This window comes from Nocardioides sp. cx-169 (genome assembly GCF_021083605.1).
Lineage (GTDB): Bacteria > Actinomycetota > Actinomycetes > Propionibacteriales > Nocardioidaceae > Nocardioides.
This window is the reverse complement of sequence record NZ_JAJNRO010000007.1, coordinates 54,665-109,688: the sequence shown is the minus strand read 5'-3', so window position 1 is coordinate 109,688 and position 55,024 is coordinate 54,665. Positions and strand designations below refer to the sequence as shown.

The 55,024-nt window shown below is 73.4% G+C and carries 55 protein-coding genes (1 of these 55 only partly in view); 24 read left to right on the top strand and 31 right to left on the bottom strand.

Translation table 11 applies throughout. The annotated features are described in order from the left end of the window. Positions 1–206: 206 nt before the first annotated feature. The 3 genes from LRP67_RS11730 to LRP67_RS11720 are packed head-to-tail and all read left to right on the top strand — an operon-like array spanning position 207 to position 4,910. Complete coding sequence (locus LRP67_RS11730) at positions 207–1,181, top strand: MoxR family ATPase (protein WP_231270433.1); 975 nt, start codon at positions 207–209, stop codon at positions 1,179–1,181. Continuing rightward, positions 1,174–2,457 carry a DUF58 domain-containing protein gene (locus LRP67_RS11725; RefSeq protein ID WP_231270352.1) on the top strand — a complete coding sequence of 428 codons (1,284 nt, stop codon included), beginning with the start codon at positions 1,174–1,176 and terminating at the stop codon, positions 2,455–2,457. The genes LRP67_RS11730 and LRP67_RS11725 overlap by 8 nt, the downstream gene beginning before the upstream one ends. Then, on the top strand, positions 2,454–4,910 hold the full coding sequence (locus LRP67_RS11720) for a DUF3488 and transglutaminase-like domain-containing protein (RefSeq protein ID WP_231270351.1): 2,457 nt from the start codon (positions 2,454–2,456) through the stop codon (positions 4,908–4,910). The genes LRP67_RS11725 and LRP67_RS11720 overlap by 4 nt, the downstream gene beginning before the upstream one ends. Before the next feature lie 83 nt (positions 4,911–4,993). Here LRP67_RS11720 and LRP67_RS11715 read toward each other — a convergent pair whose 3' ends face one another. The 7 genes from LRP67_RS11715 to LRP67_RS11685 all read right to left on the bottom strand — a co-directional run bounded on the left by LRP67_RS11715 (position 4,994) and on the right by LRP67_RS11685 (position 12,711). Then, positions 4,994–5,446, bottom strand: coding sequence for a DUF3040 domain-containing protein (locus tag LRP67_RS11715; protein ID WP_231270350.1), 453 nt, complete (start codon positions 5,444–5,446; stop codon positions 4,994–4,996). 78 nt (positions 5,447–5,524) lie between these two features. After that, entirely contained in the window at positions 5,525–6,730 is a 1,206-nt protein-coding gene (gene dinB / locus LRP67_RS11710; protein WP_231270349.1) for a DNA polymerase IV, read from the bottom strand. A 15-nt stretch (positions 6,731–6,745) separates the two neighbouring features. Then, positions 6,746–7,456, bottom strand: a complete 711-nt coding sequence (locus tag LRP67_RS11705) for a methyltransferase domain-containing protein (RefSeq protein ID WP_231270348.1) — start codon at positions 7,454–7,456, stop codon at positions 6,746–6,748. A gap of 19 nt (positions 7,457–7,475) precedes the next feature. Continuing rightward, positions 7,476–11,222, bottom strand: a complete 3,747-nt coding sequence (locus LRP67_RS11700) for a DNA polymerase III subunit alpha (RefSeq protein WP_231270347.1) — start codon at positions 11,220–11,222, stop codon at positions 7,476–7,478. Between the two features lie 13 nt (positions 11,223–11,235). Continuing rightward, positions 11,236–11,766, bottom strand: coding sequence for an SAV_6107 family HEPN domain-containing protein (locus tag LRP67_RS11695; protein WP_231270346.1), 531 nt, complete (start codon positions 11,764–11,766; stop codon positions 11,236–11,238). A 1-nt stretch (position 11,767) separates the two neighbouring features. Continuing rightward, positions 11,768–12,088: a DUF6504 family protein gene (locus LRP67_RS11690; protein ID WP_231270345.1), complete on the bottom strand. Its 321-nt coding sequence runs from the start codon at positions 12,086–12,088 to the stop codon at positions 11,768–11,770. 155 nt (positions 12,089–12,243) lie between these two features. Beyond that, positions 12,244–12,711: a hypothetical protein gene (locus tag LRP67_RS11685; RefSeq protein WP_231270344.1), complete on the bottom strand. Its 468-nt coding sequence runs from the start codon at positions 12,709–12,711 to the stop codon at positions 12,244–12,246. A gap of 48 nt (positions 12,712–12,759) precedes the next feature. On the opposite strand from LRP67_RS11685, the gene LRP67_RS11680 reads away from it, so the two are divergent. The 7 genes from LRP67_RS11680 (at position 12,760) to LRP67_RS11650 (ending at position 18,473) form a co-directional block, all read left to right on the top strand. Continuing rightward, positions 12,760–13,233: a YbaK/EbsC family protein gene (locus tag LRP67_RS11680; RefSeq protein ID WP_231270343.1), complete on the top strand. Its 474-nt coding sequence runs from the start codon at positions 12,760–12,762 to the stop codon at positions 13,231–13,233. Further along, positions 13,233–13,586 (top strand): ArsC/Spx/MgsR family protein, encoded by a 354-nt coding sequence (locus LRP67_RS11675; protein ID WP_231270342.1) that lies wholly within the window; start codon positions 13,233–13,235, stop codon positions 13,584–13,586. Before LRP67_RS11680 ends, LRP67_RS11675 begins: the two co-directional genes overlap by 1 nt. Positions 13,587–13,666: 80 nt before the next feature. Continuing rightward, positions 13,667–14,161, top strand: a complete 495-nt coding sequence (locus tag LRP67_RS11670) for a SigE family RNA polymerase sigma factor (protein ID WP_231270341.1) — start codon at positions 13,667–13,669, stop codon at positions 14,159–14,161. Continuing rightward, a complete protein-coding gene (locus LRP67_RS11665; RefSeq protein ID WP_231270340.1) occupies positions 14,158–15,135 on the top strand; it encodes a hypothetical protein in 978 nt (325 codons plus the stop codon). Before LRP67_RS11670 ends, LRP67_RS11665 begins: the two co-directional genes overlap by 4 nt. A gap of 9 nt (positions 15,136–15,144) precedes the next feature. Continuing rightward, the gene (locus LRP67_RS11660) at positions 15,145–15,741 is read left to right on the top strand and encodes a DUF4126 domain-containing protein (RefSeq protein ID WP_231270339.1); all 597 of its coding nucleotides are present in this window, start codon (positions 15,145–15,147) and stop codon (positions 15,739–15,741) included. A gap of 9 nt (positions 15,742–15,750) precedes the next feature. Then, a complete protein-coding gene (locus tag LRP67_RS11655) occupies positions 15,751–17,154 on the top strand; it encodes a hypothetical protein (protein WP_231270338.1) in 1,404 nt (467 codons plus the stop codon). A 17-nt stretch (positions 17,155–17,171) separates the two neighbouring features. Further along, complete coding sequence (locus LRP67_RS11650) at positions 17,172–18,473, top strand: NAD(P)/FAD-dependent oxidoreductase (protein WP_231270337.1); 1,302 nt, start codon at positions 17,172–17,174, stop codon at positions 18,471–18,473. 1 nt (position 18,474) lies between these two features. Here LRP67_RS11650 and LRP67_RS11645 read toward each other — a convergent pair whose 3' ends face one another. The 3 genes from LRP67_RS11645 to LRP67_RS11635 are packed head-to-tail and all read right to left on the bottom strand — an operon-like array spanning position 18,475 to position 20,473. Continuing rightward, positions 18,475–19,281 (bottom strand): GTPase domain-containing protein, encoded by an 807-nt coding sequence (locus tag LRP67_RS11645; RefSeq protein ID WP_231270336.1) that lies wholly within the window; start codon positions 19,279–19,281, stop codon positions 18,475–18,477. A 42-nt stretch (positions 19,282–19,323) separates the two neighbouring features. Next, on the bottom strand, positions 19,324–19,509 hold the full coding sequence (locus LRP67_RS11640) for a hypothetical protein (protein WP_231270335.1): 186 nt from the start codon (positions 19,507–19,509) through the stop codon (positions 19,324–19,326). Between the two features lie 25 nt (positions 19,510–19,534). After that, positions 19,535–20,473 (bottom strand): acyl-ACP desaturase, encoded by a 939-nt coding sequence (locus tag LRP67_RS11635; protein WP_231270334.1) that lies wholly within the window; start codon positions 20,471–20,473, stop codon positions 19,535–19,537. A gap of 58 nt (positions 20,474–20,531) precedes the next feature. Here LRP67_RS11635 and LRP67_RS11630 point away from each other — a divergent pair, with 58 nt between their 5' ends. Together LRP67_RS11630 and LRP67_RS11625 are read left to right on the top strand one after the other, a co-directional pair. Further along, positions 20,532–21,416 (top strand): LLM class flavin-dependent oxidoreductase, encoded by an 885-nt coding sequence (locus LRP67_RS11630; RefSeq protein WP_231270333.1) that lies wholly within the window; start codon positions 20,532–20,534, stop codon positions 21,414–21,416. 9 nt (positions 21,417–21,425) lie between these two features. Further along, a complete protein-coding gene (locus LRP67_RS11625; protein WP_231270332.1) occupies positions 21,426–23,126 on the top strand; it encodes a helicase in 1,701 nt (566 codons plus the stop codon). Here LRP67_RS11625 and LRP67_RS11620 read toward each other — a convergent pair whose 3' ends face one another. The 3 genes from LRP67_RS11620 to LRP67_RS11610 all read right to left on the bottom strand — a co-directional run bounded on the left by LRP67_RS11620 (position 23,127) and on the right by LRP67_RS11610 (position 26,352). Beyond that, positions 23,127–24,563 (bottom strand): hypothetical protein, encoded by a 1,437-nt coding sequence (locus tag LRP67_RS11620; RefSeq protein WP_231270331.1) that lies wholly within the window; start codon positions 24,561–24,563, stop codon positions 23,127–23,129. Positions 24,564–24,637: 74 nt separating this feature from the next. Continuing rightward, positions 24,638–25,471 carry an alpha/beta hydrolase gene (locus LRP67_RS11615; RefSeq protein ID WP_231270330.1) on the bottom strand — a complete coding sequence of 278 codons (834 nt, stop codon included), beginning with the start codon at positions 25,469–25,471 and terminating at the stop codon, positions 24,638–24,640. Next, positions 25,468–26,352 carry an acyl-CoA thioester hydrolase/BAAT C-terminal domain-containing protein gene (locus LRP67_RS11610; RefSeq protein WP_231270329.1) on the bottom strand — a complete coding sequence of 295 codons (885 nt, stop codon included), beginning with the start codon at positions 26,350–26,352 and terminating at the stop codon, positions 25,468–25,470. Before LRP67_RS11610 ends, LRP67_RS11615 begins: the two co-directional genes overlap by 4 nt. 22 nt (positions 26,353–26,374) lie before the next feature. Here LRP67_RS11610 and LRP67_RS11605 point away from each other — a divergent pair, with 22 nt between their 5' ends. After that, on the top strand, positions 26,375–26,530 hold the full coding sequence (locus tag LRP67_RS11605) for a hypothetical protein (protein ID WP_231270328.1): 156 nt from the start codon (positions 26,375–26,377) through the stop codon (positions 26,528–26,530). Positions 26,531–26,535: 5 nt separating this feature from the next. On the opposite strand, the gene LRP67_RS11600 is transcribed toward LRP67_RS11605, so the two are convergent. The 3 genes from LRP67_RS11600 to metF are packed head-to-tail and all read right to left on the bottom strand — an operon-like array spanning position 26,536 to position 28,034. Then, complete coding sequence (locus LRP67_RS11600) at positions 26,536–26,754, bottom strand: hypothetical protein (protein ID WP_231270327.1); 219 nt, start codon at positions 26,752–26,754, stop codon at positions 26,536–26,538. 28 nt (positions 26,755–26,782) lie between these two features. Next, positions 26,783–27,124, bottom strand: coding sequence for an SIMPL domain-containing protein (locus tag LRP67_RS11595; protein WP_231270326.1), 342 nt, complete (start codon positions 27,122–27,124; stop codon positions 26,783–26,785). Between the two features lie 19 nt (positions 27,125–27,143). Next, entirely contained in the window at positions 27,144–28,034 is an 891-nt protein-coding gene (metF, locus tag LRP67_RS11590) for a methylenetetrahydrofolate reductase [NAD(P)H] (RefSeq protein WP_231270325.1), read from the bottom strand. Between the two features lie 38 nt (positions 28,035–28,072). Between metF and LRP67_RS11585 the strand changes: the two genes are divergently transcribed. Next, positions 28,073–29,182 carry a polyprenyl synthetase family protein gene (locus tag LRP67_RS11585; protein WP_231270324.1) on the top strand — a complete coding sequence of 370 codons (1,110 nt, stop codon included), beginning with the start codon at positions 28,073–28,075 and terminating at the stop codon, positions 29,180–29,182. Here the strand turns inward: LRP67_RS11585 and LRP67_RS11580 are convergent. Continuing rightward, positions 29,179–29,553 (bottom strand): Rv2175c family DNA-binding protein, encoded by a 375-nt coding sequence (locus LRP67_RS11580; protein ID WP_231244020.1) that lies wholly within the window; start codon positions 29,551–29,553, stop codon positions 29,179–29,181. The two genes, LRP67_RS11585 and LRP67_RS11580, sit on opposite strands and share 4 nt — an antisense overlap. A gap of 163 nt (positions 29,554–29,716) precedes the next feature. Between LRP67_RS11580 and pknB the strand changes: the two genes are divergently transcribed. Next, positions 29,717–31,741, top strand: a complete 2,025-nt coding sequence (gene pknB / locus LRP67_RS11575) for a Stk1 family PASTA domain-containing Ser/Thr kinase (protein ID WP_231270323.1) — start codon at positions 29,717–29,719, stop codon at positions 31,739–31,741. Positions 31,742–31,752: 11 nt separating this feature from the next. Further along, on the top strand, positions 31,753–33,357 hold the full coding sequence (locus LRP67_RS11570; protein WP_231270322.1) for a metallophosphoesterase: 1,605 nt from the start codon (positions 31,753–31,755) through the stop codon (positions 33,355–33,357). A gap of 5 nt (positions 33,358–33,362) precedes the next feature. On the opposite strand, the gene LRP67_RS11565 is transcribed toward LRP67_RS11570, so the two are convergent. Genes LRP67_RS11565 through LRP67_RS11555 form a run of 3 tightly spaced genes read right to left on the bottom strand, consistent with a single transcriptional unit; the run spans position 33,363 to position 35,548 of the window. Beyond that, positions 33,363–33,749, bottom strand: coding sequence for a hypothetical protein (locus tag LRP67_RS11565; protein WP_231270321.1), 387 nt, complete (start codon positions 33,747–33,749; stop codon positions 33,363–33,365). Positions 33,750–33,797: 48 nt separating this feature from the next. Beyond that, positions 33,798–34,970: an SGNH/GDSL hydrolase family protein gene (locus LRP67_RS11560; RefSeq protein ID WP_231270320.1), complete on the bottom strand. Its 1,173-nt coding sequence runs from the start codon at positions 34,968–34,970 to the stop codon at positions 33,798–33,800. Then, the gene (locus tag LRP67_RS11555) at positions 34,970–35,548 is read right to left on the bottom strand and encodes a TetR/AcrR family transcriptional regulator (RefSeq protein WP_231270319.1); all 579 of its coding nucleotides are present in this window, start codon (positions 35,546–35,548) and stop codon (positions 34,970–34,972) included. The genes LRP67_RS11560 and LRP67_RS11555 overlap by 1 nt, the downstream gene beginning before the upstream one ends. 80 nt (positions 35,549–35,628) lie before the next feature. On the opposite strand from LRP67_RS11555, the gene LRP67_RS11550 reads away from it, so the two are divergent. From LRP67_RS11550 to LRP67_RS11540, 3 genes are all read left to right on the top strand, one after another. Continuing rightward, complete coding sequence (locus LRP67_RS11550) at positions 35,629–36,519, top strand: deoxyribonuclease IV (RefSeq protein WP_231270318.1); 891 nt, start codon at positions 35,629–35,631, stop codon at positions 36,517–36,519. Between the two features lie 192 nt (positions 36,520–36,711). Beyond that, a complete protein-coding gene (gene aroF, locus LRP67_RS11545; protein WP_231270317.1) occupies positions 36,712–37,779 on the top strand; it encodes a 3-deoxy-7-phosphoheptulonate synthase in 1,068 nt (355 codons plus the stop codon). A 10-nt stretch (positions 37,780–37,789) separates the two neighbouring features. Beyond that, positions 37,790–38,764 carry a discoidin domain-containing protein gene (locus LRP67_RS11540; RefSeq protein ID WP_231270316.1) on the top strand — a complete coding sequence of 325 codons (975 nt, stop codon included), beginning with the start codon at positions 37,790–37,792 and terminating at the stop codon, positions 38,762–38,764. 256 nt (positions 38,765–39,020) lie between these two features. Here the strand turns inward: LRP67_RS11540 and LRP67_RS11535 are convergent, their stop codons facing one another. The 4 genes from LRP67_RS11535 to LRP67_RS11520 form a co-directional block, all read right to left on the bottom strand. After that, the gene (locus LRP67_RS11535) at positions 39,021–40,013 is read right to left on the bottom strand and encodes a low specificity L-threonine aldolase (protein ID WP_231270315.1); all 993 of its coding nucleotides are present in this window, start codon (positions 40,011–40,013) and stop codon (positions 39,021–39,023) included. Then, the gene (locus LRP67_RS11530) at positions 40,013–41,353 is read right to left on the bottom strand and encodes a class II 3-deoxy-7-phosphoheptulonate synthase (protein ID WP_231244011.1); all 1,341 of its coding nucleotides are present in this window, start codon (positions 41,351–41,353) and stop codon (positions 40,013–40,015) included. Before LRP67_RS11530 ends, LRP67_RS11535 begins: the two co-directional genes overlap by 1 nt. Before the next feature lie 43 nt (positions 41,354–41,396). Then, a complete protein-coding gene (locus tag LRP67_RS11525) occupies positions 41,397–42,176 on the bottom strand; it encodes a hypothetical protein (protein ID WP_231270314.1) in 780 nt (259 codons plus the stop codon). 80 nt (positions 42,177–42,256) lie between these two features. Beyond that, the gene (locus tag LRP67_RS11520) at positions 42,257–43,708 is read right to left on the bottom strand and encodes an APC family permease (RefSeq protein WP_231270313.1); all 1,452 of its coding nucleotides are present in this window, start codon (positions 43,706–43,708) and stop codon (positions 42,257–42,259) included. Between the two features lie 145 nt (positions 43,709–43,853). Here LRP67_RS11520 and LRP67_RS11515 point away from each other — a divergent pair, with 145 nt between their 5' ends. Both LRP67_RS11515 and LRP67_RS11510 read left to right on the top strand, forming a co-directional pair. Continuing rightward, positions 43,854–44,414 carry a TetR/AcrR family transcriptional regulator gene (locus LRP67_RS11515; RefSeq protein WP_231270312.1) on the top strand — a complete coding sequence of 187 codons (561 nt, stop codon included), beginning with the start codon at positions 43,854–43,856 and terminating at the stop codon, positions 44,412–44,414. Next, positions 44,411–45,823 carry an MFS transporter gene (locus LRP67_RS11510; RefSeq protein WP_231270311.1) on the top strand — a complete coding sequence of 471 codons (1,413 nt, stop codon included), beginning with the start codon at positions 44,411–44,413 and terminating at the stop codon, positions 45,821–45,823. The genes LRP67_RS11515 and LRP67_RS11510 overlap by 4 nt, the downstream gene beginning before the upstream one ends. A gap of 5 nt (positions 45,824–45,828) precedes the next feature. Here the strand turns inward: LRP67_RS11510 and LRP67_RS11505 are convergent, their stop codons facing one another. Genes LRP67_RS11505 through LRP67_RS11495 form a run of 3 tightly spaced genes read right to left on the bottom strand, consistent with a single transcriptional unit; the run spans position 45,829 to position 48,871 of the window. Next, positions 45,829–46,857: a 6-phosphofructokinase gene (locus LRP67_RS11505; protein ID WP_231270310.1), complete on the bottom strand. Its 1,029-nt coding sequence runs from the start codon at positions 46,855–46,857 to the stop codon at positions 45,829–45,831. Between the two features lie 56 nt (positions 46,858–46,913). Then, positions 46,914–47,582 (bottom strand): hypothetical protein, encoded by a 669-nt coding sequence (locus LRP67_RS11500; protein WP_231270309.1) that lies wholly within the window; start codon positions 47,580–47,582, stop codon positions 46,914–46,916. 47 nt (positions 47,583–47,629) lie between these two features. Further along, a complete protein-coding gene (locus tag LRP67_RS11495) occupies positions 47,630–48,871 on the bottom strand; it encodes an MFS transporter (RefSeq protein ID WP_231270308.1) in 1,242 nt (413 codons plus the stop codon). 82 nt (positions 48,872–48,953) lie between these two features. Between LRP67_RS11495 and LRP67_RS11490 the strand changes: the two genes are divergently transcribed. Further along, positions 48,954–49,775, top strand: coding sequence for a DUF1028 domain-containing protein (locus LRP67_RS11490; RefSeq protein WP_231270307.1), 822 nt, complete (start codon positions 48,954–48,956; stop codon positions 49,773–49,775). Next, positions 49,772–51,244 carry a glycerol kinase GlpK gene (gene glpK, locus LRP67_RS11485; protein ID WP_231270306.1) on the top strand — a complete coding sequence of 491 codons (1,473 nt, stop codon included), beginning with the start codon at positions 49,772–49,774 and terminating at the stop codon, positions 51,242–51,244. The genes LRP67_RS11490 and glpK overlap by 4 nt, the downstream gene beginning before the upstream one ends. A 65-nt stretch (positions 51,245–51,309) precedes the next feature. Here glpK and LRP67_RS11480 read toward each other — a convergent pair whose 3' ends face one another. Then, positions 51,310–52,200: a hypothetical protein gene (locus tag LRP67_RS11480; RefSeq protein WP_231270305.1), complete on the bottom strand. Its 891-nt coding sequence runs from the start codon at positions 52,198–52,200 to the stop codon at positions 51,310–51,312. Then, positions 52,197–53,045 (bottom strand): arylamine N-acetyltransferase, encoded by an 849-nt coding sequence (locus tag LRP67_RS11475; protein ID WP_231270304.1) that lies wholly within the window; start codon positions 53,043–53,045, stop codon positions 52,197–52,199. Before LRP67_RS11475 ends, LRP67_RS11480 begins: the two co-directional genes overlap by 4 nt. A 38-nt stretch (positions 53,046–53,083) precedes the next feature. Here LRP67_RS11475 and LRP67_RS11470 point away from each other — a divergent pair, with 38 nt between their 5' ends. Beyond that, on the top strand, positions 53,084–54,313 hold the full coding sequence (locus tag LRP67_RS11470) for an oxygenase MpaB family protein (RefSeq protein ID WP_231270303.1): 1,230 nt from the start codon (positions 53,084–53,086) through the stop codon (positions 54,311–54,313). A 12-nt stretch (positions 54,314–54,325) separates the two neighbouring features. Here the strand turns inward: LRP67_RS11470 and LRP67_RS11465 are convergent, their stop codons facing one another. Further along, a complete protein-coding gene (locus LRP67_RS11465) occupies positions 54,326–54,991 on the bottom strand; it encodes a response regulator transcription factor (protein ID WP_231270302.1) in 666 nt (221 codons plus the stop codon). A gap of 18 nt (positions 54,992–55,009) precedes the next feature. Further along, positions 55,010–55,024, bottom strand: partial view of a flavin reductase gene (locus tag LRP67_RS11460; protein ID WP_231270301.1) — the final stretch only. The gene runs 489 nt beyond the window's last position; 15 of the gene's 504 nt are visible here — the last part of the coding sequence; its start codon lies beyond the right edge, outside the window — the gene reads right to left on this strand; the stop codon is at positions 55,010–55,012.

Sequence of the window (55,024 nt, the reverse complement as noted above, 5' to 3'; positions counted from 1 at the left end):
GATCAGCCACCGACACCCACCGCACTGGTCGCTTCCTCCACTTCGCTCCACATTACCCCACTTTGCTCCACCGTCAACCACATCGCCCCCCGCGTTTCCACGCCACCCCACCCCGACGCGGCCGCGCCCGCTTGCGGGCCGTTCTAGGGTGTTCGCACGCAGCCTGTTGACCGGAAGGACCGAACGTGGAGACCAGCGCGTCGTCGATGACGCCCACGGGGGCCGCCGACCTCGAGACCCTGTCGCGCGTGGTCGCGCGGGTGCGGGACAACATCGAGCGGGTCATCGAGGGCAAGCCCGACGTGGTCTCGGCGGCGCTGGTCGTGCTGCTCGCCGAGGGTCACCTCTTGATCGAGGACGTGCCCGGCGTCGGCAAGACGATGCTCAGCAAGGCGCTGGCACGCAGCATCGACTGCTCGGTGCGCCGGATCCAGTTCACGCCGGACCTGCTGCCCTCCGACGTCACGGGCGTCTCGATCTTCAACCAGAACACCCGCGAGTTCGAGTTCCGCCCGGGCGGCATCTTCGCCAACATCGTGGTGGGCGACGAGATCAACCGCGCCTCCCCCAAGACCCAGTCGGCCCTGCTCGAGTGCATGGAGGAGCGCCAGGTCACCGTCGACAACGCGACCTACTACCTCGAGACGCCGTTCATGGTCATCGCGACCCAGAACCCCATCGAGATGGAGGGCACCTACGCCCTGCCCGAGGCACAGCGAGACCGCTTCATGGCCCGGGTCTCGATCGGCTACCCGGTGGAGGCCGCCGAGATCGCCATGCTCGACTCGCGCGCGGAGTCCAACCCCCTCGACGACCTGGAGGCGGTGACCGACGCCGCGGAGATCCGCAAGCTGACCGCGATCGTCGCGTCGGTCTACGTCTCCCCCGCCGTACAGCGCTACGCGGTGGCCCTCACCGGCGCCACCCGCCGCACCGACGAGCTGACGCTGGGCGCCTCTCCGCGCGCCACGCTGCACCTGGTCCGCGCGGCCAAGGCGTTCGCCGCCATCCACGGCCGCGACTACGTCCTTCCCGACGATGTCCGTACTCTTGCCCGCCCGGTCCTGGCCCACCGGCTGCTGCCCAGCGTCGAGGCCGCGATGAGCGGGCGGTCCACGAGCGTGATCCTCGACGGCATCCTGGGCTCGGTGCCGGTGCCCGACGCCCAGCGCCGTGCGTGAGGCGCTCGCCGGTCTCACCGTCCGCGGACGGGCGTTCCTGGCTGCCGGTGTCACGGCCGTCGTCTGCGCGGTCCTCCTCGGACAGCCGGCGCTGACCCGCGTCGGGATCCTGGTCGTCGCCCTCCCGCTGGTCACCGTCGTGGTCCTCGGCCGCAGCCGCTACCGCCTGGCGCTCGTGCGCACGGTCAGCCCTCAGATCGTGGCGTCAGGGCAGCCGGCACGGGTCAGCCTCACCCTCACCAACGAGGGGCGCACCCCCAGCGGCGTGCTGCTGCTGGAGGACCAGGTGCCCTACGTCCTCGGCACCCGGCCGCGGTTCGTGCTCGAGGGCATCGGCCACGGCTGGCGCCGCCACGTGACCTACCAGGTGCGCTCCGACGTACGCGGCCGCTTCGAGGTCGGCCCGATGTCGGTGCGGGTGAGCGACCCCTTCGGGCTCGTGGAGCTCGGCCGCTCGTTCCGTACGACGGTCCCGCTCACGGTCACCCCCCGCACCGTCCCCCTGCCGGCCATCCCGCTCGGTGGCGGCTGGACCGGCTCGGGAGACAACCGGCCCCGGGCGTTCGCGTCCGGCTCGGCAGAGGATGTCACGGTGCGCGAGTACCGCCGCGGTGACGACCTGCGCCGGGTCCACTGGCGCAGCTCGGCCCGCGTCGGGGAGCTGATGGTGCGGCGTGAGGAGCAGCCCTGGCAGTCACGGGCCACGCTGTTCCTGGACAACCGGACGCGGGCGCACCGCGGCCAGGGCATCGCCTCGTCCCTGGAGGCCGCGGTCTCCGCGGCCGCGTCGGTGGCCGTCCACCTCAGCCACCGCGGCTTCTCCGTGCGGCTGGTCACCGCCACCGGCGAGGACCCGACGGCCGCCTGGCACTTCCGCGACGCCGGCCTCGACACCGCGCCCCTGCTCGAGGCCCTCGCCGTCATCGAGGCGGTGCACACACCTCGGCTGGACGCCAGCTGGCTTGGCGAGCAGTCGCACGGCGGGCTCACCGTGGCCGTCCTGGGCGGCGTGGAGGCCACCGACATCCCGGTCCTGCGCCGAATGCAGCACCACACCAGCTCCGCGGTGGCCATCGCGTTGGACGTCGCCGCATGGGCCTCGCCCACCTCCGGCACCGGCGGCGCCTCTCCCGTCCTCGCCCAACAGGGCTGGCGCGCGGTCCCCCTGCGGCCTCGCGACCGGCTCGACGCGGTGTGGCAGGAGCTCGGGCGCAGCGCCTCCCAGGTCTCCCGCGCCGGCGGCGGCGCCGCACCCGAGGGGATGGTGGTCCGATGACGCGCACCCCCCAGCGGAGCGGAGGGGCCACCGGACTGGGCACCGGGCTGGGCGCCGGGCTGGGCACTCGACTCAGCACCGGCATGCTGCTCGCCTTCGTCGCGGCCGGCACGACCTGGATCGCGACCTTCTGCTGGCGCGGCTTCACCATGACGTCGGCGACCTACCTGGTCCCCCTGCTCCTGCTCGGCGCCACGGTGGCGCTCACCGGAGCCCTCGCCCGCTGGTGGCGGGTGCCTGCGGTGCTCGTCATCGCCTTGCAGGTGCTGGTCTCGGGGATGTTCGCGTGCCTGATGCTCACCGGGTCCCCGCTCCCGGTGGGCACGGCGTGGGTCGAGCTCGAGAGCGCCTTCCGCAACGCCGTGGACAGTGCCAACCAGTACGCCGCACCGGTCCCCGATGCCGCTCCCGGCGTGCATCCCCTGCTCGTGGGCGGCGGGCTGCTGTGCCTGCTGCTCGTCGACGCGCTGGCGTGCACGCTGCGCCGAGTGCCCCTGGCCGGCCTGCCGCTGCTCACCGTCTACAGCGTGCCGGTCAGCCTCCTGGACTCCAGCATCTCCTGGTGGGTCTTCGCGCTCACCGCGGCCGGCTTCATGACGATGCTCTTCCTCCACGAGAGCGACCTCGTCGCTCGCTGGGGGCGCCCGCTGGGCCAGCCACAGGCCGAGGGTGCGGACACGTTCGGGGTCCGCACGGGCGCGATCCGAACGAGTGCCGGCACCATCGGCACGGTCGCGACGGCGCTCGCGATCGTCGTACCGCTGCTGATCCCCACGATGAGCCTGAACCTGCTCGACTTCGGCACCGGCCCCGGCGGCGACGACGAGATCTCGATCCAGAACCCGATGGTCGACCTGCGCCGCGACCTCAAGCGCGGCAGCGACCGGCCGCTGATCCAGGTGGAGACCGACGATCCCGACCCGTCGTACCTGCGGATCTCCGTCCTCACCCGCTTCAGCGGGAACGAGTGGAGCTCCGGTGACCGCGAGGTGCCGACCGAGAACGTGCCCGACGGTCAGATGCCGCCGCTGGAGGGGGTCTGGCCGGAGGTGCCGCGCCGCTACTTCGAGTACGACGTCAGCATCAACGACGACTTCGAGTCGACCTGGTTGCCGACGCAGGCGCCGATCGCGGACATCCGCGCGGAGGGCGACTGGCGCTATGACCCCCGGACGATGGACTTCCTGGCCGGGAACGCCGGCAACGACGACCTGACCACCGCGGGGATGGACTACTCGATGACCGGGGTCCAGCTGGGCGTCGAGGCCACGGAGCTGGCTCAGGCGCCCTCCGGCGTCACCAACGACACCCTCGACTTCCTCGAGCTGCCCGAGGACCTCCCGCCGCTCGTGCGCGAGCTGGCGGTCGACGTGACCGAGAACGCCGCGTCCACCTTCGAGAAGGCGCAGGCGCTGCAGCAGTGGTTCCGCGTGACCGGCGGCTTCGAGTACGACCTGGAGGAGGCCGACGAAGGCAGCAGCGGCGACGAGCTCGCCGCCTTCCTCGACCCCGACGAGGGGCGCGTGGGCTACTGCGAGCAGTTCGCGGCGGCGATGGCCACGATGGCCCGCGTGCTCGACATCCCGGCCCGCGTCGCGTTGGGATTCCTCTCGCCGGACCGCATCGACGACGGGGTCTACGAGTACAGCTCGCACGACCTGCACGCCTGGCCGGAGCTGTACTTCCCGGGCGCCGGATGGGTGCGCTTCGAGCCCACCCCCGCCGACCGAGCCGGCTCGGCGCCCGGCTACACCACCGAGAACGTCCCCGACGTGCCGGACCCGAGCGTGGAGCCGTCGGCCACCGCCAGCGACGACCTGCCCGACCGCGCCACGGACCGGCCGAGCGCCGAGACGCCGGTCGAGGAGGACGCCGACGCCAACGGCGACGACGAGGGAGCCGCGTTCCCGTGGCTGCGCCTCGGGGGCGGGCTCGCCGCTCTGCTGGTCCTGGCCGCGGCCGCCCTGAGCCCCCGGGTGCTGCGCGGCCGGGCGCGCGAGCGCCGCCTGGCGGGCGGGCCCGAGGAGGCGTGGGCCGAGCTGCGCGCCACCGCGGTCGACCTCGGCCTGGCCTGGCCACGGTCGCGCTCGCCGCGCGAGACGCGCGACTGGCTGGTCGCCCGGATGGGTGGGGCGAAGGGTGACCGGGTCGAGGTGGAGCGTCCGGCCCGCGGCGCCGACCAGGCCCCCGAGTCCGTCGCGGCCCTGGACCGGATCGTGCTGCGGCTCGAGCGGCTGCGCTACGCCCGCGACCAGGGCGCGACCGACCCGGCCCTCGCCGAGGACGCCGCGCTCTGCCTGGCGGCTCTGGAGCAGGGCGCCACGCCGCGCGTGCGGCGTAGCGCGCACTGGTGGCCACGCTCGCTGCTGCGCCGCTCGCGTCGGCTGCGTCTCTCCGGGTCCAGCCGCGCCGAGTCCCTCGGCGGCGGCGGGGTCGTCGAGCACGTGGGCTGACGGCGCCGGGAGGGATACCCGGTCAGCCGGGTATCCCTGCAGCCGCTCCGCGGGGGGAACGGCCCGAGACGGGCTGGACGGCCCTAGAAGCCGCCGTTCTGCTCGCGGCGGCGGCGCCACCGCTCCTCGAGGCGCTCCATGAAGGAGCCGTGGCTCTGCCGGCCGGCGCTCGCGCGACGGGGGCGGCGAAGACGGCTGCCGCGGCCACCGTCGATGACGGCGAAGCCGGAGGGGTGGCCGGTGGCGCGGGGCTCCGCGGCGACCGCGGCCTGGCCGCGGATCGCGGTCAGCGAGACGGTGGCGGAGACGAGCATGATCACGAACCCGGCGATGCCGAGCGGGATGACCTGGCTGATGACGCCGGTCATGAGGACGACGATCCCGGCCACGAACACGACGCCGGCGAGGATCGCGCGACGTCGGGCGCTGCGGCGCAGGGACGTGCCGCGCAGAGTCGACGCGAACTTCGGATCCTCTTCGACCAGGGCGCGTTCCATCTGCTCGAGCAGTCGCAACTCCTCTTCCGAGAGTGGCACCTTGTCCCTCCAACCTGGTCGTCCTGGGCCAAGTCTAGGCAGCCCTTCCTGATCGCGGTAGGCGCACTCGACATTTCCTCAGGTGAGCAGGCTGGCGGGTCGTACGGCGGCCGCCCCGAACCGGCGCGTGGCCAGGTCGACGGCCCGGTCGGCGTCGGCCCAGCCGCGCTCCCGTTCGCCCAGCACCAGCTGGCGATGGACCCGCTCGCGCGGCATCAGGCCCTCCACCCGGACCCCCACCAGCCGGATCCGCGCGCGCTGCAGCCCGAGGGCGTCGTAGAGCCCTACCGCGGCGCGGTAGACCTCCTGGGTCACGTCGGTCGCCTCGGCCAGGGTGCGGGCGCGGGTGATCGTCGTGAAGTCGGCGAAGCGGACGGTGATCGAGACGGTGCGCCCGGCCACCTTGGCCACTCGCATCCGTCCGGTGACCTTCGCGGTCAGCTTCAGCACCTCGCGCAGCACCACCTCACGGTCGTCGGTGTCGCGGCCGAACGTCTCCTGGGCGCCCATCGACTTGTCAGGCTCCCCGCCGCCGAGGCCGAACGCCGACGCGGTGCGGGCCACGATCTCGCGCCGGTCGGTCCCCCAGGCCAGGTCGTGCAGCTGCCGGCCGAGCGCGTCGCCGACCGCGCGCTGCAGGGTGCGCAGCGGCGTGTGCGCGACGTCGCCGACGCGGATCAGTCCCAGCCGGTGCAACATCGCCTGGGTCTTCTCCCCCACGCCGTAGAGCTCGCCCACGTCGAGCGGGTGCAGGAAGGAGGTGATCTGCTCGGGCGGGACGACGACCACCCCGTCGGGCTTGGCCCGGCGACTGGCCAGCTTGGCCACCGACACCGACGCGGCCACCCCGACCGAGCAGGTGATCCCCTGCTCGTCGTGGATCCGCGCGCGCAGCTCCTCGGCGATCCGCACGGGCGGGCCGAGCCGGCGCATCGAGCCGCGGACATCGAGGAACGCCTCGTCCAGCGACAGCGCCTCCACCAGCGGGGTGACCCGGCGGAAGGTCTCCATCACCGCCGTCGACACCGTGGCGAAGGTGTCGTAGTCGGGCGCGAGCACCACCGCATGCGGGCACAGCCGCCGGGCCCGCGTCGCGGTCATCGCCGACCGCACGCCGTACTGGCGGGCGACGTAGTTGGCCGACAGCACCACTCCGCGGTGACCGCCGCCGACGATCGCCGGAACACCCTGCAGGTCCGGTCGCTCGCGCGTGGCCACCGACGCGTAGAAGGCGTCCATGTCGACGTGCAGGATCGGCGTGGTGGTGGTGGGAGCGGCGCTCACGGCCGGCTCCCGAGGTCAGGTCGCGATGACGTGCAGCTGCGTGGCGAGGGGGAGGTACTCGGGTCGCTCGGCGACGGCGCGCTCGAGCTCGACGAGGGCGGAGGTGGCACCGGGCTCCAGCTCGAGCAGGGACCCGGGGACCAGGTCGGCGAAGACCCGGATGCCGTGGACCGAGGCGATCTCGAAGCCGGCCCCGGTGAGCAGCTCGGTGGTCTCCTCGGCGGTGAACCGGTGGCCGGAGCGCCCGGTCGGGGCCTGTGCGGGGTCGAGCAGCGCCAGCGCCTGGCCGAAGTGGCCGGCCATGGCGCGGGCCAGCACCGCGGCGTGCCGCTGGGCGACGAGCAGGCTGAGGGTGCCACCGGGCCGGAGTACCTCGCGGATCGTGGCCAGGGCGGCGGCGGGGTCCTCGACGACCTCGAGCACGCCGTGGCAGAGCACGACGTCGGCGCTGTCGGGCCCCACGGCCTCGACCAGGCTGGACAGGTCGCCCTGCTGGCCGCCGACCTCGACACCGACCTCGCGAGCCCGGCGGGACAGCGCGGCGAGCGCGTCGGGACTGGGGTCGACGACCGAGACCCGGTGGCCGAGCTGGGCCACCTTGACCGCGAAGCCGCCGGTGCCGCCGCCGATGTCGAGGACGTCGCGGGAGCCGGCGCCCAGGATCGGGCGCAGGACGTCCCACACCACGGCGGTCCGGGTGGCGCCTCGGCGCTCGCTGGCTGACATGGCGCCCACCCTAGTCGGGTCATCCCGCGCTCCCCGGGGAGCGGTGCCACAGCTTGCGGGCCACGCCCTTGGTGTCCTCTCCGGCGGGCTTGATGTCGGCGTAGGGCGACATCTGGAAGCCGCTCGTGTGCACCAGCACGCGGCGCTGCTCCGGCGGGGCGAACCCGTCGGGGACGGTCGCGAGGTGGCGGCGTACGGCGTCGATGCCCTCGCGCTGCCAGACCGCGTGCAGCAGCGGCAGCTCCCAGCAGCCGGTGGCGCGCAGCGAGGCGCCGCGGTAGCCGGTGCGGCGCAGCTCGCCGCGCACGACCAGCAGCCAGGAGTGGAAGACCGTCTCGGCGTAGGGCCCCTGCGCGTCCTCGAAGAACGTCGCGTCGACGGGGCCGGTCGCGTCGTCCAGGGTCAGGAAGACCACCCGACGCCCCGACCGGATCGGCGGGGTCTGGGTGGCGACCTTGACCCCGGCGACCAGCAGCTCGGAGCGGCTGCGCTGCGCCAGCAGGTCCTTGCTCCGGACCACCCCGAGCTCGTCGAGGAAGTCGGCGTAGTCGTCCACGACGTGACGGCTGACATCGAGGCCGAGGATCTCCAGCTCGGCGGCCATCGACTCGGCCGCCGTCATCTCCGGCAGCCCGGACACCTCGCCCTCGCGGGGGCCGTCGCCCAGGTCGAGGGCGAGCTGCACCGAGGTGACCGGCGGCGGCGCCGGGGTGGCCCGGCTCTGCGCCGCGGCCTTGGCCCAGACCCCCTGCTCGCCCAGCGGGTGTCGCTCCAGCGGCGCCACCTGCTCGCGCGCCCGCGGGTCGGTGCTGTTGCGGACCACGGCGTCGTCGGCGCGCGCCCGCGCGGTCGCGGCCGGCCGCCGGGAGGCCAGGCCCCGGCCGCGCGACGCCTTCTCGAGGGCCTTGCCGTGGCGCTCGAGCTGGGCCACCTGGAGCAGCAGGTCGCGGCGGGTGACCCGGCCACGCTGGCGCACCCCGCCGGACGCGCCGATGCCGTAGACGGCGTCGAACCCACCGGTCAGGACCAGGCGCTCCACGACCGGGCGCGAGACCCGCGCGCGCTGCCAGAAGTCGCTCAGGGACGCATACGGTCGAGCGGCGACGATGCGCTCCACCTCGGCCTCGTTGATCCCCTTGACCTCCGCCAGGGACAGCCGGATGCCGTAGCCGCCGTCCTCCGCGCGCTCCACGACGTACTCCTTCTCGGAGGCGTTGACGTCCAGGCCGAGCACCTCGATGCCGAGCTGTCGGACGTCGTCGAGGATCAGCCGTTTGGGGTACATGCCGGGGTCGTGGGTGAGCACTCCGGCGAGGAAGTGGGCCGGCCAGTGCGTCTTGAGCCAGGCCGACTGGTAGGTCGGCAGCGCGAACGCCGCGGCGTGGGCCTTGCAGAACCCGAACGACGCGAAGGACTCGATCACCTGCCACAGCCGGTCTACGACCGAGAGCGGGTAGCCCCGGGCGAGCGCGCGGGGGAAGAACCAGACCTTGGTCTCGGCCATGCCCTCGACGTCGCCGAGGGCACGGCGCCTCTCGTCGGCCTCGGCGTAGGAGATGCCGGTGAACTCCGCGATCATCTGGATCACCTGCTCGTGGAAGACGACCACGCCGCGGGTGTCCTCGAGGATGGGGCGCAGGTCGGGGTGCAGGTAGGTCGGCTCCTTCCAGCCCTGCTTGGCCTCGAGGTAGGGCGTGATCATGTCGCTCTTGACCGGTCCGGGGCGGAACAGCGAGATGTCGGTGATGATGTCGCCGAAGGTCTCGATGCCGGACTTGCCGACCAGCTCGCGCTGGCCGGGCGACTCGATCTGGAAGACGCCCAGCGTCTTGGCGCTGCTGATCAGGTCGAAGGTCGCCGAGTCGTCGAAGGGCACCTGCGCCTCGTCGTCGAGGTCGACGTCGACGCCGTCGACCCGGGCGATCTCGGCGACCGCGTGGGCCATCGAGGACTGCATGCGGATGCCGAGCACGTCGAGCTTGAGCAGGCCGAGGTCCTCGACGTCGTCCTTGTCGAACTGGCTCATCGGGAACCCCGCGAAGCTGGCCTCCACCGGGGTGCGGTCCAGCAGGGTGGCGTCGGAGAGCAGCACCCCGCAGGGGTGGACCGCGACGTGGCGCGGCAGCCCGTCGAGGCGCTCCACGAGCTGGAACATCAGGTCCAGCCGGGCGTCGGTCAGCCCGCTGGCGCGCAGCTCGGGCAGGTCGCGCAGAGCGATCCGCGCGTCGCGGGCGCGGATGTGCGGGAACGCCTTGGCGATCGCGTCGGTCTCGCCGGGCGGCATCCCGAGCGCGGCGCCGACGTCGCGCACGGCGTGGCGCACCCGGTAGGTGTCCATCATCGAGACGCACACGCAGCGCTCGCCGCCGTACTTGTCGAGGATCGCCTCGTAGACCTCGAGCCGGCGCGCGGACTCCACGTCGACGTCGATGTCGGGCAGGGCGCCGCGCAGCGGCGAGAGGAAGCGCTCCATGAGCAGCCCGTGGCGGATCGGGTCGACCCCGGAGATCCCGAGCAGGTAGTTGACCAGGCTGCCGGCGCCGGACCCGCGCGCCGCGCAGCGCACCCCCATCTCCCGGATCAGGTCGGTGACGTCGCCCACCGTCAGGAAGTACGGCGCGTAGCCCAGGCTGCGGACGGTCTCCAGCTCGTCGTCGAGCCGCTTCCAGATCACCTGCCGCGGGGCGGAGCCGTAGCGATCGCCGATCGCGCCCTCGCAGCGCTGACGCAGGGCGATGTCGGCGCTGGCGTGCTGGGTGGAGAGCTCGAACTCCGGGAAGTGCACCTCGCCGAGCCCGAGGTCCGCGCGCGGGTCGAGGGCGCAGCGGTCGGCGACCTTGCGGGTGTCGGCCAGCAGCCGGGCCGCGTCGCGCTCGCTCATCCCGGCGGCGCGGCTGATCTCCTCGGCGATCTCGGCCATCTGCTTGCCGGACTTGAGGAAGCCCTCGGCGTTGCGGCGGTCGAGGTGGCGCCGGTCGAGCGCGACCAGCCGGCGCGCGGCGTCGAGCACGTCGACGGTGACCGCGTCGCGGCGCTCGGCGTAGCGCACGGCGTTGCTGAGCACGGCCGTCAGCCCGGCCTGCCGGGCGAGCCCGGCCAGGCGGGCGGCGTGGGGGGTGGTGCCGGGACCCCAGCCCTGGCCGCCGCCGGGCAGCCGGTGCGAGACCAGCTCCACCACGAGGTGCGAGCGCGGCACCAGCGCGCGCCACGGCGCCAGCGCGGCCAGCGCCAGGTCGTCGCGGCGGCGGGTGGCCGCCACCCCGAGCGCCGAGCCGGGGCCGAGCAGCACGGTCAGGTCGCCGCTGCCGAGCAGCCCGACCACCTCGTCGGGCAGGTCGTCCAGGTCGAGCACCGGGCTGCCGCGCTCGCCCGAGAGGTGGGTCGCGGAGACCAGCCGGCACAACGCCGCCCAGCCGGCCCGGCCACCGTGGGTGTCGGCGCTCGCCAGCACGCTCACCCGGGGCAGCCCGCCCCGCTCGGCCGGGAGGTCGCGGAACGCGCCGCCGCGCACCGGCGTCTTGGCCCGCACCGACGGCGGCGCACCGCCGGCGCGGTAGGCGAGGTTGACCCCCAGCACCGGGCGGATCCCGGCCTGCCCGCAGGCCCGGGCGAACTTGACCGCCCCGTAGGTGCCGTCGCGGTCGGTCAGTGCGAGGGTGTCCATCTCCTGCTCGGCCGCGCGCTCCACGAGCACGTGCGGGTGGGAGGCGCCGTACTGCAGCGAGTAGCCCGAGGCCACCTGCAGATGGACGAACGGATCGGACACGGTCGAAGCCTCCTCAGCCGGCTCGACCCCTGACTGGATGTTCGAACATACGTTCGAACGGGTTCAGTGTAGGCACCTCGCTCGCAGGTCCGTCAAGGCCCCCCCGGTGGATGACCCTTGCCTGGGCGAGGGTCTGGCCCAGCGGCGCATGGGGCACCAGGCCGAGGGACTGCTCCACGACGCCGAGGAACCGGTCGGCGTCGCGCACCAGGTCGTCGGCGTCGCGCTCGGTGACCGCGCGGGTGGAGCCGGCCTCGGCCGCGGCGCGCTTGGCCGCGCCGGCGGCGAAGAACGTGGCCCACTCCCCCAGCTCGGGCGCCACCTCGGCGAGCAGGACCCAGGCGTTCTTCTGAGGGCGGCGCCGGGCCGGCGCCGGACGCGCCCGCGCGGCGAGCAGCGCGGCCGCGGCCCGCAGCGCCGCGACGTGGGCGGTGGCGTAGCGGGTGGGGACGTCGGTGGCGGCGACCGCCTCGCTCAGCGACTCGGCGGCGCGGGCGAGGTAGGAGTGGGTGGTGGCCGGGAGGGCGTAGGGGTTGAGGCTCATCTCAGTCCTCGCAGCCGACGAGCTGCCAGCGGCCGTCGGCCCAGTCGAAGGAGAGGTCGAAGACCCCGCCGCCGTCCGCACCGCGCCCCGCCTCGACCCGCCACAGCTCACGCTCGCCCAGGAGGTCGCCCACCGGCGCCGGCTCGGATGCGGGCTCGTCAGAGCCGATCGCGGCCCGCGCCACGGAGCCCTGCCACCACGGCCCGGTCTCCACCCAGTGCGCGAGCACCGCACGGACCTTCCAGAGCCGGCCGCGCCAGAGGAACTGCTCGGGACCGTCCCCGCCCCTGCGAACCTCGACCGGGTCGTCGTAGCGCCTCACGCTCGTCCTCCTCGCACCGCGACCCCGGGTGCCGGCGGGGACGGGGGTCGAGGTCGTCCCCGCCGACGTGTTCGAACAGATGTTCGAACACGCTCAAGGTACACCCGCCCACCGACAGCGCGTCAAGAGCGCGGCCGGAGACGTCTCGAACCGCGTCAGAGGCGGGCGGGGGCGTGGGTGTCGGCGTGCACGAACGCGCCCGTGTCACGGTGCAGCAAGGCGTAGAGGATCGCCGCGTTGAGCGGCAGCGAGGCCAAGGCGCACAGAACGAACAGCATCGGCGGGTCCGTGCGCAGGCTGGCCACGGTGGCCAGCACGATCACGACGACCAGCGACACCAGCGACCACCGGGCCCAGTTGTGCGCGGTCTTGAGGAACGGCAGCAGCACCAGGAGCAGGCCGGCGAACACGACGTACAGGACGACCGCCACCGGCACGAACGCCGGCGGCTGGATCGCGCTGTCCTCAGGGTGACCGACGGACCAGGCCTCGATCAGCGCGTCGCGCTCGAGCGCCGTCAGCACGGTCACCGCGGCCCCGACCACGACGAGGACCACGACGAGCCAGACGGCGAGGTTCACCGAGCGCGGCGCGGCCGGCAGCTCGTCCAGCTGGTGGTCCATGGGAAACCTGGTCTCTCTGTGGCGGTGGTGGTCGCTAGGGTCGCGGACATGACGACGGAGCACCCGAGCATCGCCCGGTTCCGCACGGAGCATGCCAACCGCGGCGGGACGGGAAACATCGTCATTCTGCCCGACTCCGTGCACACCGCCGCACTCGCCGCCGAGGCGCTGGGCTGCGAGGTGGGCGCGATCGCCAACAGCCTGCTCTTCGAGGCGGGCGGCGCCCCGGTCCTGATCCTCACCTCGGGCGCCCACCGGGTGGACACCGCGCTGGTCGCCGAGCGCATCGGCGTGCCCGAGCTGACGCGGGCGAAGCCGAACTTCGTCCTCGAGCACACCGGCCAGGTGATCGGCGGGGTGTCCCCCCTCGCCCACCCGGCGCCGGTGCCGACGTACCTCGACCCCTGGCTGCGGCGCTACGACGTCGTCTGGGCCGCCGCCGGCCACCCGGCCGCGGTCTTCTCGACCACCTACGACGAGCTCGTCGCGCTCACCGGCGCGACGGCCGTGGAGGTGGAGTGATGGAGATCTGGCTCAACCCGGCGTGCTCGAAGTGCCGCACCGCCGTCGCCGAGCTGGACGCCGCCGGCGTCGGCTACACGGTGCGCCGCTACCTCGAGGACCCGCCGAGCGCCGCGGAGCTCGCCGCCGTCGTGGGCCGGCTCGGCCTGGAGCCCTGGGACGTGGCGCGGCAGAAGGAGGCGGCTGAGGAGGGCATCGACCTGCCGCGCGAGGCGGCATACCGCGACGCCTGGTTCGAGGCGCTCGCCGCCCATCCACGCGCCCTGCAGCGCCCCATCGTCACCGCCGCCGACGGCACCACCGTCGTCGGCCGCGACCCCGAGTCGCTGGCGCGGGTCATCGCCGCGGAGTGAGAAGTTCCGCCGCCGTGCGAACCCCGCAGGTCCCGCGCGGCGTAGACAGGGTGACCTGACACCGACCCGACGGAGCAGCGATGCGACGTGACCGACGCGAGCAGGACTTCTCGGAGTTCTTCCTCGCCCGCGGGCCCGCCCTGAGGCGGACCGCCTACCTCATCGTGCGCGACTGGCATACGGCCGAGGACCTCACCCAGCAGGCGTTCGTGAAGCTGTACGCCGCCTGGCCGCGCATCCGGCGGGAGTCGGCCGAGGCCTACGCCCGCAGGACCGTGGTGAACCAGTGCCTGAGCCACCTGCGCCGCCACGCCCCGGAGCGCCCCACCGACGTCCTGCCGGAGCCGGTCCAGCCGGCGGCCGACGCCCCCCTGGACGTCGGCCGGGCGCTGGCGCTGCTGCCGCCGCGGCAGCGCGCGATCGTCGCGCTGCGCTTCCTCGACGACCTCTCGGTCGCCGACGTGGCCCAGACCCTGTCCATCGCCGAGGGCACCGTGAAGAGCCAGACCTCGCGCGCCCTCGACACCCTGCGCGCCCACCTTCCCGATCTCGTCCTCACCGAGGAGCCCCGATGACCGAGCACGACCTGACCACCCTCGTCCGCGACCACGTCGACTCCGACGAGCCGCCCTTCGGTCTCTCCCCCGCCGCCGCCATCCGGGGCGGGCGCCGCACCGTCCGCCGCCGTCGCCTCGCCATGGGCGGCGCCGCGCTCGCCGTCCTCGCCGTCGGCGCGATCACCGCGCCGCAGGTCCTGGACGGCGACGCGCCGAGCGGGCACTCGACCGCCGTCGACCCCGCCACCGCGGCCTTCCTGGAGACCTACGACGCCGCGGAGATGCCGCGGATCCTCGAGGAGGAGTCGCGGGCGGTGTTCGAGCGCAGCGTCGAGGACCTCGGCGAGGCGTCGTTCCGCGCCGGCGACGACCAGGGCGCCGCCCTCCCGCCGAAGTGGTGGGACCGCGCGAGCGGGATGTCGCTCTCCTACGGCGGCACCTCCGAGCACCGGCTCTCCGTCGACCTCGCGCACGCGCGCGGCAAGGCCGAGGGCAGCGCGCGACGCGACTGCGAGAGCGGGCTCGAGCAGGGCACCTACCTGGAGTGCACCGTCGAGGTGCGCGACGACGGCAGCGTCGTCCTCAGCAACCTGTGGGCGATGCGGCCGTACCGGGCCGGCGGCTTCATGGCCGTCCCCTCCGACCAGCTGGAGACGATCGACCCCGACCGGCTGTGGTTCGAGCGCCGGGTCAAGGTGATCAAGTCCGATACCTTCGTGACCTACGTCAGCGAGAAGGTCAAGGCGCCCTCGGTGCAGGCGGCGCGGGCGGCCCTCCAGGTGCCCGAGGCGGACCTGGTCGAGCTGGGCACGGACCCGCAGGTGGTGATCCCGGCTCCCGAGCCGGACCCCGCCAGTGGCTGCCCCGGCTTCGTGATCCCCGACACCGCCGTCTGCGGCACGGCCGACGTCCCCGACCCGGTCGACGGCGAGGGCTGGCAGGGCACCGACGAGTCCTTGGCACCCGGGGTGGAGCCGTCCGCGACGGGCTAGCCTCCCGGGATGGAGTCCCTCCCCCTGGCGTTCTCGAGCGGCTGGGCCAGCGGCGTCAACGCCTACCTGGTCGTGCTGGTGCTCGGCATCGCCGAGAGGGTGAGCGGGTCGAGCGACATCCCGGACGTGCTGGGGCGCTGGGAGGTGCTGGCGGTCGCGGGCTTCCTCTACGCGATGGAGTTCGTGGCCGACAAGATCCCGTTCGTCGACTCCGGCTGGGACGTCGTGTCCACGGTGATCCGCCCGACAGCCGGTGCCGTGATCGGGGTGCTCCTCGCCGGAGACGCCGACTCGCTCGCCCAGGCGGTCAACGGCGCGGTCGGCGGCGGCACGGCGCTCCTCTCGCACCTGGTCAAGGCCGGCAGCCGGCTGGCGATCAACTCCTCCCCCGAGCCGGTCACCAACATCGGCGCCAGCATCACCGAGGACGTGGTGGTGCTGGCGCTGGTGTGGTTCGCGATCGAGCACCCCGCCGCGGCCGCCGCGATCGCCGGGGTGCTGCTGGCCGTCGGGCTGGTCGCGCTCCTCCTCGCCGCCCGGCTCATCCGCCGCGGGTGGCGGCGGCTGCGCGGCAAACAGGTCGCGAGCCCGCGCGCGGTCGCCTAGCGTCCTCGCATGCCGGATCTCGCCGACCCCCGGACGCGCGCCGCGGTGACCGAGCGGCTCGCCGCGCTGTACGCCGGCCGGCCGATGGTCGTGGGCCCGGCCGTCCTGGCGGGCGTCGCCGCCACGGTCGATTGGCTGCGTGGGCTTGGCTGCCCGGTGCTGATCGTCTCCACCGGCACCGGCGCCGGCCGAGTGCCCGAGCCCGAGGGGTCGCGGCTCGTGGAGATCCTCGCCCCCGCCGCCGACTCGGTCACCGACGAGCTGCGCCTCATGGACCGGATGGCCCGCGAGCTGCCCCCGCGCGCCCGGAGCGCCGTCGAGCGCTTCGACCCGGAGCGACGCGGGGGCTGGTTCGCCAACCCGTTCGTCACGACCGACGAGCCGATCGACGGCCGCCCGGTGCTCTACGGCCGCCCGGCGGCCTACCTCGCTCTCGAGGACAAGATGCTGGCCGACGACCTCTGGGACGCGGCCGGCGTCGACCGGGCGCCGTACACGGTGGCGGCCAACGAGCCTGCCGCGCTCACCGCGGCGACCGACGCGCTCGCCGGTCCGCTCGGAGCGGTGTGGTCCGGCGACGCGCGCGACGGGTTCAACGGCTCGGGCAACTACGTGCGGTGGGTGCGCGACGAGCGTGACCGGGAGGCGGCGCTGGGTTTCTTCCGGCCGCGCTGCGACCGGGTGCGGGTGATGCCGTTCCTCGAGGGCGTGCCGTGCTCGATCCACGGCGTCGTGCTCCCCGGCGGGACCGCGGCGTTCCGGCCGGTCGAGATCGCGACGCTGCGCGACCCCACGACGCGGCGCTTCGTCTACGGCGGCATCGGCACCACGTGGGACCCGCCGGACGACGACCGCGAGGCCATGCGCGACGTCGTACGCCGGGTGGGCGCGCACCTCGCGCAGGCCCACGGCTACCGCGGCGCGTTCGGGGTCGACGGCGTGCTCACCGCCGACGGCTTCCTGCCCACCGAGCTCAACACCCGAATGTCGGCGGGCGCGACGCTGGTCGCCGAGGTGGACCGCGGCTTCTTCACGCTGCTGCAGTCGCACCTGGTGCTCGGCCTCGACACCGGACTCACGCCCGAGGACCTCGAGTCGCTGGTGTCGCTGATGGACGAGTCACGAGCCGGCAAGGCGGTCGCGGTGCACGAAGGCCCGGCCACGGTGGGCGGTAGCGTCACCCGACCCCTCGACTGGGACGGCCAGGACTTCTCGGTCGGCGAGGGCGAGACCGGCCACACCCTGGTCGCGGCCGACACCGTGACCGGGCTGTTCGCCAAGGTCGACCCGTGTGCCGCCCTCGTCCGCGGGCAGCGCCTGGCGACGGTGACGGCCGGGCTGCTGCGCCTGATGGACCGCGAGTACGGCACCGGCTTCGGCGCGGTCGAGCCCGCGCCCGAGGTGCGCCGCTAGGTCGGTAGGTTGGCCGCATGGCGCGGGTGGTGGTGGTCGGGGGTGGCTACGGCGGGCTCGCCTCGGCCGCGCGGCTCGCCAAGCTCGGCCACGAGGTGACCCTGCTCGAGGCCACCGACACCCTGGGCGGCGCGCTCGGGACCGAGTCGGAGGCCGGCTACACCTGGGACGCCGCGGCCACCGCGACCCTGCTGCCCGCGGTGATCCGCGACCTGTTCCGCAAGTCCGGGCGGCCCGTCGAGCGGGAGCTCGACCTGGTCCCGCTGGACGTGATCCGCGAGCACCGCTTCGTGGACGGCACGTCGGTGCGGCTGCCCGGGGGCACCCGTGGTGCCCAGCTCGCCGCGTTCGACGAGCTCGGGCCCGGGCTCGGGCAGGCCTGGGTCGACCACGTCGCGTCCTACGCAGACGACTGGGAGGTCCTGCGCCGCGGCTACTTCGAGGTCCCGTGGGACCGCGACCGTCTGCCGAAGGAGGTCACGGCGCGGCTGCACAGCCGCGAGACCCTGCACAAGCGGTTGCGCCGCTCGTTCCGCGACGACCGGCTCGCGCTGGTCGCCGGGCACCCGTTCGTCGCCGCAGGTCACGACCTGCGCAACGTGCCGGCCTGGGCCGGGCTGCACGCCTACCTCGAGCAGCGCTTCGACGCCTGGACCATCACCGGCGGCATGGCCCGTCTCGCCACCGCGCTGGAGGCCCGGCTCGCCACCCGCGGCGTGACCGTGCTGCGCCCCGCCCGAGCCCTCGACCTGGTCGTGCGCGAGGGGCGCGTCGCCGCGGTCGGCACCGAGCTCGGCGAGGTCGCGGCCGACGTGGTCGTCGTCGCCATCGACCCCCGGCGGCTGCCCGCCCTCGCGCCGTACGTCGAGCGCACGATGCCGGCGATCCCGCCGGTCGTCTCCCACCTCGGCCTGGACGGCGACGTGCCCGACGTCCCCCACGAGCTGGTGCTCCACGGCGACCCGATGCTGGTGGTCCGGCCCGGCGGCACGGCGCCTCCCGGGGGCACCGCATGGACGGTGCACGGTCGCGGCCGGCTGGCCGAGGACCTGCTGCGCGCGCTGGCCCGTCACCGGCTGGACGTGCGAGAGCACGTCGTCGCCCGCGTGGACCGCTCGCCGCGCCAGCTCGTCGACGAGTGGGGCGGCTCGCCGCTCGGCGTGCTGTGGCAGGGCCGCGCCACGGTCCACCAGCGGCTCGGCCCGGACACGCCGATCCCCGGCGTCTACACCGCTGGAGCCCATGCCACGCCCGGCGCCGGCCTGCCGTACGTCGGCCTGTCCGCCGCGCTCGTCGCCCAGGCGGTCGGCCCGGCCTAGGTCAGACGTGACCGCTGAGCTGGGCCAGACGGGTCGCGAGCGCGTCGACCATCGCGGAGGCCCTCTTGGCCGAGACGGCCGAGCTGCGCTCGCCGCCCTGGCTGGACACGGGGAGCACGTCGACCGAGAGCCGCGCGCCGCCGGCCAGCGCGCGGAGCTCGTCGATCTTGTCGCCGAACGGCGAGCCGCTGCCCGGCGAGTAGTAGTCCAGGACCCGGTCGAGGTCGTCGGCGTACAGGTCGACCTTGGTCACGGCGATGACCAGCCACACGGGCTTGCCGCGGCGCACGGCCATCGAGGCGATCCGGTGCGCGGTGATCGTCCAGTCCTCGAGCTCCGCGGCGAGCTGCTCCTCGCGGCTGGCGGTGGCCGAGCCGGTGGTGCCCGCCGTACGCCGCGGGGTGGCGTAGCCGTTGGCGACGACGTGGATGACGCCATCGACCGGCTCATCGTGGAACACCTCGTCGAGCGCGCCGAGCCGGGTCGCCGCGTTGTCGCCGGGCACCACCAGGAAGCGGAAGCCGTGCAGCCGCGCGGAGCGTCGGGTCCGGCGCTCCATCACCGCGGAGCCGACCTCGCCCGCGCCGGTGCCCGACGTACGACGCGCGAGCCGGTCGGCGAGCTGGGTCTTGCCGACCCCGGTCATCCCGGTGACTGCCACGGTCGGGAAGCGCCTGCGGAACAGCCGCCCCACCCGCTCGGGCGCCGACGCGAGACCGGTCAGCACGCCGCCCGCGATCGTGGCGCCGACGGCGGCACGGCTCGGGCCGGGCAGGATCGTGCGGAGTCGGGCTGCGGGGTGGGGCACGGCGCCTCCTGGTCTGCCTGGGTACGGCGGGCAGGGCCGAGCCTACGTTCTGCGGCGACGCCGGGCCGCCGACCGTCCGGCGCGAACGGCGAGGACCGCGAAGAAGAGGGCGACCGCCAGCCAGAGCAGCGACCTCACCGCGCGGTCGTCGGCCACGTCGGCGACGAACAACACGACGGCGCACCCCGACATCACCGTGAGCAGCCACATCTCGATCTGCTTGCTCACGCCCGGAGCCTAGCCCGGGCTCCGCTCACTCCGCGCCCGAACCGGCGCGGCGCGCCGCCCGCTTGGCCTCGGCGGCCTCACGCTGCTCGACGAAGCGCGTGGCCTGCTCGTCCAGCGCGGCCATCGCGGCGACGAGCTCGTCGCGGGCGCGCTCGCCCTCCTCGTCGAGGCCCTCGAGCTCGAGGAGCCGCCACTGCCGCACCAGCGGCTGGACGATGTCGTCATGGTGGATCCGCAGGTCGTAGATCCCGGCCCGGGCCATCTGGACCGCCTTGCGCGCGAAGCCGGGGATCACCGAGCCCGGCATCTGGAAGTCGAGGACCTCGTCGGTGATCGCGCGCATCGTGGGCCCCGGCGCGACCTGCAGGGCGGCCTCGATGATGTTGCGGTAGAAGATCATGTGCAGGTTCTCGTCCTTGGCGACGCGGGTGAGGAGTCGCTCGGCGACCGGGTCCTCGGTGATCCGCCCGGTGTTGCGGTGCGATACCCGGGTCGCCAGCTCCTGGAAGGACACGTAGGCGCACACGTGCAGCAGCGGCTTGTCGCCGGAGTCGAAGCCGGCCTCCATGGTCTGCATCCGCGCCCGCTCCAGCTCGTCGGGGTCGACGCCGCGGGTGACCAGGAGGTAGTCGCGGATGCAGAACGCATGCCGGCCCTCCTCGGCCGTCCACCGGTTCACCCACTCCCCCCACGCGCTCTCCCGGCCGAACGCACGCTCGACCTCACGGTGGTAGCTGGGCAGGTTGTCCTCGGTGAGGAGGTTGACCTCCAGCGCGGTCCGGGCGATCGGCGAGAGCGTCGACTGCTCCAGCGACCACGGCTCGCCGTCGAGGAGCGCGAAGTTGCGGCCCTCGGCCCACGGGACGTACTCGTGCGGCATCCACTCCTGCGCCACATCCAGGTGCCGGTTGAGGTTTGCCTCGACCGTGGGCTCGAGCTCCTTGAGCAGCATCGCGGTGTCCATGTCTCGGCCTATCACGGCGGCACGGTCCGCGGATAGGGCCGGGCCCTAGGCTCGTGGCATGCGCTTCGGCCTGACCCTCCTGACCGACCAGCCCTGGGCCGAGGCGGCTCCTCGGTGGCGGGCCGCCGAGGAGATGGGCTTCGACCACGCCTGGACCTACGACCACCTGGTCTGGGGCGGGCTGCCCGACTCGCCGTGGGCCGGAGCGACTCCGACACTGGCGGCCGCGGCCGGGGTCACCGAGCGGATCGGGCTCGGCACGCTGGTGTCCGCCCCGAATTTCCGCCACCCCTACCTGCTCTTCCGCGACGCCCAGGCGCTCGAGGACATCTCCGGCGGGCGGTTCCTGCTCGGCCTCGGCACCGGGGGTGACCTCGACTCGCAGGTCCTCGGCGCCGGCGAGCTGTCCGTGCGCGAGCGGGTCGACCGGTTCCAGGAGTTCGTCCACGTGCTGGAGTCGCTGCGCGACGGCGACCACGTCAGCAGTCAGGGGCGCTGGTTCTCCACCGCGGACGCCCGCACGCGGCCGGGGCTGCACCGCACGCCGTACCTCGTCGCGGCCAACGGGCCGCGCTCGCTTCGGTTCGCCGCCGCGCACGGCGACGGCTGGGTGACGACCGGCCCGCACGCCACGGACTCGCTCGACGGCTGGTGCGCGGGGCTGGCGCAGTCCGCGGCGATCTTCTCCGACGCTGCGGCCGCCGCGGGCCGCGACCTGGCCTCCCTCCCCCGCTACGTCCTCACCGACGCCGCCCCGCACCTCTCAGGGCAGGGGCGCTTCGCGCTGTCCAGCGTCGCCTTCTTCGAGGAGGTCGCCGGCCGGGTCGCCGACCTGGGCTTCACCGACCTGGTCACGCACTGGCCGCGCGCGGACACGACGTACGTCGGCGACGAGTCGGTGCTCGAGACCGTCGCCGCCGACGTCCTGCCCCGGCACCGGTAGCGTCCGGGGGTGTCCAGAGCTCGCCGATCCAGTACCCGCCGGCCCGGCGCACGGCCGCTGCCGTCCGCCGGGCCGGACGAGCGGCTGTGGGTGCTCGACGTCCCGTACGGGACCCAGGTCGACGGCGCCACCTGGCACCCAGCGGTCAGGACCCACCTGTACGTCGGGCGCGAGCTGCCCGCGCACCTCGCGCCGTACTCCCCGGGGCCGTACACGCTCGGTCGGTTCGTCGAGAACACCCTCAACACCGACGATCCGACGCCGGCACCCGAGCCGACCGACGCGCTCGAGCCCCGGAGGATCCAGTTCGAGGCCGCCGACGCGATCGCGGCGCGGGCTGCGGCGGGCGGAAGGCAGTTCCTGCTGGCCGACGAGCCGGGCGTGGGCAAGACGATCTCCGCGATCCTCGGGGCGACGGCGGTGGGCGACCTCCGCGGCGGCCGACGGGTGCTCGTCGTGGCCGACCGGCCCGCCACGATCACCATCGGCCACTGGTGCCGCACGATCACGGCGCTGGGCGACGGGGGTCTGGAATGGGTCGTGATCACGTGGGACCGGCTGGAGAAGGTCAAGGACCACGAGTGGGACGTGATCATCGCCGACGAGGCCCACGCGCTGCGCCGTACGACGACGAAGCGGTGGAAGCTCTGGGCGAGGATCTCAGGGCACGGACGGCCGCATGACAAGGCGCCGTTCGTCATCGCGACCACCGCGACGCCCGGACACACCCCGCTCGAGCTGGCGTACCTCGCTCCCGCCTACGCGCAGGTGCTCGGCGAGCCGATGAAGGAGTGGACCACCGCGACGCAGCCCGGCGCCGCGTTCGCCACCGCGCTCGAGCGCCACGGCGTCGGGGTCGAGCAGGGCCGCTACGGCGCCACGTGGACCACTGATGCAGCACGACGCGCCGCGGACCTCAAGCTGGTCCGCGGCTGGCTCGCCGACGAGCGGCCTGCGGCGATGCTGCACCGCGCCGCCCCGTGGGGGCCGGTGCCGATCTCCGGCATGCCGGTGGCGCTCAGCCCGGCCGAGCGGAGCGCGTACGAGGCCGAGTGGGGCGAGTTCTGTCGGGAGATGGACCTTGCCCGACGCGGCCGCAACACCGCCAAGGGCAGGGCCGCGCTGCTGCGCTTTCGGCAGAAGGCCGGGCTGATCCGGGTCGACTCGACGGTCGCCTGGATCGCCCAGCAGGTCGAGTCCGAGCGACAGGTCGCGTGCTCGGTCGAGTTCGTCACCACCGCCGCGGACCCGATCGCCGACCGGCTGCGGGACTCCGGCATCGAGGTGGCCACCATCTACGGCACCGACCGGTTCGATGCCGAGGCCGAGCGGCTGCGGTTCCAGACCGGCCGGGCGAAGGTCTGCGTCTTCACCACGGTCGCCTCGATCAGCCTGCACGCCGGCGAGATCCTCGCCGACGGCCGCCGGGCGAGCACCGAGCCGCGGGTCGGCGTCTTCCACCAGGCCCGCTTCTCGGGCATCGCCGCACGGCAGGTGACCGGTCGCACCCACCGCGACCACCAGGTCTCGCCGTGGCACATCGCCTACGCCGAGGGCACCGTCGAGGAGCAGGTCGGCCGGGTGATGGTGGAGCGGATCGCCGCGGCCTCCGACACGGTCGGAAGCGACACCACCGCCCTCGCCGACGTCGCGCAGCTCCTCGGGGCCGACTGGCTGCCGTCCACGATCCTCACCGAGGACGGCGGCTGATCAGCCCTCCTCGCCGCCGTCCATCCGGTGCCGCTCGATCACGTCCTCCAGCTGTCCGGTCCGGTGCCGGACGACCAGGCGCGCGAGGGCGCGGTCGAGCGGGTCGTCGCCGGTGAGGGCATCGGCCTCGGAGGCGTCGATCACGTGGGTGCCCGCGGTGTCGACCAGGCGGGTCAGGCCGTGGCGGGTGCGCCAGACGACCTCGCCGGTCTCCAGCGGAGTGGCGCGGTGGCCGAGGTGGGTCTTGGCCCGGTGGTTCGTGCGGGTCAGGGGCTGACTCGTCCTCGTCGAGGTCTGGCCCGGCGGGCCGTGCGGCGAGTAGGGCACGGGGTGGTCGAGGTCGAGCCTGCGCGACATGCTCGAGGCGTGCGGGAACTGGTCGCCTGGCCGCAGCAGGTGGATCCGCTCCTTGACAGCCTCGGGGTGCTCGTAGCTCGAGACCGAGACGTGGTCGTTGAGGTCGATGACCGGCGACAGCCGGATGTGGCGGTGACCGAGGAGGTCGGCGAGCCGGGAGAGCAGCTGGGGGCCGAGGTCCTCCACCCGGGCCACGCCCGGCATCCCGGCGAGGGCGGCCTCGTGGACGTGGACGTAGACGACGGCCTTGGGCCGGAGCCGGGTGAGGTCGAGGCCGTCAAGCTTCTCGAGCAGCGCCGCGCTGTCGGGGACCCGGTCGTGCTCGGCGAGGAGCCGCAGGACGTCGAAGGGGCGCGCCAGCCAGCCGAAGGCGATGGCGCGGAGCTCGTCGCGGGCCAGGCCGGCGTGCTCGGGGCGGTCGGCCAGGAGGTCGGCGACGGTGTCGACCATCGTGGCGATGTCGTGGGCGTCGGCCTCGCTGACCCGGGCGATGACCTTGCGCAGTCCGGTGCCGTCGCGACGGGAGAGTCCGACGTAGCGCCGCTTGCGCTCGGCCTCGAGGCGCGCCTCGTGCGCCGCCAGGTCGACCTCGATCCTCTTCGCCTCGCAGAGCTCGATCACCCGCGAGGGCGCCTGGGAGCCGATCGCGGCAGCGACCGCGTCGTCGACCAGGTGCATCACCTCGAACGGCAGGTCCCGGGTCATCGATGCCATCCGGCGCGCCAGCCACAGCTCCGCGTCGAGCGCGACGACCCGCTCGAACGTGCGCGGCAGCCGGTGGCGCAGGTCGAGCAGGTCCCCCACCAGCGAGCGCGCGCTCAGCGCGTGGATCTGACACGCGACCGCGAGCTCGCAGAGCGCGAGCTCCCGTACGCCGGGCGTCCCGTCACCGCCGAGCCGGTCCAGCCGGTCCGATCCCGGCGGACGCGGGCCCGGCTCCTCGGCGGGGTCGGAGGAGTGCAGGTCGCACCAGTGGAGCGCCAGGAAAGCCTGGGCCAGCTCGACCTCCCGCCGGCAGCGCACGCCCCTCGATCGCGGCGAGGGTGGCGCGTGCGTCGAGCTCGGAGGGGTGAACGTCACGCATACTTGATTCTATGCGAACATACGTTCGAACGCAAGAGGTTCAAGTCGGCGTCGATGCGACCGACACGGGCTTACGCGACGCCGCGCGCCAGCCGCGCGACCAGGGCGGCCACCCGAGACCCGAACATCACGGCGTCGTTGTGGTCGGCACCCGCGATCACCACCCGCTCGTCGAGTGAGGGTGCCTGGTCCGCGACCTGCTCGCTGAGCGCGGTCGGGACCACGGAGTCGCGGTCGCCGTAGATGACCACCACCGGCACGTCGCTGGTGGCGAGGTGCTCCACGACCGGGAACCGGTCGCGCAGGAGCGCACGCACGGGCAGCCACGGGTAGTGGTGCGCGCCCACGTCGGCCAGCGCGGTGAACGGCGAGCGCAGCACGACCCCCGCCGGCGGCTGCCGGGCCTGGAGTGCCGCCACGACCCCGGAGCCCAGGGACTCGCCGAAGTAGACGGTGCGCCGCGGCGGATAGCCGAGCTCCTCCAGGGCCGCTACCGCGGCGTCCGCGTCCGCGGCGAGGCCGCTCTCGCTGGGACTGCCGGGGTTGCCGCCGTAGCCGCGGTAGTCCATGAGCAGTACGGCGAGACCGCGGCGGCTCAGCTCCTCGGCGAACCGGGCCCGGCCCGCGCGGTTGCCGCCGTTGCCGGGCGCGATCAGCACCGCCATCTCGGTGTCGTCCGGGCCCGCCGGGGGCACGAACCAGGCGCTCAGCTCCAGCCCGTCGTCGGTGTGCAGGGTGACGTCACGCGCGCCGTCGATGACCTCGGCGGCGGGTGGCACCGGCGACGAGTCGGGGAAGTAGATCAGCTGCCGCTGCAGCGCCCACAGCATCGCTACCCCCGTCCCGATGACCAGCAGCACCACCAGCAGGCCACGCCTGAGCCTCCTGAGGACGGGCCTGGTCATTCCTCATGCTCGCCTGTCTCCCTCGGCGCCGCAATGCGTGTCGGCGGCATCCGTGGCATCTCCACCGCGTCCTCGATCCGCAGGTCCAGCCGGATCTCCGGCCAAGCGAGCGCTCCCAGCCGCTGCGGCGCGCCCTCATCGCCGCCGACCGCGTAGGGGCGCCGCGACAGGTCAGGCACCACCTCCCCCGGCAGCACGACGGGATGACCGGCTGCGGGATCGACCACGACGGTCGTCTCCAGCCCGCGCGCACGACGTCGCGCCGCGATGCGCGCGGCGGCAGCAGTGCTCGGCCACACGCGGTCGTCACCGCCCGCGGCCAGGACCACCTCGCCGCGGATCCGCTCCACGGGGATCGTGGCCGCCTCCACTACCTCGTGGCCGGCCAGCTCACGGCTGCGCTCATACAGCTCGACGTACGCCGGCAGCGCGGACGGTGGCTCCCAGGCCCGGTCGAGCGGCACGAACGGGACAGGCGCCCCGCGATGCGTCCACTTGCTGCGCCGCGGGTCGTCGGGGAGCTCGTGCTGGCCCTCCCACGCGACGTCGGTGGGCGCCAGCGCCACGACCGCGTCCACGCGGTGGTCGATCGTCGCGCTGAGCAGCGCGGCCTCGGCGCCGTAGGAGAGCCCCAGCAGCACGAGGCGCGAGCACTCGGCAAGCAGCCGGTCGATCCCGTCGGTGAACGTCTCCAGCGGCACCTCTCGCGGCACCGACGGCTGGCCCTCCCCACCGAACCAGCTCAGCGCCAGCGCCGTCACGCCGTGCGAGGCGAGCATCTCGGCGCGCCCGACGTCCAGCCGCCCGCTGGAGCCGGCGAGGACGAGCACGCCCGTGCCGTTGCCCGCGACGGGACGTGCCAGATGGGTGGGGCTCGTCACGCGACACCACTATCGTGGGCGCATGGCCACAGAGGAAGCCGACCCGGATGTCATGGGCATTTTCGACACCGACGCCGAGGCCGCCCTGGTCTGCCGGGTGTGCGGCGCGCTGGTGTCCCGTGCGGGCGAGTACGCCCAGGCGCACTGGGCCTGGCACGAGACGCCGAACGGCGCCTGACCGCCTCAGGCGCCCTGGCCGAGCGGCTCGATGTCACCGCTCTCGACCAGCTGCTCCAGGGCCAGGGAGCACCCGGACTCCCAGCGCCCCTCCCCGGCCTGGAACGACACCACGGCGTCGCCCGCGCAGTCAGCGTCGCCACCGGCATGGTGCGAGCAGCGCCCTTGCGCGGCGGCGGATCCGGGCTCGTGCAGTGACGGGTCGAATGCCTGCGAGTGGTTCATGGGGCGACCTCCTCAGGTCGTGGATGGATCACACAACAGCCCAGGCCACGGTGAGCGCCTGGGCGAGGGACGACCGGCCCGGCTCGAGGGTCAGGTCCAGCGTGGACGAGTAGGCGGCGCCCACCTCGCCCCTCTGCGCCGAGAGCCCAGCGGCCGCACCCTCCACGATCGCCTGCACGTCGCCGAGCGTCACCCCGGCGAGGCCGGCGAGGTGCTCGGCCCGGGCGCGGGCGTCGGCGTACGCCGCCCGCGCCGCGCCGGCGAGCGCGTCGGCGAGGGTCGCGCCGCGGTGGACCGCGGCGACGCGGACGACCGCCGAGTCGGGGTGCGCGGTCGCGACCCCATGGCCGGAGACGGTGACCGTGCGCATACGCGCGAGGTTAGTCCCCTCAGACGGTGATCTGCAGCGCCTGGAAGATCTCGAGCGTCGCCTTGGAGCGGTTGAGCGTGTAGAAGTGCAGGCCCGGGGCGCCGCCGGCCAGCAGGTCCGCGCACAGCTCGGCGGCGAGCGTGATGCCCTCGGCGCGCATGGCCACCGGGTCTCCGTCCTTGGCGCTGATGCGGGCCACGACGTCGGCGGGCACGTCGGTCCCGATCAGCTCGCCCTGGCGGCGGATCGCGGCGAGGTTCAGGATCGGCATGATGCCGGGCAGGATCGGGATGTCGACCCCGCGGTCGCGCACGCGCTCGACGAGACCGAAGTAGTCCTCGGCGCGGAAGAACATCTGGGTGACCGCGAACTCCGCACCGGCCCGCGCCTTCGCGACCAGCACGTCGGCGTCCGCGTCGAGCGACTCCGCGGACGGGTGGCCCTCGGGGAAGGCGGCCACGCCAATGCGGAACTCCCCGCGCGCGTGCGCCATCTCGACCAGCTCGGTCGCGTAGTCGAGCCCGCCGGGCGTCGGGGTCCAGGCGGCCCGCGGGCCCTCCTCCGGGTCGCCGCGCAGGGCCATCACGTGGTGGACGCCGGCGGCGAGGTAGGAGTCCAGGATCGCCTCGAGCTCCGCGCGGGTGTGCCCGACGCAGGTGAGGTGCGCGACCGGGGTCATCGAGGTCTCGCGGGCGATCCGGCTGGTGACCCGGATCGTCGTGTCGCGGTTGGAGCCGCCGGCGCCGTACGTCACGGAGACGAAGGTCGGCTCGAACGGCTCGAGGTCCTGGATCGCCTTCCACAGCTGGGTCTCGCCGGCCTCGTCGCGCGGCGGGAAGAACTCGAAGGAGAACGAGCGCTGACCCTCGGCGATCAGCTCGGCCACGCCGCGGCCAGGTCTGCGGTCCATGCCGAGAGTGTAGGTAGCCGGACGGTGCTGTCCGAATCGTGACCACTAGGGTGCTGCGGGTGGTGAGCGACGAGACGCCCGGTCCGGAGCAGTGGGACGGCCAGGACTTCCGCGCGGCGGTCCAGGCGGCGCTCGACGCCTTCCTCGACCAGCAGCAGGCCGGCCTCGCTCCGCTCGGTCCCGACGCCGCGCGCCTGGTCGCGGAGGCGCGTCGCGCCGTCTCGGGCGGCAAGCGGTTCCGGGCGGCGTTCTGCTACTGGGGCTACCAGGCGGTCCGCTCCGAGGTGGAGGACGAGGCGGCCCTGGCGCGCGCCTGCGCGTCGCTGGAGATGCTGCACGCGAGCGCGCTGGTGCACGACGACCTCATGGACGCCTCCGACACCCGTCGTGGCCGGCCGGCCACGCACCGCGCCTTCGAGGCCGAGCACCGCGACGACGGCTGGCGCGGCGACCCCGAGCAGTACGGCGCCGCCGCGGCCATCCTGCTCGGAGACCTGCTGCTGAGCTGGTCCGAGGAGCTGCTGCGCCGCTGCGGCCTGCCCGCCGAGCGGGTGACCGCGGCGCTGGAGGTCTTCGACGCCTGCCGCAGCGAGGTGATCGCCGGGCAGTTCCTCGACGTCTCCGTCCAGGCCCGCGGCCGCGCCGACGTCGACACCGCGATGACCGTCCTGCGCTACAAGTCCGCGAAGTACTCGATCGAGCGCCCGCTCCACATCGGCGCCGCCCTGGCCGGCGCCGACGCGGCGATGCTCGAGCGGCTCTCGGCGTTCGGGCTGCCGCTGGGCGAGGCGTTCCAGCTCCGCGACGATCTCCTCGGCGTCTTCGGCGACCCCGTCGCGACCGGCAAGCCCGCCGGCGACGACCTGGTCGAGGGCAAGCGCACCGTGCTCGTGGCCCTGGCACTGGACTCCGCGCCCGACGACGACGCCGCCCTGTTGGACCGGGCGCTCGGCCGACCGCTCGACGACGCGGAGGTGGCGCGGCTGCGCGGCATCATCGACGCCAGCGGCGCCCACGCGCAGGTCGAGGAGGTCATCGCCGCGCTCGCCGAGCACGCGGTGACCGGGCTGGCGCAGGCGGGCGTGCAGGAGCGGGCCGGCCAGGTGCTGCGCCAGCTCGCCGCAGCGGCGACCCAGCGCGCCGTCTAGAAGGCCATGGCCTGGGCGCGGCGCTTGACCTCGGTGCCGCGGTTCTCGCGCAGCGCGTCGATGGGGCGGCCCGGCAGGTCCTCCTGCTCCAGGAACAGCCAGGCGATGATCTCGCGGTCGTCGTAGCGGTTGTCGTGCATCAGCGTCAGCAGGCCGGGCAGGCCCTTGACGACGAGGCCGTCCTGGACGAACGCCGCGGGGACCTTCTGCCCCTCACCGGGGACGGGGACGGCCGCGGCGAGGTCGTGGTCGCGGATCATCGTCTTCACCTTGCCCACGGTGACGCCCAGCTGCTGGGCGGCCTCCGCCCAGTCGATCCACTCGGGCACCAGGGCCGCCAGGTCGTGGTCGGCCAGTCGCGTCTCGCTCATGGGCCCATGGTTCCACCAGGGGGTCCGCCGCCGAAATGGGCGTCCCCCGTCGGGCCGCTCGTGGTCCGCGCCACGCCGGGGTGGCCTCAAACCCGCCCGGACGCCCGGCGACCGTACGATTGCCCCACCGGATCCTTCCCCGTCCGGCCGCAGGAGGGTCGCTGTGAGCGCTGATCGGCACGTGCCGAGCTCCGGCCTGCCCGACCCTGTGAGCGGCCGACTGCTCGACAACCGCTACCTGGTCGGGGCCCGCATCGCCCGCGGCGGCATGGCCAGCGTCTACGAGGCCACCGACACCCGCCTCGACCGCACGGTCGCCGTCAAGGTCATGCACGCGGGTCTGGGCGACGACGAGGAGTTCGCGGCCCGCTTCGTGCGCGAGGCGAGGGCCGCCGCCCGACTCTCGCACCCCCACGTCGTGTCCGTCTTCGACCAGGGCAACGACGACGGCATCGTCTTCCTCGCGATGGAGCTCGTCCAGGGCCACACGCTGCGCGACACCATCGCCAAGGAGAGCCCGATGCCGCCCGCGCGGGCGCTCGCACTGCTCGAGCCGGTGCTGTCCGCGCTCGCCTCGGCTCACCGCGCCGGGCTGGTCCACCGCGATGTGAAGCCCGAGAACGTTCTGATCGCCGACGACGGCCGGGTCAAGGTCGCCGACTTCGGGCTCGCCAAGGCCGTCAGCGCCGACACCCAGCACACCGCCACCAAGGGCGTCCTGATCGGGACCGTCAGTTACCTCGCGCCCGAGCTCGTCGTCGAGGGCCGCGCCGACGCCCGCGCCGACGTGTACGCCGCGGGCGTGGTGCTCTACGAGCTGCTCACCGGCTCCAAGCCGCATGAGGGCGAGTCGCCGATTCAGGTCGCCTACAAGCACGTCCACCACGACGTGCCGCCGCCCTCAGCCCTCGTGCCGGACCTGCCGCCGTACGTCGACGCGCTGGTGGCCCGCGCCACCGCCCGCGACCCGGGCCAGCGACCGGCCGACGCGTCCGTGCTGCTGCACCAGGTGCACCGGGTCGCCCACGCCCTGGCCGACGGCGTTCCCGACGACGCCGAGCTGACCGCCGACCTCGCCCTCCTGGCGCCCGCCCGCGAGGGTGACACCTCCCCGGACATGTGGGACGACGCGGAGATGGCCGCGCTCATGGAGCCCGCCGCCGCGGTCCGCGAGGACACGGCGACCTACCCGGCGGCCAAGCCGCCGCCGATGGCGCCGCCCGACTCCGCGTCCACGGCCGCACCGACCCGCGAGCCGGGACCCCCCAGGCCCCGGCGGCCCCGGTCCCAGCGGCCGCGACGCTCCCGCAGGGGCCCGCTGCTGCTGGTGCTCGCCCTGCTTCTCACCACGGCCGGAGGCGGCGCCGCCTACTGGCTCGGCTGGGCCCGCTACACCTCGACGCCCGGCGTGATCGGTCTGGCCCAGGCCGCGGCCGAGGACAAGCTCGACTCCGCCGGGCTCGCCGTGGAGTACGCCGACGAGGCGTACTCTGAGACCGTCCCGGCCGGCATGGTGATCGCCACCGACCCCACGGCCGGCTCGCGCATCCTCCAGGACGGCACGGTCACCCTGACGGTGTCGCTCGGCAAGGAGCGCTACGACGTACCCAAGCTCAAGGGCCTCACCGAGGACCAGGCTCAGGATGCCCTGCGCGGGGTCAAGCTCGCCTACGACGAGACCATCGAGCGCTGGTCGGAGACGGTGCCCGCCGGCACCGTCCTGCGCAGCGTGCCGGCGGTGGGCACCACGCTGCGCCCCGGCGCGGCGGTCGACCTCGTGGTCAGCAAGGGTCGCCGGCCCATCAAGGTCGGCAGCTGGGTCGGCAAGGACATCGACGACGTGCGGCGGGCGCTGGAGAGGCGTGGCCTCGAGGCCGAGGTGACCTCCGAGGTCTACGACGACGCGGTGCCCGACGGCCACGTGATCAGCCAGGAGCCGCGCTCCGGCACGCTCTTCCGCGGCGACGCGGTCAGCTTCGTGGTCTCGAAGGGGCCCGAGCTCGTCGAGGTGCCCAACGTGACGGCGTCGGGCTACGAGAGCGCGGTCGACAAGCTCGAGGCGCTCGGCTTCGAGGTGAAGGTCGTGCGGGGCTCGACGTACATCGGACTGGGCTTCGTCTACAGCATGGACCCCGGCGCCGGCGCGATGATCCCCAGAGGAAGCACGGTCACCCTCAACCTCGTGTGACACTGCTCCGCGTGCTTTCCCGCAGTACGGGTCGAACCCGCCACGTCCTCACCATCTCGACCCTGGGCCTCACGGTCGCGCTCGCGCTGAGCGCCGCCCTCGGCGGGCCCGCCGCTCAGGGAAGAGCACCCGCTGCTGCCGACGCCGGCTGGTCCTCCGCGTCGCCGTTCGCCGCGGCCGGGAGCGAGCTGAGCGGCACCGTCACCGTCCCCGCCCGACGCGGCAGGGACACGGTCGTCAAGCTGTGGCTGAGCAACGCCCGCCTCACCTCGGTCCCCGACGCGTGCCGGTCCACGGTGACGGTGCGCGAGCGGGCCTCGTCGGTGTCGGCCGACGGACGCGCGCTCACCTGTCTCGTGCGCTCCACCGGCAGTAGACGCACGATCTCCCTCGACGCGCTGGTCGACGGCGAGCCGGGTCAGCAGGTCGACGTCACCGTCATGGTGGACGGCCGTGCCACGCCCCTCGGGGCGCGCCTTGTCACGCCGGGGGTCCCGGTGCCGCAGCCGGACCTGCGCCTGCTGTCCAGTCCCGACTTCCTCAACGCCGACGTCGGCGACCTGGTCCGCGGTCCGGGCTTCTGGCGCCCCGGCCGCACCGCGAACTCGACCAACGCCGACTACCGGCGCGCTCTCGACACGATCCTCGACGACTGGCGGGCCGAGCGCCCGGAGAGCGTCCTGGTCGCCGGCGACCTCGTCGAGGGCTGGTGGGGCACCGAGGTCGACCGGTCGGGCAACTTCGGCCCCGACCGGACCCTGGCCCAGCGCAAGGCCGCGCTGCGCCGCGCCGCCGCGACGTACTACCCGCAGTGGAAGGAGCGGTTCGCCGAGCGGGGACTGGAGGTCCACGCGGCGATGGGCGACCACGAGTTCGGCGACAACCCCTGGAGAGCAGAGAAGCGCCGCCTCGCCCCGCTGTTCGAGAAGGAGTTCACGAAGCGCTTCGGACGACGGGCCGACGGGAGCCCGCGCTACGCCGACCGGCCGCGCGGCTCGAAGCACGAGCTGTCGGCGTACGCGTGGCGTCCTCGGCCCGACGTGCAGGTCCTCACCCTCAACGTCTTCGACGCCACGGCCGGCGGCATGCGGATCCGGCTCGACCGGCCCCAGCTGCGCTGGGTCGAGCGGGTCCTGCGCGAGGCCCGCCAGGACGGCGTGAGGTGGGTCGTCGCCCAGGGCCACACACCGATCGTCGGGCCGGTGCGCTCGCACGGCTCGAGCAAGCTGACGTACGAGGGCGGGGCCCACTCGCCGCTGTGGCGTCTCTTCAAGCGCTACGGCGTGGACCTCTACCTCAGCGGCGAGGTGCACGACGTCACCGCCGTCCACCGCGACGGCATCCTGCAGGTCTCGCACGGCGGGCTGTTCGCGTTCGGGCTCACCAACTACCTGCTCGTCGACGTCTACGAGGACCGCATGGAGCTGGACCTGCGCGACTACGCCACCCACTGGCGTGATGCCCCCGACGGCACCCGCCTGTGGGAGACCCGTCCCCAGGGCATGCCCAAGCACCTCCAGGTCTCCCCCACCCCGTTCACCATCGGCACCGCCGTCGTCGACGGTGAGGGCCACCTCCTGGACCGCTCCGGCATCTTGGAGCAGTACACCGGCTGACCGGCTCAACGACGGACCCGGACCACCAGCGGGCTGCCGACATCGGGCACGAGGACCGCGCGGCCGGGGGTGACCCCGGCGGGCACGGTGACCTCCCAGGCGACCTCGCCCGCCTCGCTCGCGTCGGCGGTGCCGAGGGTCCAGGCGCGCGGTCCCTGGCGGAGCGTGAGGGTGACGTCGGCGTAGGGCGTGGCCGGCTCGGTCTCGTCCGCCGTGCAGCCGCCGCCCCCGTCGTCGCAGCCGTCCACGAAGCCCCTGCCTTCGACGATCACCACGTCGCCGGGTGTCATGGCCGGCACGGCCGCGTCGAGGACGGACAGGCTGGGGGCCGCGCAGCTGGCGCGGGCCGCGTCAGGGAACGGGCAGGCCACGACCAGCAGGGCCGCGGCCACGCCGACGGAACTGCGCCAAGAGCGAGCTAGCAAGGGTGCCTCCTGGCTCTAGGACGCGGGAGCGGCCGTCTCGGTTCCGAGCGGGCCGCCCGGGCCGAACGCGAGGCTGGCGAAGCGCTCCCCCATGCGCTGGTGGGCGGCGGCGTCGGGGTGCAGGTCGTCGGGCAGGGGCAGCTCGGCGTGGTCCTGCTCGCCGTAGAGCTCGCGGCCGTCGAGCAGGTGCAGGTGCGGGTCCGAGGGCGCGCGCTGGGCGACGATCCGGCCCAGCTCGGCGCGGATCACCTCGAGCGTCAGCTTGCCGGCGGCCACCTCCGCGGGGTCGCCCGCGGCGCTGAACCGCAGCTCGCCCGCGGCCAGGCCGCTGACGTCCATGGCGCTCGGCCCCGGCGTCCGCTCGTGGATCGGGCACAGGATGGACGAGACGACCAGCAGCGGCGTGGTGGGGTGCCCGTCGCGGACGGTGTCGAGGAAGCCGTGGACGGCGGCCCGGAAGGCGCGCAGCCGCATCACGTCGGTGTTGACCAGGTTGATGCCGATCTTGAGGCTGATGGCGTCGGCCGGCAGGTCCCGGATGGTCCGGGCCGCGAAGGGGTCGAGCAGGGCACTGCCGCTGAAGCCGAGGTTGACCAGCTCGACGTCCGCGAGGCGCGCGGCGAGCGCGGGCCAGGTGCCGGTGGGGTGGGCGGCGTTGGAGCCGTGGCTGATCGAGCTGCCGTGATGGACCCAGACCCGCCGACCGGCCGCGGGCGAGGACTCGATGACGGCGTCGGCGCGCAGGTCGACCAGCAGCGTCGCCTCGTCGTGCGGCAGCCAGATCTCGACGTCCTTGGCCTGACCGCCGAGGTCGTCGAAGCGCAGCGTCACCGGCTCCCCGAGTCGGTGCTCGGTCGCGCCGGTCGCGAAGTCGATCGAGAGCACGTCGCCACCCTCGGCCGTGGCCTGGGCGGCGAGCCGGCCGTCGACCACCAAGTCGTAGACACCGTCGGGTCGCGGCGGTGCGCCGGCGTAGTCGCGCTTGGTCGGCACCACGTCGAGCTCGATCCTCGAGGCGGAGGTGCGGAAGGCGAGGCGGACGCCGGAGGGCTGCTCCTCGGCCATACTCAGCTGGGGGTCGGCGGCCTGCTCGCGCGCGAGAGCAGGGAGCCGGTGCGGGCGCAGGCCGCGGGGCGTGGACTCGGTCTCGACGGCACCGCGCAGGAGCGCGGCGATCTGGTGGGACATCAGGACCTCTCGGTGGTGGTGGGCCAGCTGCGGAGCAGTGCGTCGAGCGCGTCCAGCGCCCGCTGCCAGGACGTGGCGGAGTCGGGCTCGCTGTGACCGAAGGCGCCGGCGAGCTCCAGGTCTACGAAGCCTCGGAAGACACTTCCGAGCAGCCGTACGGCGTGCGTGGCCTCTGGCTCGCCCAGGTCGTAGCCACGCAGCACGGCCCGCGTCATCGCGGAGTGCCGAGGCCCGGCGCTCGCCAGCGCCGTCTCGGTGTCGAGCGGGAGCTGGGCCGCGGCGTAGCGACCGGGGTGCTCGCGTGCGTAGTCGCGGTAGACGTCGCCCAGGGCGGCCAGCGCGTCGCGACCCGAGCGACCGGCCAGGGCCGCGTCGCCGCGGTCGGCCAGCTCCTCGAGGGCGAGCAGGGCGATCCGCCGGCGCAGGTCGTCGGAGCCGGCGACGTGGGAGTACAGGCTGGCCACCTTGACGCCGAAGCGGCGCGCCACCTCGGTGAGCGTGACCTGGTCGAAGCCGACCTCGTCGGCGAGCTCGGCCCCCGCCCGGGCGAGCCGGTCCTTGGTGATGCCGGCGCGCATGGCTCCTCCTTCGTTCCCTATAAGCATCATGCCTCTACCTAAGACACTTAGGCAAACCGGCGACGGCTAGCGTTGGTCGCATGCGCAACCCGATCGGCACCCACGTCCTCGTCGGCAAGGGGCTGGCCGAGGGGGCGCTGGCCAACGCCGACGTGGTCGGCGCCGAGACGATCCAGGTCTTCGTGGGTAACCCCCGCGGGTGGGCGCGCTCGGCGGGCAAGCCCGCCGACGACGCGCGCTTCCGCGCGGAGACCGAGCGCCGCGGGATGCGGACCTTCATCCACACGCCGTACCTGGTCAACCTCGGCTCCCCCACGCCCGCGACGTACGAGAGCTCGGTGGCACTGGTGGCACACAACCTGCGCCGTGCGGCCGAGATCGGCGCCGAGGGCGTCGTGGTCCACACCGGCTCGTACGTCGACCCCGACGGCGGCGCCGGGCGACACGCAGCCGCGATGCGCCAGGTGCGCGAGGCGCTGCTGCCGATCCTCGACGCGGTCGCCGACGACGCGGCGCCGTGGCTGCTCCTCGAGCCGACCGCCGGCCAGGGCCGGTCGCTGTGCGCCGGCGTGGGGGACCTCACCGGCTACCTCGACGCGCTCGACCACCACCCCAAGGCCGGGATCTGCCTCGACACCTGCCACGTCTTCGCTGCGGGCGCTCCACTCGACGAGCCCGGCGGCACCACCGCCACCCTCGACCGGATCGTCGAGATCGGGGGGCCCGGCCGGCTCCGGCTGGTGCATGCCAACGACTCGATGGACGTCCGCGGCGCCTTCAAGGACCGCCACCAGCGCATCGGCGAGGGCCACATCGGGACCGGTGCGTTCGAGGAGCTCTTCGCGCACCCCGCCACCGAGGGCGTGCCGTTCATCCTCGAGACCCCGGACTCGCGCGGCGCCGACACCCGCGACATCCCACTGCTGAAGGAGCTGCGCTCACGCGTGGCCGCCCGGCGTCTCGCGGTGTGAGCCCCCTCGGTCGGCTGGCGTCGCGGGTGGCTAGAGTCGCCCCCGTGACGCACACGTATCTCTTTGGACACTCGCCGGGCATCCCCGTGCGAGCCGTCTAGACGCGCTCACACTCCATCCACCGCCCCGGCCACCGACCGGGGCGTCGTGCTGTCCGGGCCGGGTCGGGCACGCACCGAGAAGAGGAACCCCATGGTCGTCGTCATGTCACCGGATGCCACCGACGAGGACGTCGCGCACGTCGTCGAGAAGGTCGAGGCGGTCGGCGGCGAGGCCTTCGTCTCCAGGGGCGTGGTCCGCACCATCATCGGCCTGGTGGGGGACATCGAGTCCTTCCACCATCTCAACCTGCGCACCCTGCGCGGCGTCGCCGACGTGCACCGGATCAGCGACCCCTACAAGCTGGTGAGCCGCCAGCACCACGCGAGCCGCTCGACCGTCTGGGTCGGCCCCCAGGGCGCCCAGGTGCCGATCGGCCCCGACACGTTCACGTTCATGGCCGGGCCGTGTGCCGTCGAGACGGCCGAGCAGACGCTCGCCGCGGCGCAGATGGCGCGATCCGCGGGCGCCACGATCCTGCGCGGCGGGGCGTTCAAGCCGCGCACCTCGCCGTACGCCTTCCAGGGCCTGGGCCTCGCCGGACTGGAGATCCTCGCCGAGGTGGGCGCCGCCACCGGGCTGCCGGTCGTCACCGAGGTGGTCGACGCGCGCGACGTCCACGTGGTCGCCGAGCATGTCGACATGCTGCAGGTCGGCACTCGCAACATGGCCAACTTCGGCCTACTGCAGGCCGTCGGCGACGCCGGCAAGCCGGTGCTCCTCAAGCGCGGCATGACCGCGACCATCGAGGAGTGGCTGATGGCCGCCGAGTACATCGCCCAGCGCGGCAACCTCGACATCGTGCTGTGCGAGCGCGGCATCCGGACCTTCGAGCCGGCCACCCGCAACACCCTCGACATCTCCGCGGTGCCGGTGGTCCAGGCGACCAGCCACCTGCCGATCATCGTCGACCCCTCCCACGCCGCCGGCCGCAAGGACCTCGTGGTGCCGCTCTCCCGCGCCGCGATCGCCGTCGGTGCCGACGGGATCATCGTCGACGTCCACCCGAGTCCCGAGACCGCGCTGTGCGACGGGCCGCAGGCCCTCCTCGGCAGGGACCTGCGCGACCTGGCCGGCGCCGTGCGCAAGCTGCCCCCCGCGGTGGGACGCGTGGACGCCGGGGAGCGGATCCGCGTGGAGGGCCGGGCGCAGAGGCCCTAGGCTTCCGCGCGTGGAGACGTGTGAGAGGTGCGGGCACCCGCTGGGGGTGGGCCGCTACTGCCTCGACTGCGGGCATCCGGCGCCGGGCGCCGGGCCGACCGACACGGCCGAACGGCCGGCCGTCGTGGACCCGTCACGCCCCGCCGAGGGCCCGGTCCCGCCGCCGCCGGTGCTGCACGCACCGGCGCAGCCGCGCTTCCCGCTCTACGCCGACGAGGTCCGCGGCCCCAGGCCCAGCGGCCCGCCGCCGGCGTACGCCCCCTCGGGGCACCGCGCGCCCGGATCCAGCCGGCCGGGGTGGCTGCCGTGGGCGCTCGGCGCCGTCGCTCTGGTGCTGGTGGCCACGCTCGGGGTGGTGCTACTGGTGACCGGCGGCGGTGACGACGAGGGGTCGGCGAAGGACCCTGCCCCCACCCCGACGCCGACCAGCGAGGCGCCGACGCCCACGCCCACCCCCACCCCCACGCCGACGCCGACGCCGACCGCCGAGCCGAGTGAGCCCGAGAACGTGGCCCGCCTGGCCACGGCCGAGGTCCCGCGCACGGCCCCGCCCAACACCGACGTCGACGGCAACCTGGTGCGCTACGAGGCGCGCAACCTGCTCGACGGAGTCGCGTCCACGTGCTGGCGGATGCCGGGCGACGGCAGCGGATCCACGATCACCTTGAGACTCGGCGCCGAGACCACATTGACGCAGGTCGGCATGGTCAACGGCTACGCGAAGAGCTCCCCGGACGGCGACCGCACGCTCGACTGGTACCGCGGAAACCGCCGCGTCCTGGTCGCCGAGTGGAGCTTCGACGACGGCACGACGCTCACGCAGAACCTCGAGCAGACCCGCCGGCTGCAGACCATCGACGTCGACTCCGTCACCACCTCCACGGTCACCCTGCGCCTGGTCGAGGTCTCCGCCCCCGGCTCGGGCCGCTCCGCACGCAACTACACCGCGATCAGCGACGTCGCGCTGGTCGGCACGCCGGCGTGAGGTAGTCCGGCGCCGGGAGGAGATTCACCGGGCACCCGGTGAAACTCACGCCTCCCCGACGAAACTTCATGCGGAAGCCGTGAGTTTCATGCTGGTGGTGAGACAAGCGTGACCGACGAGCCACCAGGTGCCACCCGGGCGACCTCGGCCGCAGGCCGCATCAAGTTTCACCGGGCACCCGGTGAAACTCACGCCTCCCCAACGAAGCTCCCACACCGGCCGCGAGAGTTTCACACCCGACGAGCGACGCCGGGGACTACAGCGCGCTCAGCACCTTCGCGGCGCGCTCGGCGTCGTCGCGGGTGACACCCAGATGCGTCACCAGCCGTACGACGGTCGGGCCGACGACGGCGACCCGCACGCCGGCCTCGGCCGCGCGGACCACGAAGTCGGCCGCGTCCTGGCGCGCGACGACGACGATGTTGGTGTCCACGGTCGCGGGGTCGACCCCGCACGCCTCGGCGAGGAGCCGGGCGTGGGCGTGGTCGTCGGCGAGCCGCTCGACGTGGTGGTCGAGGGCGTGCAGCCCGGCCGCGGCGAGCACGCCGACCTGGCGCATCCCGCCGCCCATGCGCTTGCGCCAGATCCGGGCCTCGTCGATGGCGTCGCGGCTGCCGACCATGAGCGAGCCCACCGGGGCGCCCAGCCCCTTGGACAGGCACACTGCGATGACGTCCACCACGGCGCCGTACTCGGCGAGAGGGGTGCCGGTCGCGACGTGCGCGTTCCAGATCCGGGCGCCGTCGAGATGGACCGCGGCGCCGGCGCCGACGGCGTACTCGCGCAGGTCGCGTAGGTCCTCCAGCGGGAGCACCGCTCCCCCGGCGAAGTTGTGGGTGTTCTCGACCGAGATGGCCGCGGTCCGCACGAAGAACGGGCCCAGCTCGGGGGCGAACATGCCCTGGATCATCGGCAGGTCGACCTGCCCACGGGGGTGCACCCAGGTGCGCATGGTGACCCCGTTGTAGGCGCCGTGGGCGCCGAGCTCGGCGCGCGCGATGTGGGCGCTCGCCTCGCAGAGGACCTCCTGGCCCGGAGCGACGAGGGAGCGGACCGCGAGGACGTTGGCCATCGACCCGGTCGGGGTGAACAGCGCCGCCTCGTGGCCGAGCAGGCCGGCCACGCGCTCCTGGAGCTCCAGGACGGTGGGGTCCTCGCCGTAGACGTCGTCGCCGACGTCGGCGCGGGCCATCGCCGCACGCATCGCCTCGGTCGGCTGCGTGACCGTGTCGCTGCGCAGGTCGATCATCAGGCGCGGCGGAGCATCTCGGCGACCAGGAAGGCCAGCTCGAGCGACTGGACGCGGTTGAGGCGCGGGTCGCAGACCGACTCGTAGCGCCCGCCCAGGTCGGCCTCCAGCAGGGCCTCGCCGCCGCCGACGCACTCGGTGACGTCGTCGCCGGTCAGCTCCACGTGGATGCCACCGGGCCAGGTGCCGAGGCCGTGGTGGACGTCGAAGAAGCCCTGGACCTCGTCGATCACGTCGCCGAACGCGCGGGTCTTGTAGCCCGAGCTGGCCTCGAAGGTGTTGCCGTGCATGGGGTCGCACACCCAGGCGACGTTGACGCCCTCCGCGGTGACCTTCTCGACCAGCTGCGGCAGCCCGTCGCGGATCTTGCCGGCGCCGAAGCGGGTGATGAACGTCAGGCGCCCGGCCTCGTTGTCGGGGTTGAGGCGCGCGGCGAGCGCGAGCGCGTCGTCGGGGGTGGTCGAGGGGCCGAGCTTGACGCCGATCGGGTTCTGGATGTGACGCAGCAGCTCGACGTGCGCGTTGTCGAGCTGCCGGGTGCGCTCACCGATCCACAGGAAGTGGGCGGAGACGTCGTAGGGCAGCTGCGTGCGCGAGTCGATGCGGGTCATCGCGTGCTCGTACTCGAGCACCAGGGCCTCGTGCGAGGAGTGGAAGTCGACCCGGTGGAACTCGTCGGGGTCCGCGCCGATCGCCTTCATGAAGGACATCGCGCGGTCGATCTCGTGGGCGAGCTTCTCGTACTGCTGACCGACCACCGAGTCGCGCACGAAGTCGGTGTTCCAGGTGTGGACCTGGCGCAGGTCGGCGTAGCCGCCGGTGACGAAGGCGCGCACCAGGTTGAGCGTGGACGCCGACGCGTTGTAGACGTCGACGAGCCGCTGCGGGTCGTGCACGCGCGACTCGGCGGTGAAGTCGTAGCCGTTGACGGCGTCCCCACGGTACGCCGGCAGCGTGACGTCACCTCGGGTCTCCAGGTCGGAGCTGCGCGGCTTGGCGTACTGGCCGGCGAGGCGGCCCAGCTTCACGACCGGCACCGAGGCGGCGTAGGTCAATACGACGGCCATCTGCAGCAGCACCCGCAGCTTGTTGCGGACGTTGTCGGCGGTGACGCCGGAGAAGGTCTCGGCGCAGTCCCCGCCCTGGAGCAGGAAGGCCTCGCCGCGGGTCACCGCGGCGAGCTTGGCCTTGAGGTCGTCGCACTCACCCGCGAAGACCAGCGGCGGCGCAGTGCGGAGGCGGGCGACGGCGGCGTCGACCGCGTCACGGTCGGCGTACGTCGGCTGCTGGGCCGGCCCCAGGGCGTGCAGGGCGGCGAGGTCGGGGATGTCACTGCTCACCGGCCCAGCGTACGCAGCGCTGCGGCAACGGCCGAACTCGCTCTCACCCGCGGGTGCCGATCTTCCACGTCTTGAGGTAGGTGGAGTTCTTGAAGGCGGTGCAGTTGCCGTAGCCGGTCTTGGTGCAATCGTCGTTGGGGAGGTGGACGGTCACTGAGAACACGGGGCGTTTGCCCCGCGGCACCTTGACGATCCGCTGGCTGCTGAGGGACGAGATCTGCCGGGTGTGCTCAGCCTCGTAGACGGTGTGGTCGCCGGTGCGCCCCTCGATGTAGTACTTGGCCTGCTTGTCGCAGAAGCGCACACTGCCCCAGTCCATCGACGCCGAGGCCGGGCCGACGCTGTGCCCGATGGAGAGCCCGATCTCGGCACACTCGGCCTTGGTCGCCGAGACCGAGGTCGTGTCGGAGAAGTCGACCAGCTTGACCGCGCCGACGTTCTCGATATGCACCTTCATCCAACCCTTCTTGGACTTTCCGTAGCGGTCGGTGTTGTCGACGTCGACGTCGAGGACGTAGAAGTCGTACTTCCGCATGCCCTCCCTGACCCGGTAGGTGTGCAGCTTGACGTGCATCTTTCCCCGAGCGACGCGGTAGCCGTGGAACTCGCAGTAGTAGTCACGCTTGCGTTCTCGCGACATCGTGCAGACCTTCATCTTCTCGCTGTAGTTGTTGTAGGCCATGTCGTAGGTCCCCGCGACGGGCTTCTCCCCCACCATCACCACGTCACCCTGGACATCGGCCTGGGTGGCCGGGGCCGGCGCCACCATGAGGCCGGCCGCCGTGAGAGTCGCCACCAGCAGCTTCACCAACCGTGTGCGCATTTCATCGCTCCTCGTCTTGACCGGCCACCGAGACCGGCGCGCTCATGCCGTACCCCGATGTGAGCCGGCTCACACTCGGCCTACTCCTCGAGGTGCTCGATGTCGCGGAAGCCGGTCTTCTTGGCGCGCACGCCGCGGTTGGTCATCCAGGTGATCACCCAAAGCACGACGCCGATGGCGAGCAGGACGCCGGCGATGCGGTACTGGACGTAGTTCTCCGGCAGCCGGGCCCAAGGACCGAGCAGGTAGGCGCACGACAGGGCGCCCAGCACCGGGAAGGCCGTCGGCGCCTTGAACCGCCCCGCAGGGTCCCGGCGCAACACGAGGCAAGCGACGTTGACGATCGTGAACACCGCGAGCAGGAGCAGCGCGGTGGTGCCCGAGAGCGACGTGACGCTGGAGGCGGAGAGGACCACGCGCACCACGAAGATCAGCCCCAGCGCGATGGCCGTGGTGAAGACCACCGCGGCCCACGGGGACCGGGTGTTGGGGCTGACCCGGCCGAGGCTGCTCGGCAGCACGTCCTGGCGGGCCATGCCGTAGATCAGCCGGCTGGCCATCAGCATGTTGATCAGGGCGGTGTTGGCCACGGCGAAGACGGTGAGGAAGGGGAACAGCTTGTCGATCGGCACGTCGGGAGCGCCGATCTTCACCACGTCGATGAGAACGCCGGCCTCGGGGTTCGTGGGGCTCGAGATCGTGCCGGAGGGCACGACGGCGACGACCGAGATCGCGACCAGCATGTAGATCAGCACCGCGATGCCGAGCCCGGTCAGCATCACCCTGGGGAAGATCCGCTCCGGTTCGTCGACCTCCTCCACCATGTTGACGGAGTCCTCGAAGCCGACCATGGAGAAGAAGGCGATCGCCGTCGCGATCGTGACCGCCGCGAAGAGCCCCTTGTCGTCCGGGTTCTCGAAGACCGTCACCCGCGACAGGTCGCCGTCGCCGCGGCTGACGGCGAAGATGCCGATGCCGATGACGATCGCGAGCGCGGTGACCTCGACAAGGGTCAAGATGATGTTGAACTTCACGCTCTCGCCGACTCCGCGCAGATTCACGCCGGCCAGCAGCAGCATGAACGCCAGCGCGACGAGGAGCGAGGCGGTGTCCCCCGTCGGGATGCCCGGCAGGATCTCATCGAGGCCGATCAGCAGGTTGGACGCGAGCAGCCCCGAGGACGTGGAGGCGCTGGTGATTCCCGAGCAGACCACCGTGAAGGCCACCAGGAAGGTGATGAAGTGGATCCCGAATGCCTTGTGCGTGTAGAGCGCTGCTCCCGCGGCCTGGGGGTACTTGGTCACGAGCTCGAGGTAGGAGAAGGCGGTCAGCGTGGCCACGGCGAACGCCACGAGGAACGGCAGCCAGGCGATGCCGCCCACCTGGCCCGCGAGGCTGCCGGTGACGGCGTAGACCCCCGCGCCGAGGATGTCGCCAACGATGAAGAGGAGCAGCAGCTTCGGTCCGAGGACCCGCTTGAGGTCGGCCTCCCGGCCGTTGACGTCGGCGGGCTCCGCGCTCTGTCCGGTCATGGGCTGCCTCCCGCTCGTCGACGATCCCCACCACACTTCCACCACTCACGTTCGCACAAACCTCGTCGTTGCGCCTCAGCGTGCGGCAAGGGCGCCGTGAGACACTGATGTCTCAGTAGCGCCACACCCGTCTCAGGAGGATCCCGTGCAGACCCGCGACGAGGTGCTGGACGCCGCCCTGCGCTGCCTCATCGCCGACCCCACAGCGTCCCTGGGCGAGGTCGCCGGCGCGATCGGCATCGGCCGCGCCACACTGCACCGCCACTTCGCCAGCCGCGAGGCCCTGCTGCACGAGATCGGTCAGCGTGCGCTCGACCGCTGGGAGCGCGGCCAGGCAGAGGCGGACATGGCCGGCGCGACCCACTCCGGCGACGCCGCGGTCATCGAGGCCTGCCTGCGTCGGATGCTCGCCACCTTCGTCCGGGACGCGGAGGACTTCTCCTACGCGCTGACCGACCCGTGCATGGTCGTGATGCCGGACCTGCTCGCCCGGATGTCCGCGCTCCAGGAGCTCGAAGTCGCCTTCTTCGCCGCAGCCCAGGAGGCGGGGGTCCTACGTCGCGACGTCCCCGCCGCCTGGCTCAGCCACACGACCTACGGTCTGCTCATCGCGTCCCGGGACGCGCTGCAGGCCGGGGACGTGGCCCGTCGCGGCCTGGCCGACCTCGTGGTCTCGACCTTCCTCCAGGGGGTGGCGGGCCGATGACCGCGGCTCCGTCGACCCACCAGGAGCAGAACCGGGCGACCCCGCGCCGGTGGGCCGGCCTCGCGGTGCTCTCCGCAAGCCTGCTCGTGGTGGTCATGGACATGACCATCTTGAACCTCGCCCTCCCCGACATGTCCGCGGACCTGCGCCCCGGCCCCGTCGAGCTGCTCTGGATCGTCGACGCCTACCCCCTCGTGCTGGCGGGCCTGCTGGTCGCCGCCGGCACGCTGGGCGACCGGTGGGGCCGACGCCGGATGCTGGTGGGCGGCTTCACCGTGTTCGGCCTGGCCTCGCTGGTCGTGCTCGTCGCCGACAGCGCCGGTGAGGTGATCGCCGTACGCGCCCTGCTGGGCGTGGGCGGCGCGATGATCATGCCCTCCACCCTGTCGCTGATCCGGACCCTCTTCTCCGACCCCCGCGAGCGGGCGACCGCGCTCGGTGTCTGGGGCTCGGTCGCAGCCGTCGGCAGCGCGCTCGGGCCGATCGTGGGTGGCGCGCTGCTGGAGCGCTTCAGCTGGCACTCGGCGTTCCTCTTCAACGTGCCCGTGATGGTGGTCGCCGTGGTGGCCGCTCTGATGCTGTTGCCCGAGAGCCGCTCCGCGCGGCCGGGCCGCCTCGACGTCTCGACGCTGGCCCTGTCGATGCTCGGCATGGTGGCGCTGGTCCACGCGATCAAGCAGCTCGGCAAGGACGGGCCGGACCCCGAGGCCGTCATGGCGGCCGTCGTCGCCGTCGTCGCGCTGACGGTGTTCGTACGCCGCTGCCTCGCGGCCGCCGAGCCGATGCTGGAGCTGCGCCTGTTCCGCGGACGCGCCTTCAGCGCCGGCATGCTCACCGCGCTGGTCAGCAGCTTCGCGATGGCAGGGCTGCTCCTGCTGGTCGCCCAGTGGCTCCAGCTGAGCCAGGCCTACGAGCCGTTCGACGCCGGTGTCGCCCTGCTGCCGATGGCAGCCGGCGGCATCCTCGCCGGGCCGTTCGCCCCGGCTCTCGCCGCCCGCATCGGAGCCAGGACGGTGCTCGCCGGCGGGCTGGTCGTGGGCGCGTCCGGCTTGCTGCTCCTCGCCGTCCTGCCGCAGCCCTTGGCCTACCCGGGGGTGGCGGTGGCGCTGAGCCTCGTGGGCCTCGGCCTGGCCTCCCTCGCCGTCGCCTCGGCGGTGATCATGGCCGGCGCGCCGCTCGACCAGGCCGGGAGTGCTGCGGTCCTCGAGGAGTCGAGCTACGAGATCGGCGCGGTCCTCGGGGTCGCGATCCTCGGCAGCATCGCGACCACCGCGGGCCTCGGCGCCGCCACCCTCAGTGAGGCGCTCGCCCGCGTCGGGCTCGCCGGCGGGCTGGCGATGCTGGCGATCGCCGGCCTGGTGGCGCTGCTGGCACCGCGCGAGCTGGACCTAGCCGCGGTCGAGCACTGAGAGCTTCAGCCGAAGAAGACCTCGGCCTCGGCGTACTCCTCGGGGCTGACCAGCTTGAGCTCGGCGGTGCCCTCGCTGAGGGGGACGCGGATGATCTTGGTGCCGCGCAGCGCCATCATCGTGCCCCAGTCGCCGTCGGCGACGGCGTCGGCCGCCTGAAGCCCGAAGCGGGTGGCCAGCCAGCGGTCGAACGCCGTGGGCGTGCCGCCGCGCTGGATGTGACCGAGGACCACCGCGCGCGCCTCCTTGCCGGTGCGCTGCTCGATCTCGCTGGCCAGCCGGTCGCCGATGCCGCCGAGCCGCACGTGGCCGAAGGCGTCCTGCTCCCCCGAGGCCAGCGTCATGGACCCGCCCTCGGCGGGCACGGCGCCCTCCGAGACGACGATGACCGGCGCGTACTTGGTCTTGAACCGTGCCTCGACGTCGGCGCAGAGCCGCTCGATGTCGAAGGGCTGCTCGGGGATCAGGACGGCGCTGGCACCGCCGGCGATGCCGGCGTGCAGTGCGATCCAGCCGGCGTGACGGCCCATCACCTCGACCACCAGCACACGGTGGTGCGACTCGGCGGTCGTGTGCAGGCGGTCGATGGCCTCAGTGGCGATGTTGACCGCGGTGTCGAAGCCGAAGGTGAAGTCGGTGCCCGACAGGTCGTTGTCGATGGTCTTGGGTACGCCGACCACGTGCACGCCGAGGTCGGCCAGCTTCGTCGCCACCCCCAGGGTGTCCTCGCCGCCGATGGCCACGAGCGCGTCGACCCCGTGCTGCTCGAGGTTGTCCTTGATCCGCTCCACGCCGTTCTCGATCTTGAACGGGTTGGTGCGCGAGGAGCCGAGGATCGTGCCGCCGCGCGGAAGGATGCCGCGGCACTGGTCGATGCCGAGCTCCATCGTCAGGCCCTCCAGCGGGCCCTTCCAGCCATCGCGGAAGCCGACGAACTCGAATCCGTGGGTGCGGACCCCCTTTCGGACGACTGCGCGGATCACCGCGTTCAGTCCGGGACAGTCGCCACCTCCGGTGAGCACTCCGACGCGCATGGGACCTCCTGGCTGGAACGTTCAACTGGACTCCCACACCCTAGTGAGGAAGTCCGTCACGTGGCGAGGGCGCCTGCCACCATGGCGATGCCGGCCCCGGTCAGCACACCGAGGACCGCGCATCCGAACGCGGACAGGTAGCCGCCGGCGACACTGCTGTCCGTCGGCAGCCGCTCGGTGTCCCACCGCGGGTCGCCGGCGATGGCGGCCAGCTGCTCGGAGGTGACCCGGTTGTCCAGCACCGCCGCCTCGCGCTCGTGCGGGTGCAGCAGGACGGCGACGGGGGCCCGGCGTGCCTCTAGCCCGGCCATGGCGGGCACCAGGGCAGCCACCCGGCGCGGGCCGCCCTCGGCCAGCACGGTCACGACGAGAGCGACCGAGGGGCTCGGCAGCGGGTGCGGCGTATCGGCCAGGTACGCAGGCTCCCGCCGCGCGCTCCGGCTGCGGACGACCCGGCCGATGGCCGGGGTGGCGGTGACCCGGCCTGAGACGATCTCCTCGCCGGCGCGGACCAGCGTCGCCTTGAACCGCCGGTCGACGCGGCGGTTCCAGACCACCACCGCGACGCACCACCCGACCATCACCGCCAGACCGAGGCCGAAGAGCACGGCGGCCACCGTCCAGTTGTCCCCGGCCAGGACGAAGAGCGAGCCGAGGGCAAGCGCCGGCCCCAACGTCTGGGTGAACAGCATGCTGCGGGTCTGCCACGTGAGGTCGTTGAGCACGGGGGCATCCTGCCCCAGGTGGACCTGCTCCAACCGCAGTGGCGATCTCAGGCGGGCAGGGGGTCCTCGACCCGGTTGGTGACCCGCTCGGCGGCGCGCGGCATGACGGTCCCCAGCCGGGCGGCGAAGAGCATCCCCGCCACGGCGACCGCGACGAAGGCGACCCACACCGGCTCCGGACCGCGGTCGAGCAGCCAGGCGATGCCGACCGGCGCGGCCGCGCCCGCGCCGTTCCAGGCCAGCTGGATGAGCGAGAGGTAGCGACCGCGCAGGTGCTCGGGAGCGGCCTCGGCCGACAAGGCCCCGTGCACCGGCCCGCCCACCAGCTCGCCGAGCGTGTAGACGACCGACCCGACCAGCACCACGACGGTCGCCAGCACCGCCGACAGCCGGCTCGCCCCGAGCAGGACCACGAACGACGCCGCGAAGGTGGCGTTGGCGGTCATCAGCACCCGCCAGCGCACCCGTCCGGTCAGACCACGCACGACCAGCCCCTGACCGAAGCCGACCATGATCGTGTTGAGCGTGAAGATCGCGCCCGTCACCCACCCCGCCAGCCCGAGCACCTCGGTGGCGTAGACCGGCATCGCGAAGTTCAGCGCCATCATCGAGGTCGAGTAGGCCAGCTGCGCGAGGAACAGCACGCGGTAGGGGCGGTCGGCCAGCACGACCGCCCATGAGCCGGGCTCGGACCGGAGCGCCGTACCGGAGTGGGTGGCGGGCACGGCGAGCAGCAGGGCGAGCGCGACGGCGTACGACGCGGCGTTGGCGACGACCACGGCGGCGTAGGCGCCGGGGGTGCCGACGGTGATGGCCACGCCGGCGACCAGCCCCCCGACGGCGAACCCGACGTTGCGCAGGGCGCCGAGGAAGCCGAACCACTTCTCGCGCTCCCCCGGCGCGGAGATCGCTGTGACGATGTTGCCGAAGGATCCCCAGAAGGCGGTGCGGCCGAGGGTCACCACGACGGTCCAGAGGGTGACGACGGCGAACGAGTCGGAGACCAGGTAGGCCGCGAAGCCGACCGCCTGCAGGGCGTTGCCGGCCAGCAGGACGCGCTTGGCCCCGATGCGGTCGACGACCGATCCGATCAGCGGACCGGCGGGCAGCGCCACCAGGCTCGCCAGGGAGATGGCGCCGCCGACCTGCACCAGGGTGAGGTCCGTGGTGACCAGGAAGTAGAGCATCGAGACCGGCATGAAGACCCCGCTGCCCATCGCGTCGATGGCCAGCGCGGTGACGAAGCGCCGGTGGTCGCCGACGGCGGGGAACCCCAGTCGTTGCAGCACGCGACCATCCTGCGGGCTCGGGAGGGGTCGAGGGCAAGCGGTTACCGGACATCACCAGCGGACGGTGGCTACAGTCGCGCGCATGACGTTCTCGATCGTGGCCCGCTCCGATGACGGTGAGTCCTGGGGGGTCGCGGTGGCCTCGAAGTTCCTGGCGGTGGGTGCCGTCGTCCCCGCCGCCGTGGCCCAGGTCGGAGCCATCGCCACGCAGGCGGACGCCAACGTCGCCTACAAGGGCATCGCGCTCGCGCATCTCGACGAGGGCGCCACGGCTCCCGTCGCCCTCCAGCGCCTGCTGGAGGAGGACGAGCGGCGCGAGGAGCGCCAGGTGGGGATCGTCGACGTCGACGGAAACGCCGCGTCCCACACCGGGCAGGCCTGCATCGACTGGGCCGGTGGCGTGATCGGCGCGGGCTACGCGATCCAGGGCAACTGCCTTGCCGGGCCTGAGGTGGTCGAGGCGATGGAGCAGGCCTGGCACGCCTCGGACGACGGCGCCCCGCTCGCCGACCGGCTGCTGATGGCGCTCGCCGCCGGTGACGCGGCGGGGGGCGACAAGCGTGGACGGCAGTCGGCGGCGCTGCTCGTGGTGAGCGAGGGCGCCGGGTACGGCGGTGGCGACGACATCGTCGCGGACCTGCGCGTGGACGACCACCCGGCGCCCATCGACGAGCTCGCTCGGCTGCTGGAGCTCAACGAGCTCTACCTGACCGCCTCCACCGAGGAGGAGCGGGTGCCGGTGACGCCCGAGCTCGAGGCCGAGCTCGAGGCCTTCGCCCGCGCGGCCGGCCACCCCGGGTTCCTGGCCTGGGTCGGCACGGAGAACTACGAGATGCGGGTCGCCCCCGACCTCGCCTGGGTCGACCGGCGGGTGCTCGCCATCGTGCGGGACGAGACCCGGTGAGCGTGCTCGCGATCGACGCCGGCACGACCGGGGTCACCGCCGTGGTCGTGACTCCGGACGGACGGGTCGCCGCCAAGGGCTACCAGGAGTTCGCGCAGCACTTCCCCCAGCCGGGGTGGGTCGAGCACGCGCCCGAGGAGATCTGGCAGGCGACGCTGCAGGCGACGCGCGACGCCCTCAAGCAGGTCGACGCCGCGGAGCTGACCGGCATCGGGATCACCAACCAGCGCGAGACGATCCTGCTCTGGGACCGCGAGACGCTCGGCTCCCCGCGGCGCGCCATCGTGTGGCAGGACCGCCGTACGGCGGACATCTGCGCGCGGCTGCGCGACGCCGGCCACGAGGACCGCGTCACCGAGCTGACCGGGCTGCGCCTGGACCCGTACTTCTCCGGCACCAAGCTCACCTGGCTGGCCGAGAACGAGCCGCGGACCTGGGGGCTGGTCGAGTCCGGCCGCTACGCCGTGGGCACCGTCGACTCCTACCTCATCGCGCGGATGACCCGCGGCCTCGAGCACGTCACCGACGTCTCCAACGCGTGCCGCACCCTGCTCTTCGACCTCACCGCCGGCGACTGGTCCGAGGAGCTGTGCTCGCTGTTCGGGGTCCCGCGCGACGCGTTGCCGGAGCTGGTGCCCAACTGGGGTGACATCGCGACCACCGACCCGCGCTCCTTCCTCGATCTCGAGCTGCCGATCGCCGGCATCGCCGGCGACCAGCAGTCGGCGCTCTTCGGGCAGACCTGCTTCGACGAGGGCGACTCCAAGTGCACCTACGGCACCGGGTCGTTCATCCTCACCAACACCGGCACCACTTTGCAGCGCTCCGACGCCGGGCTGCTCTCGACCGCGGCCTGGCGCTCCCCCGACGGCGAGCTCACCTACGCCCTGGAGGGCGCGATCTTCGTGACCGGCGCGGCCGTGCAGTGGCTGCGCGACGGGCTGCAGATCGTGGGCTCGGCCGCCGAGACCGCGGCGATCGCGGCGACCGTCAAGGACACCGAGGGCGTGGTGTTCGTGCCGGCGCTCACCGGCCTCGGCGCCCCGCACTGGGACCCCCACGCGCGAGGCATGATCATCGGCATCACCCGCGGCACCACCCGGGCCCACCTGGTGCGGGCCACGCTGGAGGCCATCGCCTTCGAGGTCCGCGACGTGCTGGACACGATGCCCACGCGTGCCTCGCTGCGCGTCGACGGCGGCGCCAGCGCCAACGACCTGCTCTGCCAGGTCCAGGCCGACCAGCTCGGCGTCCCCGTCGAGCGGCCGCAGCTGGTGGAGACCACCGCCCTGGGCGCGGCGTTCCTGGCTGGGCTCGGCACCGGGGTCTGGTCCTCCACCGACGACCTGCGCGACACCTGGCAGCTCGACCGCCGCTTCGAGCCGGCCACCGACCGCCCCACCGCCGACGCCGCCTACGCCCGCTGGCAGGACGCCGTCGAGCGCGCGAAGGGCTGGACTCACGGGTAGCCGAACGGGTAGTCCCGGACGTGTGTGTCATCGAAGTCGGCGATCCGTGACACACACGTCCGGGACTACCGCAGCTTGGCGACCGACCCGGCCGCCGCGTCGCGGGCCCGGGTCGCCTCGTCGAGGGTCTGCTTGGCCTCGGTGCGGGCGTCCTCGGCCTCGTCGAGCTCGTCGTCGACGTCCTCAGACGTCGTCTCCAGCTCGGCCAGGCGGCGCTTGAGCTCGTCGATCTCGGCCTGCACCTGCATCGAGCGGGCCTCGAGCTCCTCGACGGCGCCGTTGGCCTCGTCGTAGGCCGCCTGGGCCTCGGAGAGCTCCTCCTCGGCCGCGGCCAGTGCCTCCTCGGCGGCCGCGACGGCCTTCGCATCCGCCTCCGGGTCGGGTACGACGTGCAGCTCGGGGCGGGCCGCGGGCGTCTCCGCGACCTGGGTGGCGGTGAACCCCAGCGCCTCGGGCACGGCCACGGCCCCGCTCAGGTCGGTCTCGCCGACGCCGGTCGTCGAGAGGGCCGTCACCAGCAGCCCGCTGCGCACCGCCTCCGCGCACCGCTCGTCGAGCATCGCGGCGGTGAGCGTGGCCTCGACCTGGTCCCCCACCGCCGAGGTCACCTTGACCCCCGCGGCCGACGCCAGCGACCGCGCCTGCTGGGTGATCGCGGCGGTGACCTGGCGCCGCTGGCGGGTCAGCGCGCGCAGGTCCTCGCCCGACATCGACGCCTGCGCCTCCCGCAGCGCCGCGCCGACCTCGAGGATCCGCTGCAGCTGCTCGCCCTCGCGCCGCACCAGCAGGTTGACCACCCAGGCGGCCACCGACGGCTTCTTCAGCGCCTTGACCGGTCCGGCGAGGTCGGTGCCCTTGAGCGCCTTGGCGCGGGCGTCTCGCGTGGGCGTGAAGTCCGGCAGCCCGAGGGCGTAGAGCTCGTCGGCGACCTCGAGCAGGCCGGCGCGGGTGCTCACGGCCGCCCCGCCGCGACCCAGCCCTCGTGGGCCGCCAGCGTGCGGTCGAAGAGCGCGCGCAGGTCCTGCTCGGCGAACCCGTCCAGCGAGACCCCCAGACGCAGGAGCTCGCCGACCCAGGCGTCGTAGGTGATGAGGTCTCTCTGGTGCTGCCCGTCCCCGTCCTGCCGCGTGGCGACGCAGCCCCGCAGCGTGTCGCCGCCGGCCTCGTCGCGCCGCTGGACCACGAGGATCCGGGTGAACGCGCCGTCGGGGGGCGTCGACAGCACGGCGTGGGCGGCCAGCACGGCCGCCGGGTGCGTGGCCCGGTCGGTCACCTCGAGGCCGACGAAGCTGCCGGACGGGTCGTTGCGGAAGGACCAGCCGTCGGGGCGCACCTCGGTGATCGCGAACCGGAACGGCCCGTCGTCGTACTCGCCCACCACCAGCGGCAGCGGCTCCCAGAAACCCTCGCCCAGCCCCACGTCGGGCCACCAGAGACCATCCGGGTTGTCCGGCGTCGGCAGCCCGGAGACCACCAGCGCCAGGTGGTTGAGGAAGGTCTCGTCGCGCGACTCCTCGTGCGTCCACACGTGGCCGTGGCGTCGCTCGACGGTGAACCCCAGGCTGGTCAGGACCAGCTCGAGCACGGCGTTCTGGTGCAAGCAGTAGCCGGCACGGCCGTGGTCGACGACCCGCTGCAGGCTGGAGTCCGGATCCACCGACGGGCCCTGGCCGAGCATGATGCCGAGGTTCTCGTACGGCACGTGCTCCAGGTGGCGGCGGTGCAGCAGGCGCAGCGACTCCAGCGTCGGGGGCAGCGCCTGGTCGACACCCAGGCGCCCGAGGTAGGCGCGGATCGGCACGCGACGAGCATAGGGCCGCGCGGCCCTATGCTCTGGCCATGGGAGCCGAGACCGCATCGACCGGTCTGCCGACGACCGTGCGTCACGCGGACGAGGCGAGGCGCCGGTTCGGGGACTTCGCGACGACGTACTTCGAGGCGATGTGGCACGGTGACCCGCTCGCCGACGCGTTCGTCGCCGACTTCGGCGAGCTGGGCCACGGGCCCGCGATGCGGATGCTGAAGACCGCATGCCGCCACGGTGTCGCCGCCGTCGACGGGGCGCCCGCCTCGCTGCGCGCCCTCTTCGCGGAGCTCGACGAGGTCCCCGACTGGCTCGACCTGGACCGGATCGACCGCGACAGCGCGCACATCGGCCGCTACACGCGCCAGTCCGGCATCGTGCTCGGCGCCGCGTCTCTGGTCAGCGGCTACGCCAACTCGGCCGCCTCCCGGCCGCTGGAGATGACCGGCCGCTACATCGAGAGCGCCGGCGCGCGCACCATCGAGGTCGGCTCCTGGCTGGTGGAGGTCAGCCGCGGTGGTGGCCTCCAGCGGCACGCGTCGGGCTTCGAGCTGACCGTGCGGGTGCGGGTCATCCACGCGTTGGTGCGCCGAGCCCTGCGCGACGACCCGGCCTGGGACCTGCGAGCGTGGGGGGTGCCGATCTGCCAAGCCTTCCTCGCCTACACGCTGATCGAGTTCTGCCTGATCCCGGTGCGCGGCATGCGCGCGATCGGGGCGCCGTACCTGCCGGGCGAGGAGGACGCGGCCTACGCCCGCTGGCGCTACCTCGGGCACCTGCTCGGCATCGACGCGGCGCTGCTGCCCCGCGACCGGGAGGAGCAGGAGCGGCTGGAGGAGATCTACCTGCTCACCCGCCCTCCGGTCGACGCCTACTGCCGCGACCTCGTCGGCAGCATCAACTCCGAGTTCCTGATCCCCGAGATCGAGGCGCTGCTGCCGTCCCGCCCAGCCCGGCTGCGCCGCCTGGCGCCGCCCGTGGTGCACGGGCTCGAGCGGGTCTTCCTCGGCGACGAGATCGCCGACGAGCTCGGGATCGCCCCCGCGCCGCGCACCACGCGCCTCATCGAGCGCGTGGGCCCGGTGCTGGCGAAGGTCAACGCCGCGCTCGACCGGCAGGCGTGGACCCTGGAGCCGCGACGGCGCCTGGGCGAGCGCTACCGGCTCCAGCAGGACGAGCGGCTGCGCAACCGCTACTCCGTGCGCCATGACCTGGTCGACGAGTCGCCGGCCGGAGGCCGGCCGCACCCGGCCCGCGGCGCCTGAGCGCGAGCACGCTCAGTCCTCGTCCAGCCCCTGCGCGATCGCCCAGCGGGTGAGCTCGACGCGGTTGTGCATCTGCAGCTTGCGCAGCGTGTTCTGGACGTGGTTCTGGACGGTGCGGTGCGAGAGCACGAGGCGCTCGGCGATCTGCTTGTAGGACATGCCCTTGGCGACCATCTTGAGGATCTCGGTCTCCCGCTCGGTCAGCCGCGGCCGTAGCGGGTCCTCGACCGGCTCCAGCAGCCGCCGGAACTCCCCGAGCACCAGCCCGGCCAGCCCGGGGGTGAAGACCGTGTCGCCCGCGGCCACCCGCCGTACGGCGCTCACGAGCTCCTCGCGCGAGGCCGACTTGACCAGGTAGCCGGTCGCTCCCGCCTTGACCGCCTCAAGCACGTCGGCCTGCTCCCCGGACGCCGAGAGGATCAGCACCCGCGCGGCCGGGTCCTGCCTGAGCACCTCGGCGGTCACCGCGACGCCGTTGGGCTCGGGGATCTGCAGGTCGAGCACGACGACCTGCGGCCGGCAGGCCGGGAAGCGGGCCAGTGCCTCCGAGCCGTTGCTCGCGACGCCCACCACGTCGAAGCCCGCGGCCTGCAGGTCACGCTCCACGGCGTCGCGCCACATGGGGTGGTCGTCGACGACCATCACCCGGGTCGGCGGCTGGTCGGTCTCCGGCGTCATGGGCTGGACCCTAGATGACTACGGCCGCACGTA

Coding starts and splice junctions, on each gene's coding strand:
- LRP67_RS11730 (WP_231270433.1), top strand. CDS start 207: ATGACGCCCACGGGGGCCGCCGACCTCGAGACCCTGTCGCGCGTGGTC.
- LRP67_RS11720 (WP_231270351.1), top strand. CDS start 2,454: ATGACGCGCACCCCCCAGCGGAGCGGAGGGGCCACCGGACTGGGCACC.
- LRP67_RS11705 (WP_231270348.1), bottom strand. CDS start 7,456: ATGTCAGCCAGCGAGCGCCGAGGCGCCACCCGGACCGCCGTGGTGTGG.
- LRP67_RS11695 (WP_231270346.1), bottom strand. CDS start 11,766: ATGAGCCTCAACCCCTACGCCCTCCCGGCCACCACCCACTCCTACCTC.
- LRP67_RS11685 (WP_231270344.1), bottom strand. CDS start 12,711: ATGGACCACCAGCTGGACGAGCTGCCGGCCGCGCCGCGCTCGGTGAAC.
- LRP67_RS11680 (WP_231270343.1), top strand. CDS start 12,760: ATGACGACGGAGCACCCGAGCATCGCCCGGTTCCGCACGGAGCATGCC.
- LRP67_RS11675 (WP_231270342.1), top strand. CDS start 13,233: ATGGAGATCTGGCTCAACCCGGCGTGCTCGAAGTGCCGCACCGCCGTC.
- LRP67_RS11670 (WP_231270341.1), top strand. CDS start 13,667: ATGCGACGTGACCGACGCGAGCAGGACTTCTCGGAGTTCTTCCTCGCC.
- LRP67_RS11665 (WP_231270340.1), top strand. CDS start 14,158: ATGACCGAGCACGACCTGACCACCCTCGTCCGCGACCACGTCGACTCC.
- LRP67_RS11660 (WP_231270339.1), top strand. CDS start 15,145: ATGGAGTCCCTCCCCCTGGCGTTCTCGAGCGGCTGGGCCAGCGGCGTC.
- LRP67_RS11655 (WP_231270338.1), top strand. CDS start 15,751: ATGCCGGATCTCGCCGACCCCCGGACGCGCGCCGCGGTGACCGAGCGG.
- LRP67_RS11650 (WP_231270337.1), top strand. CDS start 17,172: ATGGCGCGGGTGGTGGTGGTCGGGGGTGGCTACGGCGGGCTCGCCTCG.
- LRP67_RS11635 (WP_231270334.1), bottom strand. CDS start 20,473: ATGGACACCGCGATGCTGCTCAAGGAGCTCGAGCCCACGGTCGAGGCA.
- LRP67_RS11630 (WP_231270333.1), top strand. CDS start 20,532: ATGCGCTTCGGCCTGACCCTCCTGACCGACCAGCCCTGGGCCGAGGCG.
- LRP67_RS11615 (WP_231270330.1), bottom strand. CDS start 25,471: ATGACCAGGCCCGTCCTCAGGAGGCTCAGGCGTGGCCTGCTGGTGGTG.
- LRP67_RS11605 (WP_231270328.1), top strand. CDS start 26,375: ATGGCCACAGAGGAAGCCGACCCGGATGTCATGGGCATTTTCGACACC.
- LRP67_RS11600 (WP_231270327.1), bottom strand. CDS start 26,754: ATGAACCACTCGCAGGCATTCGACCCGTCACTGCACGAGCCCGGATCC.
- LRP67_RS11595 (WP_231270326.1), bottom strand. CDS start 27,124: ATGCGCACGGTCACCGTCTCCGGCCATGGGGTCGCGACCGCGCACCCC.
- metF (WP_231270325.1), bottom strand. CDS start 28,034: ATGGACCGCAGACCTGGCCGCGGCGTGGCCGAGCTGATCGCCGAGGGT.
- LRP67_RS11580 (WP_231244020.1), bottom strand. CDS start 29,553: ATGAGCGAGACGCGACTGGCCGACCACGACCTGGCGGCCCTGGTGCCC.
- LRP67_RS11560 (WP_231270320.1), bottom strand. CDS start 34,970: ATGTCCCACCAGATCGCCGCGCTCCTGCGCGGTGCCGTCGAGACCGAG.
- LRP67_RS11555 (WP_231270319.1), bottom strand. CDS start 35,548: ATGCGCGCCGGCATCACCAAGGACCGGCTCGCCCGGGCGGGGGCCGAG.
- LRP67_RS11550 (WP_231270318.1), top strand. CDS start 35,629: ATGCGCAACCCGATCGGCACCCACGTCCTCGTCGGCAAGGGGCTGGCC.
- aroF (WP_231270317.1), top strand. CDS start 36,712: ATGGTCGTCGTCATGTCACCGGATGCCACCGACGAGGACGTCGCGCAC.
- LRP67_RS11535 (WP_231270315.1), bottom strand. CDS start 40,013: ATGATCGACCTGCGCAGCGACACGGTCACGCAGCCGACCGAGGCGATG.
- LRP67_RS11525 (WP_231270314.1), bottom strand. CDS start 42,176: ATGCGCACACGGTTGGTGAAGCTGCTGGTGGCGACTCTCACGGCGGCC.
- LRP67_RS11520 (WP_231270313.1), bottom strand. CDS start 43,708: ATGACCGGACAGAGCGCGGAGCCCGCCGACGTCAACGGCCGGGAGGCC.
- LRP67_RS11510 (WP_231270311.1), top strand. CDS start 44,411: ATGACCGCGGCTCCGTCGACCCACCAGGAGCAGAACCGGGCGACCCCG.
- LRP67_RS11505 (WP_231270310.1), bottom strand. CDS start 46,857: ATGCGCGTCGGAGTGCTCACCGGAGGTGGCGACTGTCCCGGACTGAAC.
- LRP67_RS11490 (WP_231270307.1), top strand. CDS start 48,954: ATGACGTTCTCGATCGTGGCCCGCTCCGATGACGGTGAGTCCTGGGGG.
- LRP67_RS11470 (WP_231270303.1), top strand. CDS start 53,084: ATGGGAGCCGAGACCGCATCGACCGGTCTGCCGACGACCGTGCGTCAC.
- LRP67_RS11465 (WP_231270302.1), bottom strand. CDS start 54,991: ATGACGCCGGAGACCGACCAGCCGCCGACCCGGGTGATGGTCGTCGAC.